This window comes from Pseudomonas flavescens (genome assembly GCF_013408425.1).
Lineage (GTDB): Bacteria > Pseudomonadota > Gammaproteobacteria > Pseudomonadales > Pseudomonadaceae > Aquipseudomonas > Aquipseudomonas fulva_A.
Genome location: NZ_JACBYV010000001.1, coordinates 1,266,117 through 1,321,032, shown reverse-complemented (window position 1 = coordinate 1,321,032; position 54,916 = coordinate 1,266,117). Strand labels below are relative to the sequence as shown.

59 protein-coding genes (2 of these 59 only partly in view) are annotated in these 54,916 nt (G+C 62.7%); 24 read left to right on the top strand and 35 right to left on the bottom strand.

What is annotated here, in order from left to right:
* The 5 genes from prpF to FHR27_RS05775 all read right to left on the bottom strand — a co-directional run.
* Window positions 1-840, bottom strand: partial view of a 2-methylaconitate cis-trans isomerase PrpF gene (prpF, locus tag FHR27_RS05795; RefSeq protein ID WP_179538046.1) — the 5' portion only. The gene continues 348 nt to the left of window position 1, outside the view; the window shows 840 of its 1,188 coding nt (coding positions 1-840); its start codon is at window positions 838-840; the stop codon falls past the left edge of the window.
* Window positions 841-957: 117 nt separating this feature from the next.
* Window positions 958-3,567 (bottom strand): Fe/S-dependent 2-methylisocitrate dehydratase AcnD, encoded by a 2,610-nt coding sequence (gene acnD, locus FHR27_RS05790; RefSeq protein ID WP_179540043.1) that lies wholly within the window; start codon window positions 3,565-3,567, stop codon window positions 958-960.
* A 13-nt stretch (window positions 3,568-3,580) separates the two neighbouring features.
* On the bottom strand, window positions 3,581-4,741 hold the full coding sequence (gene prpC, locus FHR27_RS05785; RefSeq protein ID WP_042553760.1) for a bifunctional 2-methylcitrate synthase/citrate synthase: 1,161 nt from the start codon (window positions 4,739-4,741) through the stop codon (window positions 3,581-3,583).
* Window positions 4,742-4,812: 71 nt separating this feature from the next.
* Window positions 4,813-5,697, bottom strand: a complete 885-nt coding sequence (gene prpB / locus FHR27_RS05780; protein WP_042553761.1) for a methylisocitrate lyase — start codon at window positions 5,695-5,697, stop codon at window positions 4,813-4,815.
* Window positions 5,694-6,401, bottom strand: a complete 708-nt coding sequence (locus tag FHR27_RS05775; protein ID WP_231570154.1) for a GntR family transcriptional regulator — start codon at window positions 6,399-6,401, stop codon at window positions 5,694-5,696. Before FHR27_RS05775 ends, prpB begins: the two co-directional genes overlap by 4 nt.
* Window positions 6,402-6,709: 308 nt before the next feature.
* On the opposite strand from FHR27_RS05775, the gene rloA reads away from it, so the two are divergent.
* Genes rloA through FHR27_RS05760 form a run of 3 tightly spaced genes read left to right on the top strand, consistent with a single transcriptional unit; the run spans window position 6,710 to window position 9,762 of the window.
* Complete coding sequence (rloA, locus tag FHR27_RS05770; protein WP_042553763.1) at window positions 6,710-7,240, top strand: retropepsin-like aspartic peptidase RloA; 531 nt, start codon at window positions 6,710-6,712, stop codon at window positions 7,238-7,240.
* A gap of 4 nt (window positions 7,241-7,244) precedes the next feature.
* Window positions 7,245-8,771 (top strand): osmotic stress tolerance membrane protein RloB, encoded by a 1,527-nt coding sequence (gene rloB / locus FHR27_RS05765; protein ID WP_042553764.1) that lies wholly within the window; start codon window positions 7,245-7,247, stop codon window positions 8,769-8,771.
* 4 nt (window positions 8,772-8,775) lie between these two features.
* Window positions 8,776-9,762, top strand: coding sequence for an alpha-L-glutamate ligase-like protein (locus FHR27_RS05760; protein ID WP_042553765.1), 987 nt, complete (start codon window positions 8,776-8,778; stop codon window positions 9,760-9,762).
* Window positions 9,763-9,805: 43 nt separating this feature from the next.
* Here FHR27_RS05760 and thrH read toward each other — a convergent pair whose 3' ends face one another.
* Window positions 9,806-10,423: a bifunctional phosphoserine phosphatase/homoserine phosphotransferase ThrH gene (gene thrH / locus FHR27_RS05755; RefSeq protein WP_179538044.1), complete on the bottom strand. Its 618-nt coding sequence runs from the start codon at window positions 10,421-10,423 to the stop codon at window positions 9,806-9,808.
* A gap of 133 nt (window positions 10,424-10,556) precedes the next feature.
* Here thrH and FHR27_RS05750 point away from each other — a divergent pair, with 133 nt between their 5' ends.
* Window positions 10,557-11,177, top strand: coding sequence for a phosphoadenosine phosphosulfate reductase domain-containing protein (locus tag FHR27_RS05750; protein WP_042553767.1), 621 nt, complete (start codon window positions 10,557-10,559; stop codon window positions 11,175-11,177).
* 55 nt (window positions 11,178-11,232) lie between these two features.
* Here FHR27_RS05750 and cysB read toward each other — a convergent pair whose 3' ends face one another.
* From cysB to FHR27_RS05735, 3 genes are all read right to left on the bottom strand, one after another.
* Window positions 11,233-12,207 (bottom strand): HTH-type transcriptional regulator CysB, encoded by a 975-nt coding sequence (gene cysB / locus FHR27_RS05745; RefSeq protein WP_042553768.1) that lies wholly within the window; start codon window positions 12,205-12,207, stop codon window positions 11,233-11,235.
* Window positions 12,208-12,312: 105 nt separating this feature from the next.
* On the bottom strand, window positions 12,313-12,810 hold the full coding sequence (locus FHR27_RS05740; RefSeq protein ID WP_042553769.1) for a universal stress protein: 498 nt from the start codon (window positions 12,808-12,810) through the stop codon (window positions 12,313-12,315).
* Window positions 12,811-12,935: 125 nt separating this feature from the next.
* The gene (locus tag FHR27_RS05735) at window positions 12,936-13,322 is read right to left on the bottom strand and encodes a thioredoxin family protein (RefSeq protein ID WP_179538043.1); all 387 of its coding nucleotides are present in this window, start codon (window positions 13,320-13,322) and stop codon (window positions 12,936-12,938) included.
* Between FHR27_RS05735 and FHR27_RS05730 the strand changes: the two genes are divergently transcribed.
* Window positions 13,321-13,737 (top strand): PilZ domain-containing protein, encoded by a 417-nt coding sequence (locus FHR27_RS05730; protein ID WP_179538042.1) that lies wholly within the window; start codon window positions 13,321-13,323, stop codon window positions 13,735-13,737. The two genes, FHR27_RS05735 and FHR27_RS05730, sit on opposite strands and share 2 nt — an antisense overlap.
* Window positions 13,738-13,870: 133 nt before the next feature.
* Complete coding sequence (locus FHR27_RS05725; protein WP_179538041.1) at window positions 13,871-14,947, top strand: 3-deoxy-7-phosphoheptulonate synthase; 1,077 nt, start codon at window positions 13,871-13,873, stop codon at window positions 14,945-14,947.
* A gap of 61 nt (window positions 14,948-15,008) precedes the next feature.
* Here FHR27_RS05725 and FHR27_RS05720 read toward each other — a convergent pair whose 3' ends face one another.
* A complete protein-coding gene (locus FHR27_RS05720) occupies window positions 15,009-15,290 on the bottom strand; it encodes a GNAT family N-acetyltransferase (RefSeq protein ID WP_042553773.1) in 282 nt (93 codons plus the stop codon).
* Between the two features lie 361 nt (window positions 15,291-15,651).
* On the opposite strand from FHR27_RS05720, the gene oprI reads away from it, so the two are divergent.
* Complete coding sequence (oprI, locus tag FHR27_RS05715) at window positions 15,652-15,903, top strand: outer membrane lipoprotei OprI (RefSeq protein WP_042553774.1); 252 nt, start codon at window positions 15,652-15,654, stop codon at window positions 15,901-15,903.
* A 122-nt stretch (window positions 15,904-16,025) separates the two neighbouring features.
* Here the strand turns inward: oprI and FHR27_RS05710 are convergent, their stop codons facing one another.
* From FHR27_RS05710 to FHR27_RS05700, 3 genes are read right to left on the bottom strand one after another with little or no spacing between them, the layout of a single operon-like run.
* Complete coding sequence (locus FHR27_RS05710) at window positions 16,026-16,982, bottom strand: L,D-transpeptidase family protein (protein WP_179538040.1); 957 nt, start codon at window positions 16,980-16,982, stop codon at window positions 16,026-16,028.
* 60 nt (window positions 16,983-17,042) lie between these two features.
* Window positions 17,043-17,324 carry a hypothetical protein gene (locus FHR27_RS05705; RefSeq protein WP_042553776.1) on the bottom strand — a complete coding sequence of 94 codons (282 nt, stop codon included), beginning with the start codon at window positions 17,322-17,324 and terminating at the stop codon, window positions 17,043-17,045.
* A 58-nt stretch (window positions 17,325-17,382) separates the two neighbouring features.
* Window positions 17,383-18,000 (bottom strand): arylesterase, encoded by a 618-nt coding sequence (locus FHR27_RS05700; protein WP_179538039.1) that lies wholly within the window; start codon window positions 17,998-18,000, stop codon window positions 17,383-17,385.
* A 10-nt stretch (window positions 18,001-18,010) separates the two neighbouring features.
* Here FHR27_RS05700 and FHR27_RS05695 point away from each other — a divergent pair, with 10 nt between their 5' ends.
* From FHR27_RS05695 to greB, 3 genes are read left to right on the top strand one after another with little or no spacing between them, the layout of a single operon-like run.
* Window positions 18,011-18,694: an ABC transporter ATP-binding protein gene (locus FHR27_RS05695; protein ID WP_042553778.1), complete on the top strand. Its 684-nt coding sequence runs from the start codon at window positions 18,011-18,013 to the stop codon at window positions 18,692-18,694.
* Window positions 18,694-21,198, top strand: a complete 2,505-nt coding sequence (locus FHR27_RS05690; RefSeq protein WP_179538038.1) for an ABC transporter permease — start codon at window positions 18,694-18,696, stop codon at window positions 21,196-21,198. Before FHR27_RS05695 ends, FHR27_RS05690 begins: the two co-directional genes overlap by 1 nt.
* A gap of 33 nt (window positions 21,199-21,231) precedes the next feature.
* Window positions 21,232-21,729, top strand: coding sequence for a transcription elongation factor GreB (gene greB / locus FHR27_RS05685; protein ID WP_179538037.1), 498 nt, complete (start codon window positions 21,232-21,234; stop codon window positions 21,727-21,729).
* Here the strand turns inward: greB and FHR27_RS05680 are convergent, their stop codons facing one another.
* From FHR27_RS05680 to FHR27_RS05670, 3 genes are all read right to left on the bottom strand, one after another.
* Window positions 21,730-22,029, bottom strand: a complete 300-nt coding sequence (locus FHR27_RS05680) for a hypothetical protein (RefSeq protein ID WP_042553781.1) — start codon at window positions 22,027-22,029, stop codon at window positions 21,730-21,732.
* Window positions 22,030-22,247: 218 nt separating this feature from the next.
* Window positions 22,248-22,682 carry a DoxX family protein gene (locus tag FHR27_RS05675; RefSeq protein WP_042553782.1) on the bottom strand — a complete coding sequence of 145 codons (435 nt, stop codon included), beginning with the start codon at window positions 22,680-22,682 and terminating at the stop codon, window positions 22,248-22,250.
* A gap of 100 nt (window positions 22,683-22,782) precedes the next feature.
* Entirely contained in the window at window positions 22,783-24,174 is a 1,392-nt protein-coding gene (locus tag FHR27_RS05670) for a transglycosylase SLT domain-containing protein (protein ID WP_218878591.1), read from the bottom strand.
* A 233-nt stretch (window positions 24,175-24,407) separates the two neighbouring features.
* Between FHR27_RS05670 and FHR27_RS05665 the strand changes: the two genes are divergently transcribed.
* The 3 genes from FHR27_RS05665 to FHR27_RS05655 all read left to right on the top strand — a co-directional run bounded on the left by FHR27_RS05665 (window position 24,408) and on the right by FHR27_RS05655 (window position 27,248).
* The gene (locus FHR27_RS05665) at window positions 24,408-25,241 is read left to right on the top strand and encodes a TatD family hydrolase (protein ID WP_042553784.1); all 834 of its coding nucleotides are present in this window, start codon (window positions 24,408-24,410) and stop codon (window positions 25,239-25,241) included.
* Window positions 25,242-25,393: 152 nt separating this feature from the next.
* Entirely contained in the window at window positions 25,394-26,878 is a 1,485-nt protein-coding gene (locus FHR27_RS27425; RefSeq protein WP_179538036.1) for a methyl-accepting chemotaxis protein, read from the top strand.
* Between the two features lie 139 nt (window positions 26,879-27,017).
* Window positions 27,018-27,248: a hypothetical protein gene (locus FHR27_RS05655; protein WP_042553786.1), complete on the top strand. Its 231-nt coding sequence runs from the start codon at window positions 27,018-27,020 to the stop codon at window positions 27,246-27,248.
* Here FHR27_RS05655 and FHR27_RS05650 read toward each other — a convergent pair.
* From FHR27_RS05650 to FHR27_RS05630, 5 genes are all read right to left on the bottom strand, one after another.
* Window positions 27,224-28,021 (bottom strand): acyl-CoA thioesterase, encoded by a 798-nt coding sequence (locus FHR27_RS05650; RefSeq protein WP_042553787.1) that lies wholly within the window; start codon window positions 28,019-28,021, stop codon window positions 27,224-27,226. The genes FHR27_RS05655 and FHR27_RS05650 overlap by 25 nt on opposite strands.
* A gap of 104 nt (window positions 28,022-28,125) precedes the next feature.
* Window positions 28,126-28,887: a CHAD domain-containing protein gene (locus FHR27_RS05645; RefSeq protein ID WP_179538035.1), complete on the bottom strand. Its 762-nt coding sequence runs from the start codon at window positions 28,885-28,887 to the stop codon at window positions 28,126-28,128.
* Between the two features lie 21 nt (window positions 28,888-28,908).
* Window positions 28,909-30,903, bottom strand: coding sequence for a transglutaminase TgpA family protein (locus FHR27_RS05640; RefSeq protein ID WP_179538034.1), 1,995 nt, complete (start codon window positions 30,901-30,903; stop codon window positions 28,909-28,911).
* Window positions 30,900-31,856 carry a DUF58 domain-containing protein gene (locus tag FHR27_RS05635; protein ID WP_179538033.1) on the bottom strand — a complete coding sequence of 319 codons (957 nt, stop codon included), beginning with the start codon at window positions 31,854-31,856 and terminating at the stop codon, window positions 30,900-30,902. The genes FHR27_RS05640 and FHR27_RS05635 overlap by 4 nt, the downstream gene beginning before the upstream one ends.
* Entirely contained in the window at window positions 31,853-32,770 is a 918-nt protein-coding gene (locus tag FHR27_RS05630) for an AAA family ATPase (protein ID WP_042553791.1), read from the bottom strand. The genes FHR27_RS05635 and FHR27_RS05630 overlap by 4 nt, the downstream gene beginning before the upstream one ends.
* A gap of 289 nt (window positions 32,771-33,059) precedes the next feature.
* Between FHR27_RS05630 and FHR27_RS05625 the strand changes: the two genes are divergently transcribed.
* Entirely contained in the window at window positions 33,060-33,368 is a 309-nt protein-coding gene (locus FHR27_RS05625) for a hypothetical protein (RefSeq protein WP_042553792.1), read from the top strand.
* A 3-nt stretch (window positions 33,369-33,371) separates the two neighbouring features.
* Here the strand turns inward: FHR27_RS05625 and FHR27_RS05620 are convergent, their stop codons facing one another.
* Together FHR27_RS05620 and FHR27_RS05615 are read right to left on the bottom strand one after the other, a co-directional pair.
* The gene (locus FHR27_RS05620) at window positions 33,372-33,980 is read right to left on the bottom strand and encodes a flavin reductase family protein (RefSeq protein WP_179538032.1); all 609 of its coding nucleotides are present in this window, start codon (window positions 33,978-33,980) and stop codon (window positions 33,372-33,374) included.
* A gap of 48 nt (window positions 33,981-34,028) precedes the next feature.
* Window positions 34,029-34,301 carry a hypothetical protein gene (locus FHR27_RS05615; protein ID WP_042553794.1) on the bottom strand — a complete coding sequence of 91 codons (273 nt, stop codon included), beginning with the start codon at window positions 34,299-34,301 and terminating at the stop codon, window positions 34,029-34,031.
* A gap of 142 nt (window positions 34,302-34,443) precedes the next feature.
* Here FHR27_RS05615 and FHR27_RS05610 point away from each other — a divergent pair, with 142 nt between their 5' ends.
* Window positions 34,444-35,493 (top strand): patatin-like phospholipase family protein, encoded by a 1,050-nt coding sequence (locus tag FHR27_RS05610; RefSeq protein ID WP_179538031.1) that lies wholly within the window; start codon window positions 34,444-34,446, stop codon window positions 35,491-35,493.
* Between the two features lie 13 nt (window positions 35,494-35,506).
* Here the strand turns inward: FHR27_RS05610 and FHR27_RS05605 are convergent, their stop codons facing one another.
* The 8 genes from FHR27_RS05605 to FHR27_RS05570 all read right to left on the bottom strand — a co-directional run bounded on the left by FHR27_RS05605 (window position 35,507) and on the right by FHR27_RS05570 (window position 41,795).
* On the bottom strand, window positions 35,507-36,580 hold the full coding sequence (locus FHR27_RS05605; RefSeq protein ID WP_042553796.1) for an AI-2E family transporter: 1,074 nt from the start codon (window positions 36,578-36,580) through the stop codon (window positions 35,507-35,509).
* A 46-nt stretch (window positions 36,581-36,626) separates the two neighbouring features.
* Window positions 36,627-37,427, bottom strand: a complete 801-nt coding sequence (locus FHR27_RS05600; RefSeq protein WP_179538030.1) for a DUF4892 domain-containing protein — start codon at window positions 37,425-37,427, stop codon at window positions 36,627-36,629.
* 159 nt (window positions 37,428-37,586) lie between these two features.
* On the bottom strand, window positions 37,587-38,450 hold the full coding sequence (locus FHR27_RS05595) for an alpha/beta fold hydrolase (protein ID WP_179538029.1): 864 nt from the start codon (window positions 38,448-38,450) through the stop codon (window positions 37,587-37,589).
* The gene (locus FHR27_RS05590) at window positions 38,447-39,250 is read right to left on the bottom strand and encodes an alpha/beta fold hydrolase (RefSeq protein WP_179538028.1); all 804 of its coding nucleotides are present in this window, start codon (window positions 39,248-39,250) and stop codon (window positions 38,447-38,449) included. Before FHR27_RS05590 ends, FHR27_RS05595 begins: the two co-directional genes overlap by 4 nt.
* 156 nt (window positions 39,251-39,406) lie before the next feature.
* Window positions 39,407-39,850, bottom strand: a complete 444-nt coding sequence (locus FHR27_RS05585; protein WP_179538027.1) for a hotdog fold thioesterase — start codon at window positions 39,848-39,850, stop codon at window positions 39,407-39,409.
* A gap of 97 nt (window positions 39,851-39,947) precedes the next feature.
* Complete coding sequence (sixA, locus tag FHR27_RS05580) at window positions 39,948-40,412, bottom strand: phosphohistidine phosphatase SixA (protein ID WP_179538026.1); 465 nt, start codon at window positions 40,410-40,412, stop codon at window positions 39,948-39,950.
* A 10-nt stretch (window positions 40,413-40,422) separates the two neighbouring features.
* Window positions 40,423-40,761, bottom strand: coding sequence for a DUF4389 domain-containing protein (locus FHR27_RS05575; RefSeq protein ID WP_042553802.1), 339 nt, complete (start codon window positions 40,759-40,761; stop codon window positions 40,423-40,425).
* A gap of 11 nt (window positions 40,762-40,772) precedes the next feature.
* Window positions 40,773-41,795 carry an NAD(P)H-dependent glycerol-3-phosphate dehydrogenase gene (locus FHR27_RS05570; RefSeq protein WP_042553803.1) on the bottom strand — a complete coding sequence of 341 codons (1,023 nt, stop codon included), beginning with the start codon at window positions 41,793-41,795 and terminating at the stop codon, window positions 40,773-40,775.
* Window positions 41,796-41,985: 190 nt separating this feature from the next.
* Here FHR27_RS05570 and FHR27_RS05565 point away from each other — a divergent pair, with 190 nt between their 5' ends.
* From FHR27_RS05565 to fabB, 5 genes are all read left to right on the top strand, one after another.
* Window positions 41,986-44,091 carry a TonB-dependent receptor plug domain-containing protein gene (locus FHR27_RS05565; RefSeq protein WP_179540041.1) on the top strand — a complete coding sequence of 702 codons (2,106 nt, stop codon included), beginning with the start codon at window positions 41,986-41,988 and terminating at the stop codon, window positions 44,089-44,091.
* Entirely contained in the window at window positions 44,092-45,015 is a 924-nt protein-coding gene (locus FHR27_RS05560; protein WP_179538025.1) for an ABC transporter substrate-binding protein, read from the top strand. It begins immediately after the preceding gene.
* Window positions 45,012-46,925 (top strand): ATP-binding protein, encoded by a 1,914-nt coding sequence (locus tag FHR27_RS05555; protein WP_042553805.1) that lies wholly within the window; start codon window positions 45,012-45,014, stop codon window positions 46,923-46,925. The genes FHR27_RS05560 and FHR27_RS05555 overlap by 4 nt, the downstream gene beginning before the upstream one ends.
* A gap of 230 nt (window positions 46,926-47,155) precedes the next feature.
* Window positions 47,156-47,671, top strand: a complete 516-nt coding sequence (gene fabA / locus FHR27_RS05550) for a 3-hydroxyacyl-[acyl-carrier-protein] dehydratase FabA (RefSeq protein WP_042553806.1) — start codon at window positions 47,156-47,158, stop codon at window positions 47,669-47,671.
* Between the two features lie 12 nt (window positions 47,672-47,683).
* The gene (gene fabB / locus FHR27_RS05545) at window positions 47,684-48,904 is read left to right on the top strand and encodes a beta-ketoacyl-ACP synthase I (RefSeq protein WP_042553807.1); all 1,221 of its coding nucleotides are present in this window, start codon (window positions 47,684-47,686) and stop codon (window positions 48,902-48,904) included.
* Window positions 48,905-48,995: 91 nt separating this feature from the next.
* Here the strand turns inward: fabB and FHR27_RS05540 are convergent, their stop codons facing one another.
* Together FHR27_RS05540 and FHR27_RS05535 are read right to left on the bottom strand one after the other, a co-directional pair.
* Window positions 48,996-49,460, bottom strand: a complete 465-nt coding sequence (locus tag FHR27_RS05540; RefSeq protein ID WP_042553808.1) for a DUF3859 domain-containing protein — start codon at window positions 49,458-49,460, stop codon at window positions 48,996-48,998.
* A gap of 61 nt (window positions 49,461-49,521) precedes the next feature.
* Window positions 49,522-50,550, bottom strand: a complete 1,029-nt coding sequence (locus FHR27_RS05535; RefSeq protein ID WP_179538024.1) for an amidohydrolase family protein — start codon at window positions 50,548-50,550, stop codon at window positions 49,522-49,524.
* A gap of 182 nt (window positions 50,551-50,732) precedes the next feature.
* Here FHR27_RS05535 and FHR27_RS05530 point away from each other — a divergent pair, with 182 nt between their 5' ends.
* The 3 genes from FHR27_RS05530 (at window position 50,733) to FHR27_RS05520 (ending at window position 52,920) form a co-directional block, all read left to right on the top strand.
* Entirely contained in the window at window positions 50,733-51,281 is a 549-nt protein-coding gene (locus FHR27_RS05530) for a sigma-70 family RNA polymerase sigma factor (RefSeq protein ID WP_179538023.1), read from the top strand.
* Window positions 51,278-51,982 carry an anti-sigma factor gene (locus tag FHR27_RS05525; RefSeq protein ID WP_042553811.1) on the top strand — a complete coding sequence of 235 codons (705 nt, stop codon included), beginning with the start codon at window positions 51,278-51,280 and terminating at the stop codon, window positions 51,980-51,982. Before FHR27_RS05530 ends, FHR27_RS05525 begins: the two co-directional genes overlap by 4 nt.
* Window positions 51,983-52,134: 152 nt before the next feature.
* Window positions 52,135-52,920, top strand: a complete 786-nt coding sequence (locus FHR27_RS05520) for a DUF4394 domain-containing protein (protein ID WP_257026827.1) — start codon at window positions 52,135-52,137, stop codon at window positions 52,918-52,920.
* 47 nt (window positions 52,921-52,967) lie between these two features.
* On the opposite strand, the gene FHR27_RS05515 is transcribed toward FHR27_RS05520, so the two are convergent.
* Both FHR27_RS05515 and FHR27_RS05510 read right to left on the bottom strand, forming a co-directional pair.
* On the bottom strand, window positions 52,968-53,747 hold the full coding sequence (locus FHR27_RS05515; RefSeq protein WP_042553812.1) for a dienelactone hydrolase family protein: 780 nt from the start codon (window positions 53,745-53,747) through the stop codon (window positions 52,968-52,970).
* Between the two features lie 115 nt (window positions 53,748-53,862).
* A complete protein-coding gene (locus FHR27_RS05510) occupies window positions 53,863-54,471 on the bottom strand; it encodes an FMN-dependent NADH-azoreductase (protein WP_179538022.1) in 609 nt (202 codons plus the stop codon).
* 148 nt (window positions 54,472-54,619) lie between these two features.
* On the opposite strand from FHR27_RS05510, the gene FHR27_RS05505 reads away from it, so the two are divergent.
* Window positions 54,620-54,916: the beginning of a LysR substrate-binding domain-containing protein gene (locus FHR27_RS05505; RefSeq protein WP_042553814.1), read on the top strand. 657 nt of this gene lie beyond the right edge of the window; only the first 297 of its 954 coding nucleotides appear in the window; it begins with the start codon at window positions 54,620-54,622; the stop codon falls past the right edge of the window.

Here is a 54,916-nt window from a genome sequence, read left to right as displayed (position 1 = left end):
GAAAGCGATTTTCGGCGTGTGCTGCCGGGTCGCCGCCTCTTCAGCGGTCTTGATCAGGCCCATGCGCAGGGCGCCTGCCACGCGGATCTTCTCGAAGCGCGCGAGCTGCGCCGGGTCGCCATTGATGGCTTCACGCAACTCGGTGCCCAGGTAGCCGATGTCCTCGGCGTTGACGAATACCGTGGGAATGCCGGCACTGATCATGGTGGCCTTGAAGGTGCCGACACCGGGCACCTCAAGGTCATCGACCAGATTGCCGGTCGGGAACATCGAGCCCCCCTCCTCGCCGTCGTCTGACGGTTCGAGAAACTCGAGCACGATCTCCGCGGCCGGAAAGGTCACCCCGTCGAGCTCGAAGTCGCCGGTTTCCTGAACCTGGCCGTCGCTGACTGGAACGTGGGCAATGATGGTCTTGTGGATATTGGCCTGCCAGATGCGCACCTCGCAGGTGCCGTTTTGCGGAATGCGCACCGGGTCGATGAGCCCGGCATGCAAGGCGAATGCGCCCGCAGCGGTGGAGAGGTTGCCGCAGTTGCCACTCCAGTCGACGAAGGCCTTGTCGATGGACACCTGACCGTAGAGGTAATCCACGTCGTGGTCAGGCCGGCTGCTCTTGGCCAGAATCACGCATTTGCTGGTACTGGAGGTAGCACCGCCCATGCCATCGATATGCGCGCAATACGGATCGGGGCTGCCGATGACGCGCATGAACAGCTTGTCGCGAGCCTGACCCGGCACCTGGCAGCGCTCGGGAAGATCGTCCAGACGGAAGAACACGCCCTTGCTGGTGCCGCCACGCATGTAAGTAGCGGGGATTTTGATTTGCTGTTGATAAGCCATGATTCGTCCTGGCTGAACAATGAAAGAACGTCGGGCGGATACCCCTTCGAAGATCGACTCTGGAAGCCTGAAGCAGGATGGAAAGGCGCCAGCCAAGCGCCCGCTCCACCCTGGGGATCAAGCCACGGCGCCTTCGAGGAAATCCTTGGCAAAACGCTGCAACACGCCCCCGGCGTTGTAGACCTTCACCTCGGCGGCCGTGTCCAGGCGACAGGTCACCGGAACCCTGACCACGCCAGCCTCGCCGCGATGGATGATCAGTGTCAGATCGCAGCCTGGCGAGGGCTCACCTTCGATGTCATAGGTTTCGGTGCCATCCAGGCCGAGGGTCAGGCGCGTGGTGCCCGGCTTGAACTCCACCGGCAGCACGCCCATGCCCACCAGATTGGTACGGTGGATGCGCTCGAAACCTTCGGCGACGATCACTTCCACGCCCGCCAGGCGCACCCCCTTGGCCGCCCAGTCTCGGGAAGAGCCCTGGCCATAGTCGGCGCCGGCAACGATGATCAGGTTCTGCTTGCGGTTCATGTAGGTTTCGATCGCTTCCCACATGCGCATTACCGTACCTTGCGGCTCGACGCGAGCCAGCGAGCCCTTTTTCACCTGGCCATCGACAACGGCCATCTCGTTGACCAGTTGCGGATTGGCGAAGGTCGCACGCTGCGCGGTCAGATGGTCGCCGCGGTGGGTGGCATAGGAATTGAAGTCCTCCTCTGGCAAGCCCATTTTCGTCAGGTACTCGCCAGCGGCCGAATCGGCCAGGATGGCATTCGAGGGCGACAGATGATCGGTGGTGATGTTGTCCGGCAGGATCGCCAGCGGACGCATGCCCTTGAGGGTACGTTCCCCCGCCAGAGCGCCTTCCCAGTAGGGTGGCCGACGGATGTAGGTGGACGCCTGGCGCCATTCGTAAAGCGGACTTTCGGCTTCCTGCACGGTGCCCAGATCGAACATCGGAATGTAGACCTGCTTGAACTGCTCCGGCTTAACCGCAGTGGCGACGATGGCGTCGATTTCTTCGTCGCTCGGCCACAGATCCTTGAGCGTGATCGGGCCGCCAACCTGATCGTAGCCCAGCACATCCTGCTCGATATCGAAGCGCACGGTGCCGGCGATGGCGTATGCCACCACCAGCGGCGGCGAAGCCAGAAAAGCCTGCTTGGCGTAGGGGTGGATACGCCCATCGAAGTTACGGTTGCCCGACAGCACGGCCGTGGCATACAGATCACGCGCGATGATTTCCTGCTGGATGTTCGGCTCCAGCGCGCCAGACATACCGTTACAGGTGGTGCAGGCGTAAGCGACGATGCCAAAACCGAGCTGCTCCAGCTCGGTCAGCAACCCCGCCTCTTCCAGGTACAGCCGGGCGACCTTGGAGCCAGGCGCGAATGACGTCTTCACCCATGGCTTGCGAACCAGGCCCAGGGCATTGGCCTTTTTCGCCACAAGGCCAGCGGCGATCACGTTTCGCGGGTTCGAGGTATTGGTGCAACTGGTGATGGCAGCGATGATCACCGCACCATCGGGCAATTGCCCGCCGGCTTCCTCGGCTCTGGCTGACGCCAGCTTGGCACCGTCAGCGATACCCCGCTCCTGCAATGCCGAGGTTGGCAAGCGTTTGTGCGGGTTGCTCGGGCCGGCCATGTTGCGCACCACGCTACTCAGGTCGAATGTCAGCACGCGCTCGTACTCGGCGGTTTTCAGCGCGCTGCTCCAGAGCCCAAGGGTCTTCGCGTAATGCTCCACCAACGCCACCTGCTCGGGCTCGCGACCGGTGAGCGTGAGGTACTCGATGGTCTGCTGATCGATGTAGAACATCGCTGCCGTGGCGCCATATTCCGGGCACATGTTGGAGATGGTCGCCCGGTCGCCGATGGACAGGCTATCCGCCCCGTCGCCAAAGAACTCCACCCAGGCGCCCACCACGCGTTCCTTGCGCAGGAACTCGGTAATGGCCAGGACGATGTCCGTGGCGGTGATGCCAGGTCGACGCTTGCCCGTGAGTTCGACACCGACGATATCGGGCAGGCGCATCATCGACGGATGACCGAGCATCACGGTCTCCGCTTCCAGGCCGCCGACACCGATGGCGATCACGCCCAGTGCGTCGACGTGCGGGGTATGCGAGTCGGTGCCGACACAGGTGTCAGGGAACGCCAGTCCACCACGCGCCTGAATCACCGGGCTCATTTTCTCCAGGTTGATCTGATGCATGATGCCGTTGCCAGCCGGGATCACATCGACGTTCTTGAACGCCGTCTTGGTCCACTCGATGAAATGGAAGCGATCCTCGTTGCGACGATCCTCGATGGCGCGGTTCTTCTCGAAGGCATCGGGGTCGAAGCCCGCCGCCTCGACGGCCAGGGAATGGTCGACGATCAGCTGGGTCGGCACCACCGGGTTGACCTTGGCGGGGTCGCCGCCCCTTTGCGCGATGGCATCGCGCAAGCCGGCCAAATCGACCAGTGCGGTCTGGCCAAGAATGTCATGGCAGACCACGCGCGCCGGGTACCACGGAAAATCCAGATCGCGCTTGCGCTCGATCAGCTGCTTGAGTGCGTCGGTGAGCAGGCCCGGCTCGCAGCGGCGCACCAGCTGTTCTGCCAGCACGCGGGAGGTATAGGGCAGCTTGGCGTAGGCACCAGGCTGGATCGCATCGATCGCCTCGCGGGCATCGAAGTAATCCAGCGCAGTGCCCGCCAGTGCCTTGCGGTACTGGGTATTCACGGTCGTGGTCATGTTATTGGCGATCCTTGAGCGGCACGAACGTCAGGTCTTCGGGGCCTGTGTAGTTGGCGCTCGGGCGGATGATCTTGCCGTCGATGCGTTGCTCGATGACATGACTGGCCCAGCCCGACGTGCGGGCAATGACGAACAGCGGCGTGAACATGGCAGTGGGCACGCCCATGGTGTGGTAGCTGACGGCACTGAACCAGTCGAGGTTGGGGAACATCTTCTTGATGTCCCACATGATGGTTTCCAGACGCTCGGCAATATCGAACATCTTGCTGTTGCCCTGCTCGGCCGACAGCTCGCGGGCGACTTCCTTGATCACCTTGTTGCGCGGGTCACTCACGGTGTAGACCGGGTGGCCGAAGCCGATCACCACTTCCTTTTTCTCGACCCGCGCGCGGATATCGGCCTCGGCTTCGTCCGGCGTGTCATAGCGTTTCTGGATCTCGAAGGCCACCTCGTTGGCGCCGCCGTGTTTCGGCCCACGCAACGCACCAATGCCACCCGCGATGGCGGAGAACATGTCCGAGCCGGTACCGGCGATCACCCGGGTGGTGAAGGTCGAGGCGTTGAATTCGTGCTCGGCATACAGGATCAGCGAGGTGTGCATGGCGCGCACCCAGGATTCGCCGGGCGCCTCACCGTGCAACAGATGAAGGAAGTGGCCACCGATGGAGTCGTCGTCGGTCTCGACCTCGATACGCTTGCCGTTGTGGCTGAAGTGGTACCAATAGAGCAGCATCGAGCCGAGCGAGGCCATCAGCTTGTCGGCAATGTCGCGGGCACCAGGGTGATTATGGTCGTCCTTCTCCGGCATCAGGCAGCCCAGGACCGATACGCCCGTGCGCATCACATCCATCGGATGGGCAGAAGGCGGCAACTGCTCCAGCGCAGTTTTCAGCGCGGCTGGCAGACCACGCAACGCCTTGAGTTTCGCCTTGTAGCCAGCCAACTCGGCAGCCGTCGGCAGCTTGCCGTGCACCAGCAAATGGGCGATTTCCTCGAACTCGCAGGTGGTGGCGACATCGAGGATGTCATAGCCACGGTAGTGCAGGTCATTGCCGGTACGGCCGACGGTGCACAGCGCGGTATTGCCGGCAGCCGTACCGCTGAGGGCAACGGACTTCTTCGGCTTGAAGCCGGGGACGGCATTATCGGTAGCAGTCATCGGTATCTCCTCTCAGCCACTGGGGACTATTTATTGTTATGAGCGGGGCGCCGTACGGCCCTGCCGGATAATCACTTCTTTGCAGCGAATAACGCATCCAGCTTCTGCTCGAAGGCGTGGTAGCCAATGCGCTCGTACAGTTCAGCACGGGTTTGCATCAGCTCGATGACAGCCTGCTGATGGCCATCCTGGCGAATGGCGGAATAAACCGTTTCAGCGGCCTTGTTGGCTGCGCGGAAGGCAGACAGCGGATAGAGCTGGATGGCCACGCCTGCCGAAGCGAGCTCGTCCCGGGTGAACAATGGCGTGGCACCGAACTCGGTGATGTTGGCCAGTACCGGCACCTTCAGGGCATCGACAAAGCGCTGGTAAGTCGGCAGGTCATAAGCCGCTTCGGCGAAGATGCCGTCGGCGCCCGCTTCGACGTAACGCTGGCAGCGCTCTATGGCGGCCTCCACCCCTTCGGCCTGAATGGCGTCGGTACGGGCGATCAGAAAGAAATTCGGGTCGGTTTTGGCATCTGCGGCGGCCTTCACGCGGTCGACCATTTCCTCGAGCGAGACGATTTCCTTGCCGGGGCGATGGCCACAACGCTTGGCACCCACCTGATCCTCGATGTGCGCAGCGGCAGCACCGGCCTTGATCAGGCTCTTGATGGTGCGCTCGATGTTGAAGGCTGACGGGCCGAAGCCCGTGTCGATATCGACCAGCAGCGGCAAATCGCACACGTCGGTGATACGACGCACATCGATCAATACGTCGTCCAGGGTGTTGATACCCAGATCCGGCAGCCCCAGCGACCCGGCCGCGACCCCACCACCGGAAAGATAGATGGCCTTGAAACCGGCGCGCTTGGCCAGCAGTGCATGGTTGGCATTGATGGCTCCGACGACTTGCAGCGGCTGTTCACTGGCGATCGCATCGCGAAAGCGCCGGCCTGGCGTGCTCTGACTCATGACGTTCCTCGGGATTTCACGGTGGAAGGATGGGCGCCTTGATAGTGACGCTCGATATTGCGTCTGGATGCACCGATGTGACGACGCATCAGCAGCTCTGCCAGTTCGCCGTCACGATCGGCGATGGCATCGAGAATACGGTGGTGTTCGGCGAACGCCTGGGGTGGGCGGTTGGGCGTGGCGGAAAACTGGATGCGGTACATGCGCACCAGTTGATAGAGCTCGCCGCAGAGCATCTTCACCAGGGTACGGTTGCCGCTGCCGTGGATGATCCGATAATGGAAGTCGAAATCCCCTTCCTGCTGGTAGTAGCCCACGCCAGCCTGGAAGGCCTCATCGCGCTCGTGGGTATCCAGCACGCGGCGCAGATCGTCGATCTCGGCTTCGCTCATGCGCTCGGCAGCTAGGCGACAGGCCATGCCCTCGAGCGATTCACGGATTTCGTAGAGCTCGATCAGCTCGTCACGGTCGAGCGATACCACTCGCGCGCCAACGTGAGGAATACGCACCAGCAGGCGCTGCCCCTCAAGGCGATGAATCGCCTCGCGCAGCGGGCCCCGACTGATCCCGTAGGTGCGCGCCAGTTCGGGTTCGGAGATTTTGCTGCCGGGGGCGATCTCGCCTTTCACGATGGCCGCCTGGATACGGCGAAATACCTGTTCGGAGCGAGTCTCCGCATCCTGCTCGGCGGTCAGGGCAAACACACTTGACTCCTGCATATTGTCGACACATCGATAGAGTTTCGTTCAGCAACGATAGATAAAAAGCCATGAACACACAAACCAAAAATAGCATTGTCGACAATAGGCCCAGCACTGCCATAAGCGCGACCAATAACAGGCAGACATAGAAAGGCGGAAAACCGTCTGTCACCACGGAAAAACCCCATGTTAGAATGCGCGCCATCCATGCCTGGACGGGGTGTCTCAGGGCGCCTGCTAGACTCCAAGCCAGCGAACGGCGGCCCTGCCCGAGATTCGCTCTACCGATCGCGATCCACCCGACAGGATTTATGAGACTCAAGCCCCTTCCCCTGCTTTTCTGCCTATTGCTCCTGCCCGGCTTCGCCGTGGCAGCGGACAAGACCATCTACGGCCTGAACGAATACGTCAGCCTCGACATCGACGTGGAGGTGGCCGCCAAGCTCGATACCGGCGCCCAGACCGCTTCGCTCAGCGCTCGTGACATCGAACGCTTCAAACGTGACGGCGAGCGCTGGGTGCGGTTCTATCTGGCCATCGACGATGCCCATGCGCACCCGATCGAACGTCCATTGGCGCGCATCAGCAAGATCAAGCGGCGAGCCGGCGATGTCGATTCGGATGACGAGAAGACCTACACCGCGCGCCCGGTCGTCGAGCTGGACGTCTGCATGGGCGGGGTCAGGCGCCAGATCGAGGTGAACCTTACCGATCGTAGCGCCTTTCAATACCCGCTACTGATCGGCTCCGATGCGCTCAAACGCTTCGACGCCCTGATCGACCCAAGTTTGAAATACGCAGCAGGGAAACCTGCCTGTACCACCGCAAAATCCGGCGAGTAATCCCATGCGCTCTCTCACCCTGCACCTGAAAGTCCTCATCACCATCCTGGTGAGCCTGGGGATCGCGATTACGGCCTATCAGATATTCGTGCTTGGCATTCCGGTCAGCAGCGACGAGACCGATGACCTGTGGAACATCGACACCCGCGTTGAATTCCAGGCCAATGGTCGTGACCCGATCAAGCTGCAGATGTTCGTGCCGCCCCTGAATCAGGATTACGTCAGCCTCAACGAGAGTTTCATCTCCAACAACTATGGCGTGAGCGTCAACCGTGCCGACAGCAACCGCAAGGTGACCTGGTCGGCGCGCCGTGCCAGCGGCAAGCAGACTCTTTATTACCGCCTTGTACTGACCAAGCGCTACAGCGGCGAGCAGGCCAAGGCCAAAGGGCCGATCTTCCGTGACAGCATTCCGGTAGAAGGTCCCGAGAAGATCGCGGCGGAAGCGCTGCTGGCGCCGATTCGCCAGCACTCGGCCGACGTCGAGACCTTCATCAGCGAGACCATCAAGCGCGTCAACAATACCAATGACGACAACGCCAAGCTGCTGCTCGGCGGCGATGCCTCGACGACCAAGAAGGCCCAGGCCGTCGAACTGCTGCTGTCCATCGCCCACGTACCGATGGAGCGCGTACACACCATTCGCCTGGCAGCCGACATTCAGCAGAGCCCGGAGCTTTGGCTGCGCAGCTTCAACGGCGACCGCTGGCTGTACTTCAACCCGGAAACCGGGGAGCAAGGCCTGCCGAGCGATCGCCTGGTCTGGTGGACGGGTGACGAGCCGCTGGTCACCCTCGACGGCGGCCGTCAGGCAACCACCACCTTCACCCTCAACAACAGCGAGATGAACGCCATCCGCCTCGCTCAGCTGACCGACGAGAACACCGACGCCGACTTCCTGGAGTATTCGCTGTACGGCCTGCCGCTGCAGACCCAGCAGACCTTCATGATCATGGTGATGATCCCCATCGGCGTGCTGGTCATCCTGATCCTGCGCAACCTCGGCGGCCTGCAGACCCTGGGTACCTTCACCCCGGTGCTGATCGCCCTGGCCTTCCGTGAGACCCAGCTGGGCTTCGGCATCTTCCTGTTCACGGTAATCACCGCTCTCGGCCTCTCGCTGCGCTCCTATCTGGAGCACCTGAAGCTGCAGATGCTGCCACGCCTGTCGGTGGTATTGACCTTCGTGGTCGTGCTGATCGCCACCATCAGCCTGTTCAGTCACAAGCTCGGCCTCGAACGCGGCCTGTCCGTGGCGCTGTTCCCGATGGTGATCCTGACCATGACCATCGAGCGTCTGTCGATCACCTGGGAGGAACGTGGCGGTGGCCATGCCTTCAAGGTCGCCATCGGCACCCTGTTCGCCGCCACCATCGCGCACCTGCTGATGAGCGTGCCGGAACTGGTCTACTTCGTCTTCACCTTCCCGGCAATTCTGCTGATTCTGGTGGGCTTCATGCTGGCGATGGGTCGCTACCGCGGCTACCGCCTGACCGAACTGTTCCGCTTCAAAGCCTTCCTGAAGGATTGAGCCAATGCTAGGTCTCTGGAAAACCTGGAAGGCCCTTGAAGCCAAAGGCATCATGGGCATCAACCGACGCAATGCTGACTACGTGCTGAAGTACAACAAACGGCACCTGTACCCCATCGTCGACGACAAGATCATCACCAAGGAGCGGGCGATTCAGGCCGGCATTCACGTGCCGGAAATGTACGGGGTGATCTCCACCGAGAAGGAAATCGACAACCTCGACAAGATCATCGGCGAGCGCAGCGATTTCGTCGTCAAGCCGGCCCAGGGTGCCGGCGGAGACGGCATTCTGGTGATCGCCGACCGCTTCGAGGATCGCTTCAAGACGGTGTCGGGCAAGATCGTCAGCCACTCCGAAATCGAGCAGCAGATCTCCAGCATCCTCTCGGGGCTCTACTCCCTCGGCGGACACCGCGATCGTGCCCTGATCGAATACCGGGTGACCCCGGACGCCATCTTCAAGAGCATCAGCTACGAAGGCGTGCCGGATATCCGCATCATCGTGCTGATGGGCTATCCGGTGATGGCCATGCTGCGCCTGCCGACCCGCCAGTCGGGCGGCAAGGCCAACCTCCACCAAGGCGCCATCGGCGTCGGCGTGGATCTGGCAACCGGCGTGACCCTGCGCGGCACCTGGCTGAACAACAAGATCACCAAGCACCCGGACACCACCAACGCGGTGGACGGCGTGCAGTTGCCGAACTGGGATGGCTTCATGAAGCTCGCCGCGGGCTGCTACGAGCTGTGCGGCCTGGGCTACATTGGCGTGGATATGGTGCTGGACCAGGACAAGGGCCCGCTGATTCTCGAGCTCAACGCCCGCCCCGGCCTGAACATCCAGATCGCCAACGATTGCGGCCTGACCCATCGCGCCCATGCGGTGGAGGCTCGCCTTGAAGAACTGGCCGCCAAGGGCATCCAGGAAAACGCCGAAGAGCGCACGCGCTTCTCTCAGGAACTGTTCGGCCACGTTCCAGTGGCTGAAATCTGAGCCCTGCCCTGCTGCCGACGCCCGTCGGCAGGAGGCAATCCTGTTACAGACTCAGCTGACGATTGGACGCCTTGAGGAACTCGTTCTTCAGGTCCGCGTATGTGTGCACGGCCGGGAACTGCGGAAATTCACGGATCACGTTTTCCGGCGCATGGAACAGGATGCCGGCATGGGCCTCGCTGAGCATGGTGGTGTCATTGTAGGAGTCGCCGGCTGCGATCACACGGTAGTAGAGGCTCTTGAAGGCCAATACCGATTGACGCTTGGGATCCTTCTGTCGCAGTTGGTAGTCCACGACACGGTCGGTATCGTCGGTGATCAGGCGATGGCACAGCAGGGTCGGAAAGCCCAATTGGCGCATCAGCGGCTGAGAGAACTCATAGAAAGTGTCCGAAAGGATCACCACCTGGAAACGCTCGCGCAGCCAGTCGACGAATTCGACGGCGCCCTCCAGCGGTTCGAGCGTGGCGATCACTTCCTGGATATCCGAGAGTTTCAGACCATGCTCGTCGAGGATACGCAGGCGCTGCTTCATCAAGACATCGTAGTCGGGAATGTCCCGGGTGGTCGCCTTGAGGGATTCGATTCCAGTCTTCTCGGCGAAGGCGATCCAGATCTCGGGGACCAGTACTCCTTCCAGATCGAGGCAAGCGATTTCCACGGCACACTCCTACGTTGGGCTTGAAAGTTGCCGGCAACTTTACAGAAGCCAAGGCACCTTGACGATACGGCCGCCGCCCAGCACGCAGATTTGCTACCATCGCCACTCTCATCCACATGCTCTGGAGCCCGCAATGGATCTCGACCTGGACAGACTCAACGCCGAATTCGCCAATCAGCCGGAAAAGCTGATCGAGTGGGCGATCGGCCTGGGTAAACCAGCGATCTGCACCACCAACTTCCGCCCGTTCGAGGCCGTCATCCTGCACATGGTCAGCCAGGCCAAGGCCGACATCCCGATCGTGTGGATGGACAGCGGCTACAACACCGACGCCACCTACAGGTTCGCTGACGAAGTGACCCGCCAGCTCGGCCTCAACCTGATCACCTACCTGCCCAAGCGCAGCCGCGCTCACCGCGAAGCCATCGACGGCCCGACACCGGCACTGGATGACCCGCGCCATGCGGCGTTCACCGAAGAGGTCAAGCTGGAGCCCTTCGCCCGTGCGCTGCGCGAAACCGCACCGAGCGTCTGGTTCACGGCGCTGCGCGCCACCGACACGGCCGTGCGCGCACAGATGCAGCCGGTCAGCATCAACCCGGATGGCCTGATCAAGGTCGCGCCGCTGCTGCACTGGTCGTCCAAGGACCTGTATCAGTACCTTACCGCCCACGGTCTGCCGAACAACTTCGACTACTTCGACCCCACCAAGGGCGAAGACAACCGTGAGTGCGGCCTGCACCTGAGCCACTGATCTCGGCACGCAAGAAAATGGCGCCCACGGGCGCCATTTTCGTTTGCCACAGCGATCAGTGCAGCGGCAGTTCCACGCCCTTGAACAGCTCTTCGAGCTCGACCTTGTTGTGGCACTGCACGGCCTTGGCCAGAACGTCTCGGGTCAGGTGCGGGGCGAACTTCTCGATGAAGTCGCACATGAAGCCACGCAGGAAGGTGCCACGACGGAAGCCGATCTTGGTCACGCTGGACTCGAACAGTTCACTGGCATCGAGCACCACGAGGTCCGGGTCGAGGGTCGAATCGACGGCCATCTTGGCCACGATGCCGACACCGAGGCCAAGGCGTACGTAAGTCTTGATCACGTCGGCGTCGGCCGCGGTGAACACCACCTTGGGGGTGAGGCCGCGATGACTGAATGCTTCGTCGAGCTTGGAACGACCGGTGAAACCGAAGGTGTAGGTAACGATCTCGTGCTCGGCCAGTGCCTCCAGGGTCAGCTTGGGCAACTTCGCCAATGGATGCCCCTGAGGCACGATCACGCAGCGATTCCAGCGATAACAAGGCATCATCACCAGATCATTGAACAGTTCGAGACCTTCGGTGGCGATGGCGAAATCGACGGTGCCGTCGGCGGCCATCTCGGAAATCTGCGTCGGCGTGCCCTGATGCATGTGCAGGGCGACTTCCGGGTACTGCTTGATGAAACTGCTGATCACCGGCGGCAGCGCATAACGTGCCTGGGTGTGAGTGGTCGCGATGGACAGCGTGCCCTTCTTCTCGTTGGAGAACTCCTGGGCGATCTGCTTGATGCTCTCGACCTTGCGCAGGATCTCACCGGCCGTGGTGATGATCCGCTCACCCGCTGGAGTGACGCGCGTCAGGTGCTTGCCGCTGCGGGCGAAGACTTCCACGCCCAACTCGTCCTCGAGCAGACGAATCTGCTTGCTGATACCCGGCTGCGAGGTATAGAGGCTCTGCGCCGTGGCCGAGACGTTGAGGTCATGGTGCGCGACTTCCCAGATGTAGCGCAATTGCTGAAGCTTCATATAAATCCCTCAAAGCGGATAGGCAGCCTGATCGTCGGCTCGATATATAACCATATTAATGGTTGAGACAGTAAATATAGATTTTTTATTCGGTTCGCGCGGCGATCATTCGTAACGAGAGCGGTGTTGCAACATGGGCACCAGATACACCGGCACATCGGACAATTGCAGCAATCTTGACGCCGTCCTGCCCATCGGTACCTCCAGCGCTGCGCCATGGCTGTGACTGCCTACGACCAGCAGATCCACACCGAGTTTCTGCGCCTCCTCGAGAATGGAGATCGGTGGATCGCCCCGCAGCACTCGCACGGAGCCGATCAGGTCGAGGTCATCACGGTTGTCGCCCAGCTCATCGCGAAAGCCCTCGAGCACGCGCAGCTCGATGCTGTTCATCACCGTATCCAGCCCGGTGCTGCGCAATTCCTTGAGACGCGCCTCGTCCACATAGGTTTGCAGGACCGACTCGGCAAACAGCCCCATCGGCTCGACCACGTGCACCACGTAGAGGCGCGCCTTGAAGCTGCGGGCCATGGCCAGCGCGTGCTGCAAGACATAAGGTGCATAAAGGCCGAGATCGGTTGCATAGAGAATCGAGCGAATCATGGGGCCTCCCCGACTGCCGACACGGCGGCGCCTCGCTTGAGCTTAGCAGCAGCTTTCACAAGTGGGTGGCGGGCAGTCGTTTAGTATTAATGACTAGGGGCTATCGCTCGGATGGAGGCCGTAAATCAGGGCAGTTCCTGGGGCTCGCGGCCAAGCGCCTCGTCTATGGTATGGTGCAGCTCGACAGCGGCGAGCCGGCTGTGCAGCGGGCCTTGGAAGCCCCCATCACGAACCAGAAACATGGCTGGCAGATGGAACACGTCATAGCGTTGAACCAGACCGTTGTTGTCACCCGCATCGATCCACGCCAGTCGATCGACAGGCATGGAAAACAACGGCAGCCGCTCACGCGCATAACGGCAGGCGGCACACCCGGGACTGGTGAAGATCACCAGTGAAATCCCCGGCAGGCTCAGTAATCGCTGATCGGCATCAAAATCCGACAGTTCCAATTCAGTGGCTATACTGGTTCGGGCACTATCCATTTGCTGGCAGCCAGAGTGGTCTTTCATGCGTCGCTTTCTTCGTCATAACAGTGATCTGCCGGTGGAATTGCGATTACGCAGGCAAGCCCCCAACCCGTGGCAACGCCTCGACAATATCGGCCTCGGTGGCGCGGCCTGCCACTCGACCCGTCCTCTCTCGCAAGGAACTGCGGTGGAGCTGCACATCCCGCTGTTGGGTGAGCAGGCATCCTACCCCGGCCTCGTCGCCTGGTGCAGCAAACAGTCCGATGCCTATCTGGTCGGCGTCGCCTTCAGTGGCCACGACACCGGGCTGCGCGCCTACATGGTCGAACAGGTGTGTCGTATCGAACAATACCGCAGGCACCGCGAGCAGCAGGTCGGTCAGGCACTCCCGCTGGAGCTCATCGCCAAGGAATGGCGGGAGCAGCACGCTGCCAGTTTTAGCGCTCCTGCGTCCTAAATTTCATTGTCTAGCCGGGCGCTAACGCGCTAAGGTTCGGCTTCCCCGCTGTGCCCATAATGCTGTGCCCGCTGCACGGGGATCGCTGGCGGCCGGCTCCCGTGACCCGATGACGCAATTGATGAAAAGCACGATGGCTGATTTACCGATTAACGACCTTAACGTCGCCTCCAACGAAACCCTGATCACCCCCGAGCAGATCAAGCTCGAGATTCCGCTGACCGAGAGTGCTCAACGCACGGTTTCCGCAGGCCGCCAGGTAGTGCGCGACATCCTCGACGGCAAGGATCACCGCCTGTTCGTGGTCGTCGGCCCCTGCTCCATCCACGACATCAAGGCGGCTCATGAATACGCCGAGCGCCTGAAGGTTCTGGCCGAAGAGGTTTCCGACACCCTGTATCTGGTGATGCGCGTCTACTTCGAGAAGCCACGCACCACCGTCGGCTGGAAGGGCCTGATCAACGATCCGTACCTCGACGACTCGTTCAAGATCCAGGATGGCCTGCATATCGGTCGCAAACTGCTGCTCGACCTCGCGGAAATGGGCCTGCCCACCGCCACCGAAGCGCTGGACCCGATCTCGCCGCAGTACCTGCAGGATCTGATCAGCTGGTCCGCCATTGGCGCGCGCACCACCGAATCCCAGACACACCGCGAAATGGCTTCGGGCCTGTCGTCGGCCGTCGGCTTCAAGAACGGCACCGACGGCGGCCTGACCGTCGCCATCAACGCCCTGCAATCGGTTTCCAGCCCACACCGCTTCCTGGGCATCAACCAGCAGGGCGGCGTCTCGATCGTCACCACCAAGGGCAACGCCTACGGTCACGTGGTGCTGCGCGGTGGCAACGGCAAGCCGAACTATGATTCGGTCAGCGTGGCCATCTGCGAACAGGAACTGAACAAGGCCGGCATCCAGCCGAACATCATGGTCGACTGCAGCCACGCCAACTCCAACAAGGACCCGGCCCTGCAGCCTCTGGTGATGGACAACGTCGCCAATCAGATCCTCGAAGGCAACCAGTCGATCGTCGGCCTGATGGTCGAAAGCCATCTGGGCTGGGGCAGCCAGTCGATCCCCAAAGACCTGCAGCAGCTCAAGTACGGTGTTTCGATTACCGACGCCTGCATCGATTGGGAAAGTACCGAGAAGACCCTGCGCAGCATGCACGTCAAACTCAAGGACGTACTGCCCAAGCGCAAGCGCGGCTAACCAGGCGCAGCAATGAAAACGCCGGGCAGATGCCCGGCGTTTTCGTTCGCAGTGCCTGCGTTCAGCGCTGTTCGGTGGAGCCTTCGAGGCGTGCCATGTAACGCTCCACGTAGGAGCAGGACGGAATCACCGTGTAGCCCATGCGCTCGGCATAGTCGAGGGCCGTTTTGGTGAGGGCTGCCGCGATGCCGCGCCCACGCAGCGAGTTGGGAACGAAAGTCCGATAGATATCCAGCGTCTGTTTACCCAGGTCCATGTACGAGAGGTAAGCGCGATCACCATCCACTGTGGTCTCGAACTGGTGACCGGCAAGGTCATGGTGAATGGACAGTGGCTCGCTCATTACTACTCCTCTCGATTGGGTCGGACATCGACATCCGGCCATTGTGGCCTGCGCACATCCGGTAACAATAGGATATAAAGCCATTCTAGATGATAAAGGGCAAGGCGAAATCCGTACTGGCCGCACCTGGCAAATCGATCAGAGTGATTCGTCCATCGTTCACCTTGCACATTCGTTGAACAAGCGAGCAATGCCGCGAACTCCGTTAATTGCCGGCAAGCGCGGCAGGCGTAAAAAAAACCGGAACCCTTGCTCGTCGTCCGTTTACTTACTAAAAGTTACAGGTAGTATGTACGCCGGTCATTTTCCGGGTTCGGGATGTGGCTTCAACAAGCAAAAAACTTACCCCAAGGGGAACACGATGAACAACGTTCTGAAATTCTCTGCTCTGGCTCTGGCCGCAGTTCTGGCTACCGGTTGCAGCAGCGTTACCAAAGAAACCGAAGCCCGCCTGACTGCAACCGAAGACGCAGCAGCTCGCTCGCAAGCCCGTGCCGACGAAGCCTACCGCAAGGCTGACGAAGCGCTGGCCGCTGCTCAGAAGGCTCAGCAAACTGCTGACGAAGCCAACGAGCGCGCTCTGCGTATGCTGGAAAAAGCCAGCCGCAAGTAATAGCCCCAGGGCTAACGAAAAAACCGGCCCAATGGCCGGTTTTTTCGTTGCTGCAGCACTCGCCGTACTGGCGCCTCTGGAGCAGCCGCTGAACAACAACGGTCGCTCGATGGCTGACCACCTCAGAGAGCCGGTGACTGCGCCTGAATGACGCCATCACGCGGCGCGGCAATCTCGATCGGCAACCCATCCTGTGCAGCCACCACGTCACGCACCACAGCCCAGTCCAGATTCTGCGCGTTCAGATCACTGCGCTTGATCAGCGCATTGACCACCGCTGCATGCTGGTCACCGAGCACAGCGCCCTCTTCCGCCTCCAGCGGCGCATGGGCTTCGAGATAGACCTTGCCGTTGCTCACGCCAAACTTGTAGGGCTCGTCGATGATGCGCACCGGCGTGCCAACCGGCACCTTGCCAGCCAGTTCTAGCACGTTGTTGTTGAGCATGCGGAAACAGCCATGGCTGACTCGCATGCCGATACCGAATTTCTTGTTCGAACCATGGATCAGGTAACCCGGCACCGAAAGCGACATTTTGTAGGGCCCCAGCGGATTGTCCGGACCTGGCGGCACGTAACTGGGCAATGGATCACCGTCAGCGGCGTGTTCATCGCGGATCGACTGCGGTGGGTACCAGCCGGGGTTCGGTGTTTTCGCAGTGATGCGCGCGTCGGTAACCGGCGAACTCCAGCCCTCACGGCCGATTCCCAGCGGGTAGGTGTAGACGACGTTCTGGCCTTTCGGAAAATAGTAAAGACGGTACTCGGCGAGGTTGATGACGATGCCTTCACGCGGCCCCGGCGGCAGGATGAAACGCGTCGGCAGCACGATATCCGTGCCCTCGCCCGGCAACCAGGCATCGACACCGGGGTTGGCGGCGACCATTTCCAGATAACCCAGATCATTGGCGGTACCGATATCGGCGAAGGTGTCTTCGTAGCGCGCCTTGATCACCTGAATCTCGCCCACCACATCCTCGCCAGGCGGCGGCAGCGGCAATTCCATCGCGACAGCAGAACCTGCCAGACAGAAAGCACTCAACGACAGACAGCGAGCGAGAGCTGAAACGCGCGGCGACATGCAGGAAACCCTTGAGGTTGGAAATGATGGTGAGGCGTGAAGTGTATACCGCTGCCCGGCTCAGCGCCCCGGCCAGGCCGGGCGATCTCCGCGCCGTTGCGCCTCGAGCGTCGCCCGGCACGCCGGACACAGCCGCCGATCCTGCAACATCTCCCGCTGCAGATCGCGCCACAGCGGCTGCGCAGGCAGCAGGCCGCCACATAGCGTGCGGTCGGCATAGCCACCGAGCTCCAACTGCCGAGCGACCAGGTGCACCCGAACCTCACGGCAGGCGAACAGATCGAGCTGTTCGTCAGGCTCGATCAGTTGATAGGCGTACAGAGACCAGACGGGTCGCAGCATTGGGGGCTCCAGGGCGGGGGCGCCACATTAGCCGAAACTCCGCCAGTGGAAAAGCCCGTCAGAGCAACGGTTTCAGGGTGGGCCAAACATTCTCCAGCAGCATCGGCTGCGCCTCCACGGCGGGATGCACGCCATCGTCCTGCATCAGCGTATCGACACCACCCACCCCCTCGAGAAGAAATGGCACCAGCGGCACATCCTTCTCCGCCGCCAGGTCGTCGTACACCTTGGCAAAAGCGCTGGTATAGCGCTCCCCGTAGTTGGGCGGAATGCGCATCCCCAGCAACAGTACCTTGGCGCCAGCCTCGCGGGACGCATCGATCATCGACGCAAGATTCTGTTGCAATTGGCTTGGAGGCAGCCCGCGCAAGCCATCATTGCCCCCCAGCTCCACCACAACCAGACCCGGCTTGTGCTCTGCAAGCAGCGCCGGCAGCCGCGCGGCACCGCCAGCACTGGTGTCGCCGCTGATCGAGGCATTCACCAGTCGATGCTCGAAACCCTCGCTCTGCAGGCGCTCATCGAGCAGATGAACCCAGCCCTGGCGGGTATCCATGCCAAAAGCCGCACTGATACTATCGCCGACGACCAGTACGGTCCCCGCCTGCGCCATCTGTACCGCAATCTGTCCCAACAGCAGCAGGCCGAGAACGGTCCCCTTCCATATCGCACGCATCGGATTCCTCATGAGCTCAAGCATTCTGTCTGCGCGGAACCTTAACAAAGTGGTTTCCAGCGCGGAAGGCGAGTTGACCATCCTGCACGACCTTTCACTGGAATTGGAAAAAGGTGGCAGTCTGGCCATCGTCGGTAGCTCGGGATCTGGCAAATCCACCCTGCTTGGCCTGCTGGCCGGGCTCGACCTGCCAAGCAGCGGGCGCATCCTGCTGGCCGATAACGATCTGGGCAGCCTGGGCGAGGATGAGCGCGCCCGTGTGCGTGCCGAGCACGTCGGCTTCGTGTTCCAGTCCTTCCAGTTGCTCGACAGCCTCAATGCGCTGGAGAACGTCATGCTGCCGCTGGAGCTCGAAGGTCGAAGCGATGCCCGCCAGCGCGCCACGCAACTGCTCGAGCGGGTCGGCCTGGGCGCACGTCTGACCCATACTCCGCGCCAGCTATCTGGTGGTGAACAGCAGCGGGTCGCCATCGCCCGCGCCTTTGCCGCCGATCCGGATGTGCTGTTCGCCGATGAGCCCACCGGCAACCTGGACAGCCACACCGGCGAGCGGATCAGCGACCTGCTGTTCGAGCTCAATCAGGAGCGTGGCGCCACCCTGGTACTGGTCACCCACGATGAACGCCTGGCGGCCCGCTGCCAGCGCCTGATCCGCCTGGAGGGTGGCCACCTCGTGGCACCGGTGAACGCCTGATGAAATCCCTGTCCTTCTTCAGCCTGCTGTCGCTCGCAGGCCGGCAACTGCTGCGCGATGCACGTGCCGGCGAGTTGCGCGTGCTGTTCTTCGCCTTGCTGATCGCCGTCGCGTCGAGTACCGCCATCGGCTATTTCGGCGCTCGCCTGAATGAAGGCATGAGCTTGCGTGCGACCGAGTTCCTCGGTGCCGACCTGATTCTGCGCGGCAGCGCGCCGGCATCTGCCGAGCAGATCGACGCAGGCACCTCACGGGGTCTGGAACACGCCCAGGTGGTCGAGTTCTCCAGCGTGATCGCCAGCGACGAAGGCATCCAGCTGGCCAGCGTCAAAGCTGCCGGCAATGGCTACCCGTTGCGCGGCGAACTGAAGAGCGCTGCCGAGCCCTACGCCGAGGAGGCTGTGAGCCAGGGTCCACGCCCGGGTGAGGTCTGGGCCGAGGCGCGCCTGCTGGCTGCCCTGAATCTGAAAACCGGGGACGACATCGAAGTCGGCGCCAAGACACTGCGCCTGACCCGCGTCCTGACCTACCTGCCGGATGAAGCCGGCGACTTCTACAGCCTGACGCCCCATGTGCTGATGCACCTGGACGACCTGCCCGCCACCCGCGTGGTGCAGCCAGGCAGTCGAGTCCGCTACATCGAACAATGGAATGGCCCGAGCGACGCCCTGGCCAGCTACCGCCAGGCTCTCGAACCAGACCTGGCCGCCCACCAGCGCTTCGATGACGCCCGCGATGGCAGCCGCAGCGTCGGCAGTGCCCTCGATCGCGCCGAACGCTATCTGAATCTGGCCAGCCTGGCCGCCGTTCTGCTGGCCGGGGTCGCCGTGGCGTTGTCCGCTGCGCGCTTCGCCAGCCGTCGCTTCGACGCCAGCGCCTTGCTGCGCTGCCTGGGCTTGTCACGTCGCCAGGCACTTGGCCTGTTCAGTCTGCAACTGGCGATTCTCGGCCTGGTCGCCAGCCTCAGCGGTGCCCTGCTCGGCTGGCTCGCCCAACAGTTGCTGTTCCAACTGCTGCAGGGTTTGCTGCCGACACAGATTCCACCCGGCGGCTTGTGGCCGGCGCTGGCCGGCATCGCCACGGGCCTGGTGGCACTGGCCGGTTTCGCCCTGCCGCCTTTGGCCGCTCTCGGCCGTGTGCCGCCACTGCGCGTGCTGCGTCGCGACATGCTGCCGGTGCCGGCCAGCTCCTGGCTGGTGTACGGCACCGCCCTGCTCGCCCTCGGGCTGATCATGTGGCGCCTGAGTCTGGATTTGCCATTGACCCTGGCACTGCTCGGCGGCGGCCTGGTCACTGCGCTACTGCTCGGCGGTCTGTTGCTGCTCGGCTTGCAGAGCCTGCGCCGCCTCTTGGCTCGCGCCTCGCTGCCGTGGCGCCTGGGGCTCGGCCAACTGCTGCGCAGGCCTCTGGCTGCCGCGGGGCAATCCCTGGCCTTCGGCCTGATCCTGCTGGCCATGGCTCTGATCGCTCTGCTGCGCGGCGAACTGCTGGACACCTGGCAGGACCAATTGCCTGCCGATGCCCCCAACCATTTCGCACTGAATGTACTGCCTGCCGAGCGGGACGCGTTCGCCGCACGCCTGGAGCAGTTGTCCCCCCACCCCGCGCCGCTCTACCCGGTGGTGCCGGGCCGATTGGTGATGGTCAACGGCGATCCGGTTCGTCAGTACGTCAGCAAGGACTCCCGTGGCGAGCGCGCGGTACGCCGCGACCTTAGCCTGACCTGGGGCGCCGACCTGCCGGAGGGCAATACCCTCACCGCGGGCAAGTGGTGGACAGGCGACAAGAGCCAGGAACTGCCCGGCGTATCGGTGGAAGACGAGTTGGCGGAAAGCCTGCAGATCAAGCTGGGCGACCGGCTGACGTTCACCGTGGGTGGCGTCAACCGCGATGCGCTGGTGACCAGCCTGCGTGAAGTCGACTGGAACAACTTCCAACCCAACTTCTTCATGATCTTCGAGCCAGGCACCCTGCAGGATCTGCCAGTTACCTATCTGACCAGCTTCTACCTCCCGCCACAGCAGGAGCGGCAACTGGTCGAGCTGTCGCGCGCATTCCCGTCGGTCACCCTGCTGCAGGTAGAGGCGCTGCTCAATCAACTGCGCAGCATCCTCGCCCAGGTCACCATCGCCATCGAGTTCGTCCTGCTGTTCGTCCTGGCGGCTGGCCTGGCCGTGCTGTTCGCCGGGCTGCAATCGACGCTGGATGAACGCATTCACCAGGGCGCCCTGTTACGCGCTCTGGGTGCGGAGCGCAAGCTGCTGATCCAGGCACGCCGCGCCGAGTTCGGCCTGCTCGGTGCAACCAGCGGCCTGCTGGCGGCCCTGGGTTGTGAACTGGTCAGCTTCCTGCTCTACCGCTACGCCTTCCAGATGGCCTGGCAACCGCATCCGTGGCTGCTGTTGCTGCCGCTGATCGGCGCGCTGCTGGTCGCCACCACAGGCGTTCTCGGCACGCGGCGCTCGCTCGATGCCAGCCCTCTCACCGTTCTGCGCGAGGGTTGATAGACTGCGCATCCGCACCAGACCGAGCCCAGCATGAGCCGATACCGCCCACCCCGCGCCGCCGGAACGCCCCTCATCACCCCCGAAGGTGAGGCGCGTCTGCGCGCAGAACTGCACGAACTCTGGCACGTACGCCGCCCCGAGGTGACGCGCTCGGTCAGCGAGGCAGCTGCCCAGGGTGACCGCTCCGAGAACGCGGAATACACCTACGGCAAGAAAATGCTGCGGGAAATCGACAGCCGCGTGCGCTTTCTCACCAAGCGCCTGGAAAAGCTCAAGGTGGTCGATACCCGCCCGAGCGACCCGGACAAGGTCTACTTCGGCGCCTGGGTGACCCTGGAAGATGAAGACGGCAACGCCTCGCGCTACCGCATCGTCGGCCCCGACGAACTCGACCTGAAGCTCAACCTGATCAGCATCGACTCACCGCTTGCGCGGGCGCTGATCGGCAAGGGGCTGGACGCCGAAGTGCGCGTGGAAACGCCGACCGGCGACAAGTACTGGTACGTCATCACCATCGACTATCCGTAGTCAGCGCAGGGTGATCAGCCCCTGTCGGGCGATACGCGTCAGTTGGCCCAGCGCCTCGGCACTCGGGCGCTGCAGCACCGCGAAATCGAAGCTGTCGGCGGCGAAGCGTTGCAGCGATTCGCCGTGTTCGGCGAACTGCACGAGAAAGGCGCGACGCCCCTCACGGCGACTCGGCCAGCCATCGAGGTAGCGCAACAGGGTTGGCTGGTGGGTACCACCTAGCAGGATGCGCGGGTTGCGCCGCAGCAGGCCGGAAGTGATGGGTGCGATACGAATCTGGGTGGCCTGTGGGCAGGTCATGGGTGTTTGTCTCCGCCTCGAAAATCCCGCTGGGCAGCGGTGAGAGGCAACACCGAACCAGCGCTTTAGCGGAATTTCGAGAGTCGTTGAAGAGTCTCTGAGGCGCCCCGCAAGTAGCTGTTTAAATCGGCGCAGACGTCAATCCTAGAGAGTTGCGGATCGCCCTGTCAATAACGAAGAAAGCCCGCATCAGCGGGCTTTTCAGCGACTCTCGTCGTTTAACCGGCGATGCGCTTGTCGACAGACAGACGGCCAGCGCCTTCGATCAGCAGTGCCAGCGTAGCGGCCATCAGCGCCAGGGCGAATTCATAGCCGTTGTCGCTCATGAAGAAACCGTTACCGATGTGCACGGAGAAGATGGCCACCAACAGGGTGAAGGTCAGTACCGCCGCCGCGGGGCGCACCAGCAAGCCGATAATCAGCGCCAGACCACCGAAGAACTCGGCACTACCGGCCATCAACGCCATCAGGTAGCCGGGCGCCAGGCCGATGCTTTCCATCCACTGCGCGACACCCGCCAGGCCGTAACCGCCGAACCAGCCGAACAGTTTCTGCGCGCCATGGGCCACGAAGGTGATGCCGACCAGCACCCGCAGGATGGTCAGGCCATAGCCGGCACGAGTGGCTGCCAGGGATTTGATGAGTGCGATCATGGGGCGATTCCTTTGCTATGTGAGTGAGATGGCGCCATATTAATTTAATTATCAAATATGAATACCGAATAAAACCGCTAAAACAAATCGAACCAATCGATCATTTACGCATGCTCACTTCCTGCTTTGCAGCAGGCTCCAGGGAATAGCGCTCCCGCGCATAGGCCAGGTAGTACTTGTTCACCGCATTGACGTAACTGACCACGCCCATGCCCAGCTCTTCCATGGCGACGCGCTCTACCTGGAAGAACCATTGATCCGGATTCAGGCCACGCCTGCGGGCTTCCGCACGCAGGCTCTGCACCCGCTGCGGACCGAGGTTGTAGCCCGCCAGCACGAAGGCCATGCGCTCGCGCTCGTTGAGGCGCGGGCTGTTGAAGAAACCGCGACGAATCTTGGCCAGATACTTGGCGCTGGCCTGCACGTTGTTCTCCACCCGCGTGATATCGCTGACACCGACACTTCGCGCCGCCGCAGGGGTGATCTGCATCAACCCGGTGGCACCGCTGCTGCCCCGCGCACCGGGATTCAGGGTCGACTCCTTGAAAGCCAGAGCGGCCAGCGCCAGCCAATCGAAATCATGCTGTTCGGCATAGCGCTGCAAGACCGGGCGCACGCGCTCGAGGCGTTGCCTTTCGGTGCGTCCCATGGGCGAGTGCACCTTGTAAAGCCGCCGATAGACACGCTGAAAGGCAGCATCCTGATCATCGGGCACCCGGTAGCCTTCCAGAAAGCGATCGACACTGGCGCTGAGCATCGGCGCATCGCGGCGCATGTACCAGCGCATATCGCCCTGATCATCGAGCACCAGATGGCGATCGACCCGCAACTTGGGCATCACCTTGGCCCAACGCTCGGCAATGTGCAGTTCCACGGCAGTGAAGTCGAAGATACCGGCCTGAACCATCTCCAGCACGTCCTCGACGGCGAGCGTCGGATCCACCCACTCGACCACGATGGGCGGCAGCTTGCGCTCCTGGAGTTTCAGGTTGATGCCGTGCAGGGCATCCTTGGCGATGCTCCCCACCGGCAGCGACAGGCTGCGCCCAGCCAGTTGTTCGAGACGCTGATAGCGCCGATTGCCCTGTCGCGCGACGATCACCACCGGCACATCACGGCGAATCGCCTCACTGGCGATGACGCTCGCACCACCCTTGCTGCTGAGCAACTCACCCGGCGCCACCAGGTCACCCTCGCCGCGCTGTAGAGCGGCAAGCAATTGATCCTTGGCTTTGGGAATCATCTTCAGGTGCAGGCTGCGACCATCCCGCGCATTGCGGTTGAGGTACTGCTCCAGGGCACGCAGCCGCTGGTATTCGACACCGATGCTCTGCCCTTTGACCTCACCAGAACTGTTGCGGCTCTGGTTGACCAGTACACGCAGCTCGCCACTCTTGCGAATGCTGGGTAAATCACGAACCGCCGCTGGCTGGGTCACTTCCACCGGGCCGGCAATGCGCGCCACTGCCGAGAGCGGCAGCGAGAGCAACATGCACAGCACAAGAAGGACACGCAATATCGACGCTCCGGAGGCGAAAAACCGGCCGACGGCCAGTGGCGGTCAGCCGAAAGCTGGGCGCGGAGAGTCGCACAGCCGGAGTTCTGACGCCAATAATTGTTGGTTTCACATTACAAAGAACGCACAACTCTTTGTAATCGATAGCTTTTTAGATGCCAAGAAAAGCTCTGTTATGCTGCGGCCTTCAGGTTTCACAGGGTCACACCATGCAACTCATCGACATCGGCGTCAATCTGACCCATGCAAGCTTCAATGACCAGCGCCAGGCCTTGCTCGAAAGAGCCTTCGAGGCGGGCGTCTGCCAACTGGTGTTGACCGGCACCAGTCTGGAGGAAAGCGAGCATGCCCTGGCGCTTTGCCGACAACTGGATGAGAGCGGTGACCGCCTGTTCAGTACTGCTGGTCTGCACCCGCACAACGCGCGGGACTGGAGCAGCGACCACTCGCGAAGCCTGCGTGCCCTGCTGGCCGAGCCTCAGGTACGAGCCGTGGGCGAATGCGGTCTGGATTTCAACCGAGACTTCTCGCCACGCCCGCAGCAGGAAAAAGCCCTGGAAGAGCAGCTCAGCCTGGCGGTGGAGTTGCAGATGCCGGTGTTTCTGCACGAGCGTGACGCTCATCCACGCTTCGCGCAGATCCTGCGTGATTACCGCGATCGCCTGCCAGCCGCAGTCGTGCACTGTTTCACCGGCGAGCGGCGCGCGCTGTTCGATTACCTGGATCTGGATCTGCACATCGGTATCACCGGTTGGATCTGCGACGAGCGTCGCGGCGCCCACCTGCACCCGCTGGTCAGGGAAATTCCCGCTGGCCGCCTGATGCTGGAAAGTGACGCCCCTTACTTGCTCCCCCGCAGCCTCAGACCCAAGCCGAAAAACGGGCGTAACGAACCTGCCTACCTAAGTGAGGTATTGCGCGAGGTGGCCCTGCATCGCCAGGAATCCGTGGCCGAAGTGGCACGACACACCACCGCCTGTGCCCGCGCCTTTTTTGCGCTGCCACCGATCGTCGAGCGGGCTGACGACGAAGAAAATGGATGACCAGCCAACGCGCCCGAGCGACCACCGCCGTTGATCCGGATGCAACCGCACAGCTTTCGAGTCATTGACTCACATCAAGGGATGGACATTTTGCCCGTGGAAGAATGATGGCGCCTTGCTAGCAACCTCATTCATGTCGAGAGCAGAAAAACATGCCCGTCTGGATTCGCGATGTATCCCTGAAACACAAGTTCTGGGCGGTCAACGCCGTCGCCTTCTTCACCACCCTGCTGCTCGTTCTGTTCGCCATGCATCAGGAACAGGACACCTTCGCCCAGGCAGCCCGCGAAGCGGCGCAAAGGCAGGCACGCCTGATCGCCGCCTGGCCGGCCGAGGGCGAACTGCCTGGCAGCGCTGATCTGATCCCGTACACCAGCGGCGAGACACCACGCCTGCCCGGTAACACGAACGCCGGCGCACTGCGCAACACCCACGGTTGGGTCGAGCTCCCCCACGATGGCGTGTTCGGCAGTGATCCGCTGATCGGTGTGCTGATCAGCGCGCGCGGCGGCGATGAACGGGTGGCGATACCGGCATATGGTCGTAGCCTGGCGCAAGTATTCGCCGAGCGTGCCGGCAGCTATGCGCTGGCGGTAGCCCTGCTGATGCTCGCGCTGCTCGGCGCCTCGCAGGTGCTGATCCGCTTTCTGCTCAGCCACCTCAACACCCTCAAGGACGTCATGCTGCACGTGGAGAGGAGCGGCGACCTGTCGGCACGCGTTCCCCTGCAGAGCCGCGACGAAGTCGGGCAGATGGCAGGTGCCTTCAACGCCATGCAGGATGGCTACCAGCGCGTCGTCGACACGGTCATCCAGGCAGCCTCGAGGCTGGATGACGGCACTGCGCGCCTGGCACGGAGCATGAAAGACGTGCGCCAGGGCATGCTCGGTCAACAGAGCGAAACCGACCAGGCCGCAACGGCCATCAACGAGATGTCGACCACCGTGCACCACATCGCCGAGCATGCGGCGACCACGCGCGACCAGTCCCAGACCGCCGACCAGCTCGCGGGCGCCGGCCAGGCCGTGGTCAGTCGCGTCGTACACTCCATCACCGGGCTATCCAGCGGTGTCCAGCAGACGGCCACGATGATTCAGCAGGTCGCGGGCGACAGCCAGAAGATCAGCAGTGTGGTGAACGTCATTCATGGCATCGCCGAACAGACCAACCTGCTGGCACTCAACGCGGCCATCGAAGCGGCCCGCGCTGGCGAGATGGGCCGTGGCTTTGCCGTGGTGGCCGACGAAGTACGCAACCTGGCCAAGCGCGTGCAGGACTCCACCGACGAGATCACCAGCATGATCGGCACCCTGCAGGCAGGCACCCGGGATGCCGTGGAATTCATGCAGGAAAGTACGCTGAAAGCCGACGATTGCGTACAGGCCGCCCATGAAGCCGGCGAGGCGCTGGCTGCGATTACCAGTGCAGTGGCGCAGATGCGTGAGAGCAATACGCAGATTGCCGTGGCCGCCGAGCAGCAGAGTCAGGTGGCCGAGGAGATGACCCGCTCGGTGATCGGCATTCGCGACGTCACCGAACAAACCGTCGAGCAGACCCAGGAGTCGGCCGCGACCAGCAGTGAACTGGCAGAACTGGCGGGCGAGCTATCGCGTGCCATCCGCCAACTCAAGCCCTAGGGCATGCTGCCTGGTGGCCGTGAGGCGCTAGCGAGGTTTGGGCAGATGGTACAAAAGCTATCTGCCACATAGGAGGGATCAATTCGCTGCCGGGCCGGCTGCCCCATAGACTGGCTCCATCTGATGCAGGAGACCTTTCATGAGCACGCAAAACGCTACCCTCGCCCACTCGGCCAGCACCGAATCGATCGACATGCCATCGCTGGCCATCGCCCTGCCACTGCTGCTGGTGTCGCTCGCTCTTGCCGGCAGTGGGTCAGGCCCGCTGGCGCTGGTCTTGTCGGGGCTGGGAGCGATTGCAGCCTATGCCCTGGCACGGCAGGCGCTGTTGCCTGCTGCCGCGGCTCAGCCGAACACGGTAACCGTCTGACGACTGATCGCCAGCAGTTCTCCGCTGGCGGTCCAGAGTGCCGCAGCGACGTGTCCATAGCCATCACGGGCGTGTTCGATTTGCGCACGATACAGGCACCACTGATCCGAGGTCACCGAGACCAGCGGCTGGATGAACTCGATGGTCCAGGTCAGCGAACTACCTGGCGCAGGCCCCTTGAGCAGAGAAAGCACAGCCGGTGGCCAGGCATCGACCAGTCCCAGCAGATGCGCTTCACCGAGGGTTTCGACACGCTCCTGATCACGGAAGCGTACCCAGCCACCCATCTCCCGCGACTGGCTGCCACTGAATGGCAAGCCACCCAGCCCCCAACGCATTGCCAGATGGCGGGTGAATTCCGGGGTGACCTGGGGGATGTAAGGCAGCTCCTGGCTACCTTCCACGGCCTCCAGCACAGGCGCTGGCTGCGCCTCGACGCTGACCGAAGAAGGACGAGGCGCGCCAAAGCTGCCTTGCACCAGAGCCACGACCTCACCGTTCTGTAGCGCGCGCCCCAACACCTGGCTGACGGCCTTGCCCTCGCGCAGCACCTCGGCCTCGAAACAGGTCGCGGTATCAGGCGCGACCGGCGCGACGAAGGTAATCGCCAGCGAACGGGGTGGCCGATCCGCCGCCACCTTGTTGCGCATCACGTCGTACACCAATGCCGCCACCAAGCCCCCGAAACTGGCGCGCCCCTGGCCCCAGTCAGCGGGAATCGACAGCGACTCGGGCGTGCGCCGTACCTGTTCCAGCAATGCAGAGAAATTCATGCTCACCTCCCATGGACGTCACCACGATAGTAAGAGACTCGCTGCCCGGCGGCGAGGCGGCGGCAGGCGCCAGTTCGGTCATTTGTAAGGAAATAGCGGCGTGCCTACTCCAGCGCCGCAAGCAGACGCGCCTGAATCACTTCCGAGGCCCGTTCGGCCTCCTGCATCGAGCGGCGCCATGGCTGTTCGAAGACCTGCAGGTCCGTCTCCGTTTCGGCCCTCGCCAGCCACTGCAGGTGGTCGTGCCAGTCGCCAAGTACCGCCTGCCCCTTCTTGAGCAGGCGAACCTGGGCTGCGGATAACGGCGACAGTTGCGGATACGCCTCCGTCGTGTAGCGCACCCGCTTGATCAGCAGACGGACTCGATGGCGGTCATGCTCGGCATCAGCCAACGCCTCAACCAGGCGGGCACGCTGCTTGCGCAGGTAGCGGCGAACCTTCTTGTGCAGATCATCGAGCTCACCGCTGGCCTGCTGTCGGGCCAGCTCCTGGGGCCATTCGTCCAGCGCCCGAAACAGTGCCGGCAGCGAACGGCTGGCGAGCAACATCGCGTCGCCTCTGGCCCGCTCGGCCACACATCGGTCGGCAGCAACATGTTCGCCATGCTGCCTCAAGGTGTCGATCAACACCTCGAGGTCGCGCAGCGGACCACTCAGACGCCCGATCTCGGCCGCACGCTGCTGCAACGGGTCGCTGCCGGCAGCCCCCTTGAGGGGCTTGAGCAGGCTGCGCAGTCTGCGCAGGCACACCCGCAGATCATGCAGCGCCTCACCATCGGTCTGTGCCTGCAGACGCTCGCGGCAGGCGTAGAGCGCTACCTGCAAACGCAGCACTTCACTGCGCAAATTGCTGACGAAACCACTCATCGCGGGTACTCCTGAAACCGGTCAATGGGGTCGACTCCAACGCCACGGTAGCTGACGGCGAAGCGCATTCAGCTGTTGGAGTAGTGCTCGGGGGGATACGTTCTGCCCTGCATAACGCTGCGCCTCATAGGCCCGTACGAACGCAGCGATGGCCTCGGCCTGCCCGGGCAGTGCCTGAGCGGCACGGGCAGCGAACGCCCGAGGGCCCTCGCCGGTATCTCGCCGCACGCCATGCTGCGCCAGCAGGCGTTCGAAGCGCACGAACACCCGTAGCAGGGAGTCCCGTTCGACGCGCCAGGGCTTGAACAGCCATAACGACAACAGCCCCAGCAGCAAGCCGCCGCCCCCCACCAATGCGAGTATCAGGCGACCGCTGTCGACCTGACCGAACCAGCGCTGCAGCAATTCGAACTGCTGAGCGCCCTGATAACCGAGAACCCAGCGCTGCCAGCCGTAATTGAGGTCATCCCAGGCCAGGCGGAGCTCGTTCAGCCAGGTTAGGTTGCGATAGCGCAAGGGCGAGAAAGGCGAGTCGGCGAGGAAGCTCTGCTCACCTGCCAGGGCCTGCTCCAGACCTTGCTCGATGCGCTCGGGGGCAACCTGGAAGGTAGGGTCCACGCTTGTCCAGCCCTTCCCCGCTTGCCAGTATTCGACCCAGGCATGGGCATCGAACTGGCGTACCTGAACATAACGACCGTTGCCGCTCAGCTCCCCCCCCTGATAGCCGGCGACAACCCGGCTGGGGATCCCCGCCGCACGCAGCACGAACGTCATGGCACCCGCATAGTGAGCGCAGAAGCCACTGCGCGTATCGAACAGGAACTCGTCGATGGAGTCGGCGCCCAGCGGCGTCGGTGTCAGGGTGTAGACGTAAGGCTGGCGGTTGAAGTGGCCGAGCAGCGCGGCGACCAGTTGCTCGTCTTGTGGGTGCTGCTGACGCAGTTCCTGCGCCCACGCGCGGCTGCGTGCGTCCCCCTGCTGAGGCAGGCGTAGCCAGGTCTGCATGCCATTGCGGCGCTCATGCGGTTCGCGAATCGCCTGGGGCCAGGAACTGACGTCATAGAGCAGCGCACGGTCCACCGGCCGGTTGCGCTGCAGACGGAAATCGCCCATCTGCCGGGTGCCTTGCAAGTCGGTCTGGGCGACGTCGAGGGCGAACAGCCAGGGCCGCGTGGTGGGCTGCATGACGATGCTGTAGCGCAACGGTTCACCACGCGGCTGCCATTGCGGCGGTGGCGAGAACTGCGCGACCGGTGATTGCGACCAGCGCCGCCCATCGAAATGATCGAGGGTCAGCGCCCGCCAGTACAGCTCGCTGCGCGGCGGCACCTCGCCCTCGAAACTGGCGCGAAAGGCCAGCTCGCCAGAACGGGTCAGCTCGGCGATGTCTCCGGGAGCCATGCTGTCGGCAAGGCCGGTGACAGCGCCCCGTTCATTGGGTACAGGCAGCGACCAGAGCGGCCCCAGGCGCGGGAAGAACAGGAACAGCAACAGCATCAGCGGCAGCGCTTGCAGCAGCAGGCTGGCGGACAACCGAAGCGTGCGCCAGGGGCGGGTCGCCGTACCGCTCTGCTGCAGACCGATCAGCGCCGCCAGCAGTGCACAGACCGGCAACAGGCTGAATAGGGCGACGAGGATGCTGTCATCGAACAGGTACGCGGTCACCACTACGAAGAAGCCGAGGAAGATCAGCACCAGCGCATCACGGCGGGTACGCATCTCCAGCAATTTGAGGATGAAGGCGGCGATCAGCAGCACCACGCCGCCATCCAGCCCGACCAGCGTTCCGCGAGAAAGGAATACCCCTAACCCGGCCAGAACGATCAGACCGATACGCAGCACACGCGTGGGATAACCGGCACGCATGCGGAAAATCTGTACCCGCCAGAAGGCGCAGCCCAGCCACAGGCCGATCACCCACAGCGGCAGGTGCCCCAGATGCGGCACGATCACCAGCGCCTGCGCCACCAGCAGCCAGGTCAGGCTGATCCGTGGAATGCCCTGAATGGCGCTCATGCGCGAGCTCCGTGCAATGCCAGGGCACGCAGACACCGCTCACGGTGGCGCTCGCCGATATCCGCTGCGAACAGGCTGCCAGGCAGATGCAGGGCAAATGGCTGCTGCCGTTCGGAGAGCACCAGCACCCAGTGGCAGAGCAGCGATAGCCGGCTTTCCAGGTCACCGCTCAGCACGTCGAAATCCAGCAGCAGGTCGCGACCGCTCTGGGCGGCGAAGTCCTTGACCAGCAGGCCCTGGCCACGCGAATAAGCTTTCCAGTGCAGACGCTTGCGTGAGTCGCCTGGCTGATAGGTTCGCAGCCCCTGGAAGTCATCGCTCCCCTGCCCCATGCTCAGATGCCCCTGCTCCTGATCGTCCTCACTGCCACCGGCAGCCAGCGGCAACTCGCCTTCCAGTGGCCGCGGATAGACCAGCACCGCCTGATCCAGGTCGATCAGGCTCCACGCCACCAGCATGCCCAGAGGAAAACGGCTCTCTACCCTCAGTCTGCCGGGGTGCAGCCAGCCACGACGCTGGGTCGGCAGGCTCAGTTCACACTCGGTAGCGCCGCCGGCAGCGACGTCCTGCTGCAGCGTATCGGCAGGCGGCCAGCCCAGTGCCACGGCTTCATGAACCCGCCCGCGGCTTTCCAGGCGTACCCGCAGACGTGCCTGCTCGCCGGCGAACACGGCACCGGCACCACCACCATGCAGCACCAGCCCGGCCAGGTTGCGGTAGGTATGCAGGATGGTCACCACGAACACCGAGCCCAACAGGAAGGTCAGCGCATAGGCCAGACTGCTCTGGTAGTTGATTGCCGCCAGCAACATCACCAGCAGCGCAAACAGAAACGCCACGCCGACTCGCGTTGGCAGGATGAAGATCCGCCGCTGACTGAGCTGAATGCTGGCGGCCGCCGGAATGCGCTTGTCCAGCCAGCGACTCCAGCGCTGCTTCAGGGCACTCGTCAAAGTGCAGGCACCTCGCGCAGCAGCCACTGCACCAATGCCCCGCCACCATGCCCGGCGGGGTCGGCCTGGTCGCGCAGCCGGTGACCGGCAACCGACGGCAGCACGGCCTGTACATCCTCGGGTATCACATAATCTCGCTGAGCCAGCAGCGCCCACGCACGCGCCGCCGCCAGCAGCGCCAGGCTGCCACGCGGTGACAGCCCCCAGGCGAACTGCGGCTGGGTGCGCGTGGCCTCGACCAGGCGCAGCACATAATCGACCAGTGCATCGCTGACCCGCACCTTGGGCACCTCGGCCTGCAACTTCGCCAGCTCGGCGTGGTTGAGCACCGCATCCAGGGTCGGCAGCACCGAACGACGTGACTCGCCCAGTAGCAGCGCCTTCTCCGCCGCCCGGGCCGGATAACCGAGCGACAGGCGCATCAGGAAGCGATCCAGTTGCGATTCCGGCAAAGCGAAAGTGCCGCTCTGGCTGATCGGGTTCTGCGTGGCGATCACGAAGAACGGATCCGGCAATGGCCGCGTGGCGCCCTCGATGGTCACCTGCCCTTCCTCCATGGCCTCGAGCAGGGCGCTCTGGCTCTTGGGTGTGGCCCGGTTGATTTCGTCAGCCAGGACCAGCTCAGCGAAGATGGGCCCGGGATGGAACAGAAACTGCCCGGTATCCTTGTCGAATACCGACGTTCCGAGGATATCGCCGGGTAGCAGATCGGACGTGAACTGAACGCGCTGAAAACTCAGGCCCAGGACCTTGGCGAGGGCGTGGCTGAGGGTGGTCTTGCCCATGCCGGGCAGATCTTCGATCAACAGGTGACCCCGTGCCAAAAGGCAGGTCAGTGCCAGGCGCACCTGCGCCTCCTTGCCGAGCAGCACCTGGTTGACGGTATCAAGGCAGGCATCCAGTTTCGTGTGCATCGTCCACTCCTCATGCAAGTGGCTCGATGCTACTGGCCCCGTGGCATCGGGCAAAGCGCTACGTAACCTTTGCTGACGAATAGGTAACCTTTGCTGACAAAACTGTGCACCAGGCCCAAGATCGAGCGGCGCCATGGGTTGCCGAAGCGTCTTCGTGTGAGCGGATCTCGGAGCGAAGATGGCAAGGGCGAGCGACGGACGGCCGCAATAGCACCTCGCCATCATCCAGAATCCATTGCTAGAATCGGTTCGCCTACTGAGCCGACAGAGCGTCGGCAGGACACCGACCATGCCCAGCACCTCGCGCAACAACCTCTACCCTTCGATCCTGCTGCTGGGCGCTCTGCTGACCAGCGGCCAGGCTTTCGCCGAGATGGCTGGCGGTGAGGTGGGCATCCGCCTGGCTGTGCACAGCGCCTGTCAGGTCGACAGCCTTGCCGAGAGCCAGGGGCTGCTGCTGACCAACCACGATTGCCGGGACGGTTACCGCATTCGCTACCAGAATGCCGACACGCGCATCGATCGCGAAGCGCTGGCACAGACCGTCACACGGCTGGACGAGCGCTCGCCACGCTCACGCATCGAACTCTACTGGTAGAACTCAGCTCGGTCGTTGCAAATCGAAGGTGTCGCGGGTTCTGCTGTAAGCGGTACCGCCCAGGCGCCCGACCAGATCGAGACGATGCGGGTCGATACGGCCTTTTTCGTTGAGCACGCCATCGTCCACATGGGCGAGCAGCACCTCGGCGAAGATAAGGTGATGATTGGGCTGCTGCTGCGGGTAGCCGATGATTTCCGCCACCCGGCATTCGAATGCCACGGCTGCTCCAGCCACGCGGGGCGGAGCGACCCGAGTGCTGGGAATCGATGCGATCGCGCAATGTTCGAATTCGCTGCTGCTGCGCGGCAGGATCGCGGCGCTGGCATTCATCGCCTCGACCTGCGCGAACGACACCAGATGGATCACCAGCTCACCGGTTTCCTGAGCGTTGCGCAGGGTGTCCTTGAGGGCGCCGTCATCACGGGTGCCGACGTTGACCATCAGGGTCGCCGGCTCGTCGCTTATTACCTGGAAAAAACTGAAGGGCGCCAGGTTGGCGACGCCCTCCCCTGAGAGACTCGACACCCAGGCGATTGGCCTGGGCGTGACGGTTGCAGCGAGCCAGCGGTAACGGTCCAGCGGGGTCAGATTGGCGAAGTCGAGCAGCATCCCATTCTCCAGCGAGTCGAGTGGCTGCCAGCTTACTCCAGTCAGGCGTCAGCGGCCCGCCCGAGACTCACGGATATAGAACCGAGCTTTCTCCGACTTGTTGGTGCAGCCGCGGAAAGCTTCGAACTGTTGCTGAGTTTTCGCCGCCGTCATCAGCGATGCCGCCTTGGAGTAACTGACGGTTCCGGCAAAGCCCTCGGCCTTGGCCAGGTCGAGTTCCTGCCACGCGGCATCCAGCTGGGTCGCACAGCTGTCGCGGTAGGAAGTGGTCGCTGAGCAGCCCGCCAACAGCGCAATCGGTAAGAGAATCCAGGCTTTCATGTCGCATACTCCAGAGGTTGTCCGGCAATCATGTTGCCGGTGCTGATTATGACGGCGCGCCGAAGAAAAAGTGCCACTATCACAGGCACTGCCATGGCACAGGATTGTGCAGTAACCAGAGTGGACCTTCAGGGGGAGCAGGATGAGCAAGAAAGTGGCCCTGGTATTGGGCTCCGGCGGTGCACGGGGTTACGCGCATATTGGCGTGATCGAGGAACTGGAAGCACGCGGCTACGAGATAGGCTGCGTCGCTGGCTGCTCCATGGGCGCCGTGGTCGGCGGCATCTATGCGGCCGGCAAGCTGAAGGATTACAGCGACTGGACACAGAGCCTCGATTACCTGGATGTGCTGCGTCTGCTCGACGTGAGCTTTCGTCTGGGCGCCATTCGTGGCGAAAAGGTCTTCGGGCGGATTCGCGACATCGTCGGCGAAATCAATATCGAAGCGCTGAACATCCCTTTCACGGCCGTGGCCACCGACCTTACCAACCAGCAGGAAATCTGGTTCCAGGAAGGTTGCCTGCATCAGGCGATGCGCGCCTCGGCGGCGATTCCCAGCCTGTTCACACCCGTCATCCAGGGCAAGCGCATGCTGGTCGATGGTGGCCTGCTCAACCCCTTGCCAATCGTGCCGGTGGTGTCCAGCCATTGCGATCTGATCATCGCCGTCAACCTCAACTCGGCACAACAACAGCACTATCAGTTGCCGATGATCGAACGCACGCCGGCGCTCAAAGGCCGCTTCGATCAACTGATGGCATCACTGGGTTCGCGGCTGCCGTCGTTGCGCCGCAAGGGTGGCGAGGACGATCAGCTTCTGCTGCTGGAAAACCGTGTTCAACCAACGACTCCGCTGCAGCCCGATCTGTGGCTGCAGGACCCGGTCGATCCTCACGCCCAGCAACCCGCGGCAGCACCACAGAGTGGCAGCGCACCGAAATCGGCAAGTGGCTCGCGGGTCGCCAACATGGTCGGGCCGGCGTCGCTGCTGGAGCTGATCAACCAGAGCTTCGAGGTCATGCAGACATCGCTGTCGCAGTACAAGATCGCTGGCTATCCGCCGGACATCCTGATCAACGTGCCCAAGCGGGTGTGTCGTTTCTTCGAGTTCTACAAGGCGCCGGAGCTGATCATGCTGGGTCGGCAGATTGCCAGGGACACACTCGACAAATACGAACGCGGCGACCACTGAAGGGCGCCGCCATTCAGCCTGGAGGCGTACGCTCTTCGCGCGGCGGGAGCCCGGCTGGTGCCTTGTGTGCGACCCAGTCGCTGAGCAGGCTGTAGGCAACCGCCAGCAGGGTCGGCCCGAGGAACAGGCCCATGAAGCCGAACGCCAGAATGCCGCCGAACACGCCGAGCAGCACCACCACCAACGGCAGGTTGCCGCCGCGGCTGATGAGGTACGGTTTGAGGATGTTGTCCACGCCGCTGATGATGAAGAAGCCCCAGATACCGAGGAAGATCGCCATGCCGATCTCGCCCTGCCAGACCAGCCAGGCTACTGCCGGCCCCCAGATCAGTGGCGGCACCATGATCAGGCTGCAGGCGAAGGTGAGCAGGCCCAGCAACAGGGCGCCTGGAATGCCAGCGATCATGAAACCGATGTAGGCGAGAATCGCCTGCGCGACCGCAGTGCCCAGCACGCCGTTCACCACCCGCTGCACGGTTCCGGCCACCAGCTCGAGGTAATGCTCGGCGCGGTCGCCGATCAGCCGCTCGAGCAGGCTTTCGACGAACGCCGCCAGCCGTGGGCCATCTCGATAGAAGAAGAACACCAGAATCAGGCTCAGCGCCAGCTCGAGAATGCCCCCACCGATCTTGGCACTGCGCACCAGCAGGAAGTTGCCGACCTGGCCGAGATAAGGCTGCACCGTGGCAAACAGCGCCGAGCCCTGCTGATCGAGGGTTTCCCAGATGCCGACCAGGCGCGCACCGACCAGAGGGACCGAGTGCAACCAGGTCGGCGGGGGTGGCAGGCCTTCGACCTGAAACCCCTTGATCACGGCGGTGGCATCGCGAATGTGATCGGCCAGATTGACGCCAAGCATGACCAGCGGCACGGCGACCAGCACGATCCACACGCCGGTCAGCAGCCCGGCAGCGACGGACTGTCGCCCCTTGAGCAGGCGCGTCAGCCAGCGCATCACCGGCCAACTGGCGAAGGACAGCACGGCGGCCCAGAACAGCGCCGACCAGAACGGCGCCAGCACCCAGAGGCTGGCGCCCAGCAACCCCAGTAGCAGGATCTGCACCAGCAAACGGTCGTTATTCGGCATTTTTCAGTGTTTCCAGAAAACCAGACTCAGGCCCTGATGGGCGCGTTCAACGTAGCACGTCGATGCGCAAACCGTCGCCGTCGCTCTCACCGAGTTCCAGGCGAGCCGCCCTCACCCGCTGCTCGATCAGCGCTTCTCGCCAGGCTTCGGCATGCGCACCGGACAAGCTGACACGCAAGGTACTGTCCTGATTGAGGCTACGCGCCAGGAGCTCCGTCCATTCTTCCTGAGGTTCTTCCTGCCCGGGCAGCCGCAGGTCGCCGGTGCTTTTCAGCTGACGCAGCAGAGTGGCAGGCGTGGGCAGCACTTTCGCCAATGGCTGGCTGGCTGCCAGCAACTCGGCATGCAGGTAGGCACGGCGGTTGCCACGGGTGATGCTGTACAGCGCTACGAGGCTGTCCTGATTGGGTTCGGCCAGACGCAGCAAAGCATAGGCCTGCTGATCATCGGAACCGTACAGGGTCGAATTGCCGAACACCGCGTTGGCCCACAGGCTGCTGGACCCACACTCGCGGCCCTCGCACCAGTAAAGGATGTGGGCGTCCTTATCCTGCAGCGCTTCGCGCGCGGCGGAAAACACTTCATTGGCATTATGGGTGCGTGGCAGCTCATAGGTGATGGCGGTGAGCTGCCCGGTGGCGAGTACCTCGCGCTCGTAACGCAGGCGCCCGCTGATACGGCGGATGGTGCCTTGCGGATAGAGCCGCTCCTGATCGGCCTGCTCCTTGAACGTGACGATTTCACTGCCGGGAAAGCGCGGCAATACATCGAGATCGCGGCTGCCCGCTACATCAGCAGTGGCAGCGGCGCTGACCAGCATCAGGGGAAACAGGTAACTCAGACGCATGAAGCCCCTCGTTGCTCAGTCGGGTCGAGGGTCTGCGAGGCAGGTGGCAGAGCGTTAACAGCATCAGACGGGAGCAGCGCTTCCAGCGCGACGGTATACATGTCGGTCATGCGGGTCTCCATTGCAATGCCGACACCTTTCCCCAGTTGCAGCAGGCCGTCAAGGCGCGTTCAGGAAAGGATTGAAACAGTCTGCTACGAGTTGCGCCCCGCGCTCGTCGTCCAGATGCAGATGATGCCCTCCTGGCAGCCGTTCGACGCTGATCGCCGTCGCCGCCAGCAAGCCTTGCAGGCCCTCACGCTGCGCCAGCAGGCCATGCTCGGCCAATACCAGGCTGGTCGGGCAGCGCAGCGCCGCCACGAAGGCCTGTACATGGGCGCGGGTCAGGCGCAAGGGCGTCGGTAACGTCAGGCGGTTGTCGGTACGCCAGGTGTAGCCACCAGGCACGGGCATCAGCCCACGCTGCGCGAGCAGCTCGGCGGCCTCGAAACTGACCAGCCCCACGCCGCGCTGGCGCACCTGGGCGGCACGCTCCAGGCTCGGGTAAACCGGCTTGCGCTTGGCCGACAGGGCCAGTTGCGCACGCAGCGAGTCGCCCAGGTTGGCCACCGCAGCGTCGGCCTCGGTGGTCGGCGGAACCAGGCCATCGATCAATGCCAGACGCTGCACACGCTCGGCGAAAGTGGCGGCCAGCACAAGCGAGACGATCGCGCCCATCGAATGGCCGAGCAGGCTGAAGCGCTGCCAGCCGAACTGCTCGGCGACCAGCAGTACGTCGTGCACGTAATCCCAGAGTGCATAGCCGGCGCCAGGCGGACGATGGTCCGAATGGCCATGACCCGCGAAATCCAGGGCCACGATGCGCAGCCCTGAAAGCTTCGGGGCCAGCCGGGAGAAGCTCGCGGCATTGTCGAGCCAGCCATGCAGGGCGATTACCGGGATACCGTCTTCCGGACCATGTAGCTGGGCAGCCAGCTCGATATGCGGCAGCCGAAGCCGCACCTCTTCGAACCCGAGGCTCATGGAATGGCCTCTACAGGTTGCTGCCAGCGCGCGAACAGCACGCGAATCAGTTGCGCCGTCTCGTTCGGGTGCTCGAGAGGAAACATGTGGCCGCCAGGCAACGTGAGGAACTCGCCCCGCGGTGCACGGCGCGCCATGCGGCCATGATGGGCCAGTACCACACGGCTCTGGGCGCCTTTGACCAGCGCCAGCGGCACCTGCAACTGCTGTGGCAGCCCGGGGCTGGTGTGCGGGACACTGCGGTAGATGCTGATTTCGGTAGCGGCCTCGAAACGCAACCTCATGCCATCCTGGTGGAGGTGCAGACCATGCTCGACATAGGCATCCAGGCAATCGGGATCGAAGCGACTGAACAGCGCCCGCTCGGCGAAGTATTGGCGCGCCTCCAGGGCATCGGCAAACGCCTCGCGGCGCCCCAGGGTGCGCCTGGCTGGGGTCAGACGGTCGATGAAACCAAACCGTTTGGCAGCGTGAATCACCATCTGATCGGCACGGCTCAGCACAGGCGAGTCGAGCATCACCACACCGCGGTAAAGATCGGGCCTGCGCAACGCCGCATGGTAGTGCAGCACACCACCCAGCGAATGGCCCACCCCCCACACCGGCCCGGCGCAAAGCTGCAGATGATGCAACAGCTCATCGACCAGATTGCTCCAGTTGTCATTCACCGGGAAGCGCGGGTCGTGCGCGTGCTGTGCCAGATGCTGTACCCGGTACTCCGGTGCGAGCGAGGCGAACAGCTTGCCGTAGGTCCCCGATGGGAAGCCGTTGGCGTGGGCGAAGAAGATGAGCTGGGACATGGTCGTCGCGCTGGTGGCAGGCAATGCGGGGATTGTCAGCCAGCCCCCAGCCCACGGCAATGACCGTAACGGTCAGGAAGGACGACGCTCCGGCCAAATTCCGCCCCCAGGGCTATCGATCTCGGCGCACAGCACCGGCCGAAAGGCCAGCAGCGCCTAACGCTCGGGCGGCGGGCTGCCGTGGGGCACGATGGCCATGGTAAGCCGCGAGATGCAACTGGTCTTGCCATCGTCGCCGCTGAGGCGGATATCCCATACATGGGTGGTACGGCCCAGATGCACCGGTTTGGCCACTGCGGTGACACGCCCCGAGCGCAGGCCCCGCAAATGGTTGGCATTGACCTCCAGGCCCACGCAGAAAAACCGTTGCGTATCGATGCACAGGTAACTGGCCGTGGAACCCAGGCTTTCCGCCAGCACCACCGACGCGCCGCCATGCAGCAGGCCGTAGGGCTGATGGGTACGCGCATCGACCACCATGCTGGCGGTGATTGACTCGTCATCGAAGGACTCGAAGCGAATGTCCAGCAACTCGCCGATGGTGTTGCGCTGGGCAGCATTGATTTCATCGAGGTTTGGGGGCTGTCGCCAAAGGCTCATGGTCGATCCTTGTCATTAGCGGTGGACTCTACCGGCTCGCCTGCGATGGCGAGCACAGCAGAATCGTGACACAGCGCCCACGCCTTGCGCAGCCGTATCAGCGCAGGTCGGGATGGGCCAGCAGCTCGAGCGACATCAGCCCGGCAATCAGCTCTTCACCTTCGAGCATCGCCAGGCTGGCGGTATGCATGGAAAGCGGCTGCTGCCGATGACCATGTACCAGCAGCCCGCCGAGCGCGCCGATGAAGGGCTGATGGGAAACCAGCAGAAGCTCCTGGCCCGAGAGGCGCTGAAGCTTGCCCAGGCTGTCACGGGGATCGCTTTCCGGGGTCAGCCAGGGAACCGTGTGCAGTTCGGCGCTCGACGCCAGGGCATCACGCACCAGCGCGGCTGTCTGCTGAGCCCGCACATAGGGGCTGACGAATATCGCGTCCAGCGAACGGCCACGCAGGAGCTCGAGGGACTGGTGCACTTCGTCACGACCGTAGTCCGTCAGCTCCCGCTGGGCATCGGTGCGTGCTTCAGGGTGGGCCTGGCCATGGCGCAACAACCAGATTCTCATGGCTGATGACTCACAGTTTCGGCTCCTCGTCCCTGGCCGGCGGCACGTCCGGCTGCACGCTGTGCGCAAATTCGCCCTGCGCTGGGCGCGGCGTGGGCCAGTCGGCGAACGGCCAGGGCTTGGACTCGCTGTTGAACGTGCCGAAACGGCCGATCTGAGCCAGATACTGGCTGAGGCTGTCGCCGAAACCCAGCAAACCGGCATTTGGCGCGCCGTATACCAGGCGACAGATCAGTTGCAGCAGAACCACACCGGCCAGCAGCAGCTCGGCCACTTGCCAGACCAGCAGGAACAGCAACATCCAGACGATGCGCAACCCGATGGGCTCGCCTTTTTGGTGCTCACTCATATACGAATCCCTCAGAAACCAGTGGCTGGAATGAAATCGACATCGGTCTTGGGCTCTGCGCGCATCAGCGCCTCGATCACCTGATCCAGGGTGCGCCCCTCGAACAGGATCGCATGCAGCCCGGCGACCAGCGGCATATAGACTTGCAACTCGTCGGACTTGGCCTTGAGTACCCTGATGGTGTTGACCCCTTCGGCAACCTCACCGAGGCGCTGGACGGCATCTTCCAGGCTCAGGCCCTCGCCGAGCGCAAAGCCGACCTGATAATTGCGGCTTTTCGGCGACGAGCAGGTAACGATCAGATCACCGACCCCGGCAAGACCGAGGAAAGTCATGGGATTGGCCCCCAGATGCACGGCGAAACGGGTCATTTCAGCCAGTGCCCGGGTGATCAGCATGCTCTTGGTGTTTTCGCCCATGCCAAGCGCCGCCGCCATGCCGGCGATGATCGCGTAGACATTCTTCAGCGCACCGCCAAGCTCGACGCCAAAGCGGTCGGTGCTGGCGTAGACGCGGAAGGTGCGTCCGTGCAGAACCGCCTGAACCTCACGGCACAGGGCCTCGTCTTCACTGGCGACGACCGTGGCGGTCAGCGTATGCGCAGCGATTTCCTTCGCCAGGTTCGGCCCGGAAAGCACGCCGATACGGGCCTCGGGGGCAACCTCCTCGAGGATCTGGCTCATCAGCTTGAACGTCTGCGCCTCGATGCCCTTGGTGGTGCTGACCAGCATCTTGCCGGCCAGCAGCGCCGACACGGGTTGCAGCACCTGACGCAATGCGCTGGACGGCAAGGCCACGAACGCCAGTGCGCAGCTGTTCAGCGCAGCCGACAGATCGGTGGTCGGCTCGACACCGTCGAGTACCTTGACGCCCTTGAGATAGCGGGGATTTTCGCGGTTGACCCGAATGGCCTCGGCCTGCACGGGGTCGCGCATCCAGTGCAGAACCCGATGACCATTCTGCGCCAGCAGGTTGGCGATGGCGGTGCCGAAGCTGCCGCCGCCAAGCACCGCGATAGGTTGCTGTTGAGTCATGACCGATCCGTAGTGAGCCCTGTGGTAATAACGGCATTATACGGGTCACTCGCGCCAGGACCAGCCTTGCCACTGCAGGCCCCGGTAGATCGACCCTTGAACTAAAATCGGTGTTTTACCGACACATGGCTGGCAACGCCGCGCCGCTCGGTTAACATGCACCACACTGCGCGAACAGGGTCGTTGCGTGATCAAAGCCTCCCCTCCTCTCAAACTTCTGCTGCTGGCGCTCCTGGCCAATGGCGACGCCGTGGCCGATGACCTGTTCAGCGGCGGCCGGGCGGTTCCCGAAGTATTGACCGCCACGCGCCTGAAACAGGCGCCCGCTGCGGTGCCTGGTAGCGTGACGGTGCTCGACGGCGCCCTGATCAGGGCCAGCGGAGCACGCGATATCGCCGAGTTGCTGCGCCTGGTGCCGGGCATGATGGTCGGCTACCGCAACGGCAATCAGCCGACACTCAACTACCACGGCTCCAGCGCCTCGGAAGCACGCCGCCTGCAGGTGATGGTCGACGGCCGTTCGGTGTATCACCCAGGCTTGGCGACCGTCGACTGGTCGGACATTCCAGTGGCCCTGGAAGACATCGAGCGTATCGAGGTATTTCGCGGCCCCAATACCGTGAGCTATGGCGCCAATGCGCTGATGGGGGTCGTCAACATCTTCACCCGACGCCCGGGAGACAGTCACGGCACTCGCCTCAAGGTCACCCGCGGGCAACGCGGCATCGCCGATTACTACGCCAGCCAGGGCAGCAACTGGGACACGGGGGCGATGCGCCTGTCGATCAGCGGCCAGCAGGACGACGGCTTCGACCACGATGAATTTGATGCGCCCTACCGTGACAGCCGCCGTCTCGAGCGCATCAACCTGTCGGTCAGCCATCAGCTCGATGAACGCCAGAGCCTGGACTGGCAACTTGCCGCGAAGGAAGGCAGCAATCAGCGCCCCTACCTCTATGAGCCTCTGTTTCCAGGTATCGGTCTGGGCGATACGGACTCTGACATCAAGGCGCGAGACTACGCCGGCTCGCTGCGCTGGAGCTTCGACCAGACGGCCAACCACAGCCTGTCGCTACAGAGTTCCGTCCAGCACTGGGAGCGCCTGGAAAACTGGCGAGCGTGCGAAGCGGAAATCGCCTTCAGCCCTCAGCTCGCCGAGCTATGGTCGCTCAATCCCGGGTACGTGACGCGCTTCACCCGCAATCCATTCGGCAGCGTGCCTGCGGGTACCACCCAGGAACGCGCGCTGGCGACGCAAATTCAGCAGCAACTGGCGTCGGGGGCGACTCGCGAGGTCTGCGGCACGGCCAACCAGAACATCCGCGAAACCCGTTACGACCTCGAACTGCAAGACACCCTCAGCCTTGCCGATAACCTGCGGCTGCTCAGCGGCCTGGGTTATCGCTACGACCAGGCGGACTCGGAGACTTTTTTCAGCGGCCGTCTCAGCAACCAGATATGGCGCCTGTTCGGCCACCTCGAATGGCAGGTGGACGACCACTGGCTGCTGCAAGGCGGCGCCATGCTCGAGGACGATCGGCTCACCGGGTCGTCGCTGACCCCACGCCTCGCCGTCAACTACCTGATCACCCCGCGACACGGCCTGCGCGCTGTCTACTCGGAGGCGCTGCGTTCGCCCGACATGTACGAGAACAACGTCGACTGGCGCTACCGAATTCGCGGCCTGCAGCCACAGCCATTCGGTCAGCGCGATGCCTACTACTTCATCAATGCGAAGGGACCGCGCGATCTCGAGCAGGAAGTCATACGGTCCCACGAGCTGGGTTACAACGGCCTGTTCGCCGAAGCGGGTGTCAGCGTCGACGTGAAGCTGTTCTACGACGAAATCCACAACATGATCAGCGAACCGCTGCGCGTCGATCGCTTCGCGCCCAACAACACCCATCGCATGCGTTTCAGCGGCGCGGAAACCCAGCTGGACTGGAATTTCGGCGTGCACGACCGCCTGCGTCTGACCTACGCCTACGTCGACCACAGCGCCACCAGCAAGACCGACCAGCGCCTAACCGCCCGCAACAGCGGCTCTGCCGGCTGGTTGCGTGACTGGGGGCTGGGCTGGTCGAGCGGCTTGTTCTACTACGCTGCGGATCGCCTCAACGAGCGCCGCTTCGAGCGCATGGACCTGCGCCTGGCCAAACGCACGCCCATAGGCCGCAGCCAACTGGAAGTGGCAGGCGTGCTGCAGTGGCGTCTGGATGACGAAGCCCTGACCTGGCGCGAGAACAACTACGACGAGCCCCGCCTGTTCTACCTTAGCGCCGAGCTCGAATTCTAGATGGCTGCCAACCGCTCGATGGCATGGCCAGGCAACCGCACGTGGGTGCGCCGCGCGCTGCTCGTGCTGTGTCTGCTGCAATCCCCGTCACAGGCTGCCGAGCTGCTGCTGAGCAGCGCTGGGGACACCAGCGTTCTGCACGGCTTCGGCACCGCGCTGGCGGCGGCGCGCCCCCAGGATCGCGTGCGTATCGTGCCCCTCAACGAAATGCCGCCGCTCAACGAACTGCCAGCCGATACCCGCCTCATTCTCTTTGGCCAGCCAGCTCTGGCCTGGCGCGTCAGCTCGCAAGACGGCCCGGCGACGCTGGTGCTGCAGGTCAACAGGACCCAGGCCCGGGCGACCCTTGGCGAACGCACCCCGGCCAACCTCAGCGTGCTCTGGCAGGATGCTGCACCGCTGCGCCAGCTGCGTCTGGCCAAACGTCTGCTGCCGCATATCGACAGGGTCGGCGTGCTGCATGACCAGCACAGTGCGTTTCTGCTCGACGAGATTCAGCAAGCGGCCAGCAGCCTGGGCCTGAAGATCGTTTCGCAGGGCTGGCCGAATACCCGCGACAACCGCCCCCTGCTGAGCCTGCTGCGCGACAGCGACATACTGCTTGGCGTTGCCGACGATGATCTGTACAACCCGCAAACCGCCAAGAACCTGCTGCTGACCAGCTATGGACAGCAGCACGCGCTGATCGGCCCCAGCGCCGGCTTCGTCCGCGCCGGTAGCCTGGCCAGTACCTACAGCGACCAGAACGATTGGCTGACCACCCTTGGCCAGTTGCTCGATCAGCCGCCGCAAAGCTGGCCTCATGGCACCTACTCGAACACATTCAAAGTACTTGGCAATCCTCAGGTAGCCCGCGCCCTCGCCGTGGACCTACCCAGTGACGAGGATCTCGCCAGGCATCTGTCAGAAGGAGAAACGCCATGAAACTGTGGCGCGGCTGGAACATCCACATCCGCACCCAGCTCATCAGTGTCGGCCCTGCCCTGCTGCTGACGCTTCTGCTGACCGGGTTTCTGACCTTCAATCGCCTGCAGGACCTGCGGGTCGAGATCAACCACACCGGACAGCTGATCGCCAGCCAACTCGCTCCGGCCACGGAATATGGGGTGATCTCGGGCAACGGCAAGGTGCTGGAGTCATTGCTGCAGGCCACCCTGAAAACACCTCACGTACGCTTCGTGGAAGTACGCGACCGCGACGACAACATCCTGGTCTACCTCGAGCAGCAGTCCGAACACCTGCAGGCCGGTCACGGCCATATCGAGATATTCCAGTCGCCCATCCAGCAGCAGCAGGTCGATCTGGGCTCGGATTTCATCCAGGAAAATGCCAACGCCTCCTCGCCACTCACCGGCGACTACCTGGGCCGCGTCGTCGTCGGCATGTCCGGTGAAGCCTTCAACACGCGCCAGCAGGAGATTCTCTTCAAGGTCGCGATGCTGGTGCTGTTTGCGCTGTTGCTGACCTTCCTGCTCGCCCGGCGCCTCGCCAGCCGCCTGTCGCGGCCGTTGAGCGCGATGAGCGATGCGGTGACGGCGATCCAGAGCGGCAACTATCAGACGACGCTCCCGGAAGTGGGCGGCCGCGAACTGGTTACCCTGGCGCGGCACATCAACAACCTCGCCAGCGGTCTCAACAACGCGGCCCTGGAGCAACAGCAGGCCATGACTCTGCTGATCAAGGCCCGTGAGGAGTCCGAACTGGCCAACCGCGCCAAATCGGACTTCCTGGCGATGATGAGCCACGAACTGCGTACTCCCATGAACGGCGTGCTGGGTATGCTGCAATTGCTGGAAACCACCGACATGAACCAGGAGCAGAGTGAGTATGCCGCCCTGGCGACCGAGTCGACCGAACACCTGCTCAAGGTGATCAACGACATCCTGGATTTCTCGCGGATCGAACGCGGGGCGCTGGAACTCGAACTGATCAGTTTCAATCTGTCGGTGCTGCTGAAAACCGCGCTGCAAGCCTTCCAGCACAGCGCTCAGCAGCGCGGCCTGGCGCTGCGTCTGGAGCTTGGCGAGGCCCTGCCATCACTGCAGGTGCAGGGCGACCCCACCCGTCTGCGCCAGATTCTGGTCAACCTGATCGGCAACGCCCTGAAATTCACCGAGCGTGGCGAGGTACGGGTCGAGGCCCACTGGCAGGCTCTGGACAATCAGGTGCTGTGGTTCACCTGCAGCGTCCACGACACCGGTATCGGTATCAGCAGCGAACGCCTGGAAACCATGTTCGACGCCTTCCAGCAGGCCGACAATTCGATTTCCCGCCGCTATGGCGGTACCGGCCTGGGCCTGCCTATCGCCCGTACGCTGGCGGAACGCATGGGCGGCACCCTGAGGGCACAGAGCGAGCCGGGCCATGGTTCCTGCTTCACTCTGGAGATTCCTTTGCCGTTTTCGGCGCAACAGCCGCAATCGCTACCCGAAACCTCGATTTCCGAGCCTGCATTACAGGAAGCCCACTCGGTGCTGCTGGTGGAGGATAATGCGGTCAATCAGACGGTGATCGAGGCCATGCTGCGCAGCCTGGGCTATCAGGTCACCCTGGTCGTCGACGGAGTGCAAGCCGTATCGGCGGTCAGCCAGGGCCATTTCGCGGCGGTGCTGATGGACTGCCGCCTGCCGATCATGGACGGTTACGAGGCTACCCGGCGCATCCGCGAGCTGGGCACGCGGGGCAAGCTGCCGATCATCGCCCTGACCGCCAATGCCCTGCAGGGCGACCGTGAGGCCTGCTTGCAGGCTGGAATGAACGATTACCTCGCCAAACCGTTCAAACGCATGGAACTGCAGGAATTGCTCGATCGCTGGCTGTCACCCAACCATTAGATGACTAGTCATATCGACGGAAATGTTGCACGCTTGCTGGTTGAAGTGGGCGTCAAAGGGGCATTTGTGACACCATTGGCCGCAGCAGAGTACAACTGTACTCACCACACTGTGACTTTCACCACAACGCAACAGTCTATGACTAGGCTGCTGGCAGGCGCATCAACGATGCGCAGCCGGCCAGGACGATTTACCCAGCCGAGGCGCGTGGGGATTATTGAGGAGCTCGCATGACCAAACAAAACGCCTTCACCCAGGAAGATCTGTTGCGCTGCAGCCGCGGCGAACTGTTCGGCCCGGGTAATGCGCAACTGCCCGCCCCCAACATGTTGATGATCGATCGCATCGTCCACATCAGCGAAACGGGCGGCAAGTACGGCAAGGGCGAAATTGTCGCAGAGCTCGATATCAATCCTGATCTGTGGTTCTTCGGCTGCCACTTCGAAGGTGATCCGGTGATGCCGGGCTGCCTGGGCCTCGATGCCATGTGGCAGCTGGTTGGCTTCTTCCTCGGCTGGCAGGGCAACCCTGGCCGCGGCCGTGCGCTGGGTTCGGGCGAAGTCAAATTCTTCGGCCAGGTTCTACCTACCGCCAAGAAAGTCACCTACAACATCCATATCAAACGCACCATCACCCGTTCGCTGATCCTGGCAATCGCCGATGGCAGCGTGAGTGTCGATGGTCGCGAGATCTACAGTGCCGAAAGCCTGCGCGTCGGCCTGTTCACTTCCACCGACAGTTTCTAAAGGATCCTTTCCATGCGTCGCGTCGTTATTACCGGTCTAGGCATCGTTTCCTGCCTGGGCAATGACAAAGAAACCGTCTCCGCCAACCTTCGCGCTGGCCGCCCCGGTATCCGCTTCAATCCGGAATACGCCGAAAAGGGTCTGCGCAGCCATGTATCGGGCTCCGTTGACCTGAACCTGGAAGAATTGATCGACCGCAAGCTGTTCCGCTTCATGGGTGATGCCGCGGCCTACGCCTACCTGGCGATGGATCAGGCGATCAAGGATTCCGGTCTCAGCGAAGATCAGGTCTCGAACCCACGCACCGGCCTGATCGCTGGTTCCGGTGGCGCGTCCACGCTGAACCAGATGGAAGCCATCGACACCCTGCGCGAGAAAGGCGTCAAGCGCGTTGGCCCGTACCGCGTGACCCGCACCATGGGCAGCACCGTTTCCGCCTGTCTGGCGACCCCGTTCAAGATCAAGGGCGTCAACTTCTCCATTTCCTCGGCTTGCGCCACCAGCGCGCATTGCATCGGCCAGGCCATGGAGCAGATCCAGCTCGGCAAGCAGGACGTCGTCTTCGCCGGCGGTGGTGAGGAAGAACACTGGAGCCAGAGCTGCCTGTTCGACGCCATGGGCGCCCTCTCCACCCAGTACAACGACACCCCGGAAAAGGCCTCCCGCGCTTACGACGCCCAACGTGACGGTTTCGTCATCGCTGGTGGCGGCGGCATGGTGGTCGTCGAGGAGCTGGAGCACGCACTGGCCCGCGGTGCCAAGATCTACGCCGAAATCGTCGGCTATGGTGCCACGTCCGATGGTTACGACATGGTTGCCCCGAGCGGCGAAGGCGCGGTGCGCTGCATGCAGCAGGCGCTGGCCACCGTCGACACCCCGATCGACTACCTGAACACCCACGGCACCTCGACTCCGGTCGGTGACGTTGCGGAAATGAAGGGTGTACGCGAAGTGTTCGGCGCCAAGGCTCCAGCCATCAGCTCCACCAAGAGCCTCTCCGGCCACAGCCTGGGCGCAGCCGGTGTACACGAGGCGATCTACTGCCTGCTGATGATGGAAGGCAACTTCATCACCGCCTCGGCCAACATCGAGGAGCTGGACCCGGCTGTCGCTGATCTGCCGATCCTGCGTGAGACCCGCGAAGATGCCAAGCTGGACACCATCATGTCCAACAGCTTCGGCTTCGGTGGCACCAACGCCACCCTGGTACTGAAGCGCTGGGCCGGCAACTGATAACTGCCTGATACGAAAAACGGCGCCTTTGGGCGCCGTTTTTTATGCTCCGGGTTCATCACCACAAGCCCGGGTAGTGTATTTCGGCGCTTCAGCGCACCTCGAAGCGCTGCTCGGCCAACTTGCGGTCACCCTGGAAAAGCAGGAAATGCCACTCGCCGGGTACCACTTCGTTATTCTCGGAGAACTCGAATGCCATGACGTCCTGCGAGGCGTCGGGCACCAGTTTCTGTGTGACCACGAACTTGTCGCGGCGCTGGCCATCGCTACCGGTCACGCCCGGAGTGAGGTACAGCAGCGTCAGCGGCTCGCCGTCGACGGTCTTGCCGGTCAGCGTGTAGCGCATGCCGAACTTGGTGCCCAGCTTGGCCGGCACCACGCGGGTCTGCTCGATCTCCTGACTGGATCGGGTAAGCACGCGCTCGCCCGGCTGGAAATCCTTGTGCTGACTGATGAAGACACCGTACTCGACCGGCCCCTGTACGCGAACTTCAGCCTGAGCCAGACCTGCTGCCAGCAGCAGCGCCGTCATAGTTGCGAATCTGATGTGTTGCATCTCACGCTCCTTCTTTGGAATGGCGCGAGGCTATGACGCGGCGATGACAGGCTGATGACAATCAGCGTGACACAGGCTGCGCCTCGCGGACATTGCGCGGCAGGATGGCGAGAAAGTTGTCTCTGGCCACCTTGTGGGCGACCTCCTCGGGCAACGCATCGAGGAAGCGATCGAAGCCCTGCATGTACTCGCCCATGCTGTCGAAGCGACCGACTACATCGGAGCCGATCATGAAACGTTCCGGGTAGCGGCCGACCAGTTCTACCCACTTAGGGTCCGGCTTGCCATTTTCGTCGGTAAGGTACGGCCTGAGCATCGTCCAGGACAGATCGACGTACAGATTGGGGTAGCTTTCCAGCATCCGCGCGAGGGTGTCGAAGAGAAAGTCCAGCTTTTCCTGATGACGATGGATCTCCATGCTGGTGCCCGCGTGGGCCCAGATGAAACGCACGTGGGGATGATTGCGCAGCGGCTCTTCGATCTCCTGCAGATAGAGCGGATTACGCTCGCGCTTGGAGGTGATGTTGGAATGCACCATCACCGGCAGATCGTATTCTGCCGCCAGATGATAGACCCGCGTCATGGCCTCGTTGTTGGCCCGCGGGGTGCTGCCCTCGATCAGCGAGGTCAGGTCGTCGTGGCGCGTGAACACTTCGCCGATGCCCTGCCAAAGCCCGGGATCGAGCTCCAGCATGCGACGGATATGGGCATCCGAATTCTTGTCGTTGGGGTTGAAACCAGACAGGAACGGGTGAAAACGATGGCGCTGCGCCTCAGGCACCTGCTTGTAGGCGTGGGCGATAAGTACGTCGGTGGCGCTGTACCAGTAGGCCGCGGCATCATCACCGGCGTAATAGCGCGGGCGCTTGGGCTCGTCTTCGTGCCATTTCTTGGCGACCGGTATGCCCGAGAACATCACGTGATCGACCTTCGCCTCGTCCATGCGCTGCAGCAGTGTGTCCATGCCTGCGCTTTCCTGGAAGAAATCGACGTAGTGCAAATGGGCGTCGCTGTAACGATATTCACGCGCCTCGACAAGACCGGCCAGCAGCCCTGCAGACAATAAAAAACCCAGACGAATCAGATGCATGCAGGCGTCCTCCTGACGTTGAGCAGCATAGACTGTGAGCGCTCGTACCAAGTTCAGCCAATATGGCGGATCGGCGAAGGCTCAGGCGAGACTATTTGTTTCATTGCCGGGGCATCCGTAACCCCTTGTCTCGGGTATAACCCTTGTCACATTCAGGACGCAGCCCATGACAGGACGACGGCATGTCTGACCCGATGTTCGACTACGAAAAAACTCTGGAAGCCTGCGCCCGCAGTGACGAGCGCGCCTTCCAGGCACTGTATCGCCAGGAAGCCTCGCAAATGCTCGGTCTGGCAATCAGCCTGCTGGGCCAACGCGACTCGGCCGAGGACTGCCTGCACGATGCCTTCGTGCAGATCTGGCGCAATGCCGGGCGCTTCCAGCGTTCGCTGGGCAGCGGCCGGGCATGGATCTACAGCATCCTGCGCTACCGCGCGCTGAACCAGCTGCGCCAGCGCGGCCGCACCGTGGCCTTGGCGGACGACATCGCCGATCACCTGATCGACGACAGTCCCTCGGCCGCTCAGCAACACGAACAACAGTCGGACAAGCGTCATCTGCGCGCCTGCCTGCAGAAGCTCGAGCGCCCACGGCGTCATCCGGTTCTGCTGGCGTTCTACCGCGGCCTGACCCATGAGCAGATTGCAGAGCGCCTGACCACCCCACTGGGCACCATCAAAGGGCGCATTCGCAGCGGTCTGCGCGCACTGCAGGAGTGTTTGCAACGATGATAAGCACCGACCCCGCAGAACGCCGTGCGCTCATCGGCGAGTACGTTCTGGGCCTGCTCGAGCAGGATCAGGCCCGTGAAGTCTCCGAGCTGATAGAGCACGATCCCCAAGCTGCCGCCATGGCGTTGGAATGGGAGCAGCACTTTCTCGAACTGAGCGACAGGCTCGAGCCCAGCACGCCCTCGCCGGGCCTGTGGCCGCGCCTGCAGCAAACGCTGAATCTGGGGCAGCGGGCCAGCAATTGGCAGGCCTGGTGGTCGAGCCTCAACACCTGGCGCCTGACCAGCGCGGCCCTGGCGATGGCGCTGATCATCGCCCTGCTGCCGATGCCGTGGCGCAGTGACGTGCTGCCGCCCTCCTACACCGCCGTGTTGCAGCCGCCTGGCGAAGCGGCAGCACCGGGCTGGGTGGTGCATATCGATGCCACGGGCACCTTGCTGCTTGAGCCACTGCGAGAAGACCAGGTCGCCGCAGACCGCTCGGTGCAGTTCTGGACGCTGGTCGATCCGAAGGACGGCCCGCGCTCGCTCGGTCTGGTCGAGCCGGGCGAACGCCTGACCCTGTCCGCCGAGCAGATCGGGGCAGTACGTGCCGGCCAGCTGTTCGAATTGACCCTGGAGCCGTCCGGTGGCTCGCCACTGAACAGACCGACGGGCGAGGTGCTGTACATCGGCCGCGCTGTGGTGGCGGCGCTGGACTGAGCGGATGCACATGAAAGATCGGCAGATGTAAGCAAACATTTCCACCGACATCTGCCGCTTCATCTCATGGGTATAGGTATCAGGTGCTTCATCACGGTGCCTGGATGCGAGCGCGAAGAGACCTTCGCGCCTTACCCATAGAGAGGACGCTCATGAACATTTCCAAGAAAATGCTCGGTATCGCCATCACCACCGCTGCTCTGGGTTGTGCCACTGCCAACGCCGACAATCTGTTGGCGCTGAGTGCGGACGGCAAACTGCTGCACATCGACACCAAGACCCTCACCGTCGCTTCCGACGTGAAACTCAGCGGCGTATCAAGCCTGCGCGGCCTCGATGTACGCCCGTCCAACGGTTGGATCTATGGCCTGGATGACGCTGGCCAGCTCTACACCGTCGACGCCAAAACTGGCGCGGCCAGCAAGGCTGCCAAACTAAGCCAGGCGTTGCCAGGCAACGGCCAGGCCGTGGTGGACTTCAACCCGGTAGCCGATCGTCTGCGCCTGCTGGCTGCCGACGGCACCAGCCTGCGCGTCAACGTCGAGAGCGGTGAAGTCGTGGTAGACGGCAAGGTCGCCTATGCCAAAGACGGTCCGTACGCGGGCAAGACCGCCAAGGTAGTCGCGGGTGCCTACACCAATTCTTACAAGGGCACCGAGAAAACCGCGCTGTACACCGTCGACCTGGCTACCGGCAACCTGATGCTGCAGAACCCGCCAAATGACGGTATTCAGCAAGTCGTGGGCAAGATCGCCGATGGCCTTAAAAGTGCGGCTCTGGACATCAAAAGTGACGGTAAAGGCGGAAACACCGCTTACCTGCTGACCGGCACCACGCTGCACCAGGTGAACCTGGAAACCGGCAAGGCCAGCGCGCTGGGCGAGATCAAGAATCTGCCTGCCGACATCATCGACATCACTGTCCTGCCAGCCAAGTAAACACCAGGAGGGGAAGGCCGAGCGGCCTTCCCCTGTATCGGTTCGCGTTACTCGAACACCTCATCGAGCAGATTGTTCATCGCCTTGAAGGCACGCGCCGCGACAAGCGGGTGGTATTGATTGCTACCCGGCGTATTGGCCTTCGGATTGGTGAACGAATGCACCGCACCACCGTAGCTCACCAGCTGCCAGTCCACCTTGGTGGCCTTCATTTCCGCCACGAAACCGTCGACCTGCGCCTGCGGAACTGCCGGATCATCCGCGCCGTGGAGCACCAGTACCGGTGCCTTGATGTTATTCGCGTCAGCCGGGTTGGGCGTATCCAGATTGCCGTGGAAGGACACGAAAGCCTTCAGCGGAGCCCCCGAACGGGCCAGTTCCAGAACCGTTCCGCCACCGAAGCAGAAACCGATCGCACCCAGTTTGGAGGTATCCAGAGCGACCTGAGTGGTCTGCGCCTTGAGGACTTCGACCGCAGCCTGGGCGCGCTTGCGCATCAATGCCCGGTCACTGCGCACGGCGGTGGCCGCTTCCTTGGCTTCGTCGGCATTGCTGGGGCGGATGGCCTTGCCATACATGTCGGCCATGAACACCACGTACTTGTCTCCGGCCGCACGCGCCGCTTTCTGGGCAGACGCATCGTTGACGCCCATCCAGTTGGGCACCATCAGCAAGCCTGGACGCGGGTCGGTAACGGCATCGTCATAGATCAGCAGGCCTTCGAACGGCTCACCATCGATTTCGTAGGGGACGTTCTTGACCACCACACCCGCTTCGGCCAACCCCGCCAGCCCCAGCAACGCTACCGACAACAGTGATTTCTTCATTGTTTGACTCCCATCGTGCATGTGCCCACTCGATACAGCCGAAGCTGCGCCAGAGCCACAAGGAAGCACATTTGCGGCGTCAGGGAAACCCATGACGCCGCAGCCGGGAGTGGATTCAGGCGCTGGCGAACAGCGCGTCGATCTGCTCCTGAGCCCCGCGCAGGGCATTGGCTTTCGGCTCTTCGCCATAGGCCAGGCCTTCGGCACGCACCACCTGGATATCGGTGATACCAAGGAAACGCAGCACGAAAATCAGGTAATCCTCGTGAGCCTGGCCACTGGCTTGCCCCGCATGCAGACCACCAGCGGTCGAGGCGATGATCACTTTCTTGCCACCTGCCAACCCCTTGGGGCCGCTTTCGTCATAGGCAAACGTCTTGCCGGCCACGGAAACACGGTCGATCCAGGCCTTGAGCTGGCTCGGAATGGAGAAGTTGTACATCGGTGCGCCAATCACGATGGCGTCAGCGGCGAGGAACTCTTCCAGCGTGGCGTCGGCCAGCGCCACTTCATGAGCCTGGGCGGCATCGCGCAGCTCGGCGGGGGTACCACCGGCAACCAGGCTGGCAGCCGAGAAGTGGCTCAGGGCATCGCTGGCCAGGTCGCGGTAAGTGACCTGCAGATCGGCCTGACCGCTCTTCCAGGCGTCGACCACAGCGGCACTGAGCTGACGGGAAGCGGACGCATTGCCGAGAATGCTGGAATCGAGATGGAGAAGTTTCATGGTGGCTCCTTGAACGTTCAGGTTCATCAGTAGATGTTCGATGGATTAATCCTACCGGTGAAGCCAATCGCTGATTAGTCGGTAAAAATGCGATGATGCGTTCTACTGATAGAACAAACCCCGTATTTGTCCTGAGCTGGAGCCTGTGATGCAGGATCTCAACGACCTGATGTACTTCGCCAAGGTGATCGAGCACGGCGGATTCAGCGCTGCCGGGCAACAACTGGGCATTCCCAAATCCCGCCTGTCGCGGCGAGTGGCCGAACTCGAGGCACGCCTGGGCGTGCGTCTGCTGCAACGCACCACGCGCAAGCTGGCGCTGACCGAGACCGGTGAACGCTACCTGCGCCATTGCCAGGCGATGCTGCTGGAGGCCGAGCAGGCGCAGGAGGCAGTGGCTTCGCTGAGCAGCGAACCGCGCGGAAGGATTCGCATGTCCTGCCCC

Bases quoted from the DNA above. Each gene is read 5' to 3' on its own strand.
- prpC (WP_042553760.1), bottom strand. From the start codon at position 4,741: ATGACTGCTACCGATAATGCCGTCCCCGGCTTCAAGCCGAAGAAGTCC.
- prpB (WP_042553761.1), bottom strand. From the start codon at position 5,697: ATGAGTCAGAGCACGCCAGGCCGGCGCTTTCGCGATGCGATCGCCAGT.
- rloA (WP_042553763.1), top strand. From the start codon at position 6,710: ATGAGACTCAAGCCCCTTCCCCTGCTTTTCTGCCTATTGCTCCTGCCC.
- rloB (WP_042553764.1), top strand. From the start codon at position 7,245: ATGCGCTCTCTCACCCTGCACCTGAAAGTCCTCATCACCATCCTGGTG.
- FHR27_RS05760 (WP_042553765.1), top strand. From the start codon at position 8,776: ATGCTAGGTCTCTGGAAAACCTGGAAGGCCCTTGAAGCCAAAGGCATC.
- FHR27_RS05750 (WP_042553767.1), top strand. From the start codon at position 10,557: ATGGATCTCGACCTGGACAGACTCAACGCCGAATTCGCCAATCAGCCG.
- cysB (WP_042553768.1), bottom strand. From the start codon at position 12,207: ATGAAGCTTCAGCAATTGCGCTACATCTGGGAAGTCGCGCACCATGAC.
- FHR27_RS05740 (WP_042553769.1), bottom strand. From the start codon at position 12,810: ATGATTCGCTCGATTCTCTATGCAACCGATCTCGGCCTTTATGCACCT.
- FHR27_RS05730 (WP_179538042.1), top strand. From the start codon at position 13,321: ATGCGTCGCTTTCTTCGTCATAACAGTGATCTGCCGGTGGAATTGCGA.
- FHR27_RS05735 (WP_179538043.1), bottom strand. From the start codon at position 13,322: ATGAAAGACCACTCTGGCTGCCAGCAAATGGATAGTGCCCGAACCAGT.
- FHR27_RS05725 (WP_179538041.1), top strand. From the start codon at position 13,871: ATGGCTGATTTACCGATTAACGACCTTAACGTCGCCTCCAACGAAACC.
- FHR27_RS05720 (WP_042553773.1), bottom strand. From the start codon at position 15,290: ATGAGCGAGCCACTGTCCATTCACCATGACCTTGCCGGTCACCAGTTC.
- oprI (WP_042553774.1), top strand. From the start codon at position 15,652: ATGAACAACGTTCTGAAATTCTCTGCTCTGGCTCTGGCCGCAGTTCTG.
- FHR27_RS05710 (WP_179538040.1), bottom strand. From the start codon at position 16,982: ATGTCGCCGCGCGTTTCAGCTCTCGCTCGCTGTCTGTCGTTGAGTGCT.
- FHR27_RS05705 (WP_042553776.1), bottom strand. From the start codon at position 17,324: ATGCTGCGACCCGTCTGGTCTCTGTACGCCTATCAACTGATCGAGCCT.
- FHR27_RS05700 (WP_179538039.1), bottom strand. From the start codon at position 18,000: ATGCGTGCGATATGGAAGGGGACCGTTCTCGGCCTGCTGCTGTTGGGA.
- FHR27_RS05695 (WP_042553778.1), top strand. From the start codon at position 18,011: ATGAGCTCAAGCATTCTGTCTGCGCGGAACCTTAACAAAGTGGTTTCC.
- FHR27_RS05690 (WP_179538038.1), top strand. From the start codon at position 18,694: ATGAAATCCCTGTCCTTCTTCAGCCTGCTGTCGCTCGCAGGCCGGCAA.
- greB (WP_179538037.1), top strand. From the start codon at position 21,232: ATGAGCCGATACCGCCCACCCCGCGCCGCCGGAACGCCCCTCATCACC.
- FHR27_RS05680 (WP_042553781.1), bottom strand. From the start codon at position 22,029: ATGACCTGCCCACAGGCCACCCAGATTCGTATCGCACCCATCACTTCC.
- FHR27_RS05675 (WP_042553782.1), bottom strand. From the start codon at position 22,682: ATGATCGCACTCATCAAATCCCTGGCAGCCACTCGTGCCGGCTATGGC.
- FHR27_RS05670 (WP_218878591.1), bottom strand. From the start codon at position 24,174: ATGTTGCTCTCGCTGCCGCTCTCGGCAGTGGCGCGCATTGCCGGCCCG.
- FHR27_RS05665 (WP_042553784.1), top strand. From the start codon at position 24,408: ATGCAACTCATCGACATCGGCGTCAATCTGACCCATGCAAGCTTCAAT.
- FHR27_RS27425 (WP_179538036.1), top strand. From the start codon at position 25,394: ATGCCCGTCTGGATTCGCGATGTATCCCTGAAACACAAGTTCTGGGCG.
- FHR27_RS05655 (WP_042553786.1), top strand. From the start codon at position 27,018: ATGAGCACGCAAAACGCTACCCTCGCCCACTCGGCCAGCACCGAATCG.
- FHR27_RS05650 (WP_042553787.1), bottom strand. From the start codon at position 28,021: ATGAATTTCTCTGCATTGCTGGAACAGGTACGGCGCACGCCCGAGTCG.
- FHR27_RS05645 (WP_179538035.1), bottom strand. From the start codon at position 28,887: ATGAGTGGTTTCGTCAGCAATTTGCGCAGTGAAGTGCTGCGTTTGCAG.
- FHR27_RS05640 (WP_179538034.1), bottom strand. From the start codon at position 30,903: ATGAGCGCCATTCAGGGCATTCCACGGATCAGCCTGACCTGGCTGCTG.
- FHR27_RS05630 (WP_042553791.1), bottom strand. From the start codon at position 32,770: ATGCACACGAAACTGGATGCCTGCCTTGATACCGTCAACCAGGTGCTG.
- FHR27_RS05625 (WP_042553792.1), top strand. From the start codon at position 33,060: ATGCCCAGCACCTCGCGCAACAACCTCTACCCTTCGATCCTGCTGCTG.
- FHR27_RS05620 (WP_179538032.1), bottom strand. From the start codon at position 33,980: ATGCTGCTCGACTTCGCCAATCTGACCCCGCTGGACCGTTACCGCTGG.
- FHR27_RS05615 (WP_042553794.1), bottom strand. From the start codon at position 34,301: ATGAAAGCCTGGATTCTCTTACCGATTGCGCTGTTGGCGGGCTGCTCA.
- FHR27_RS05610 (WP_179538031.1), top strand. From the start codon at position 34,444: ATGAGCAAGAAAGTGGCCCTGGTATTGGGCTCCGGCGGTGCACGGGGT.
- FHR27_RS05605 (WP_042553796.1), bottom strand. From the start codon at position 36,580: ATGCCGAATAACGACCGTTTGCTGGTGCAGATCCTGCTACTGGGGTTG.
- FHR27_RS05600 (WP_179538030.1), bottom strand. From the start codon at position 37,427: ATGCGTCTGAGTTACCTGTTTCCCCTGATGCTGGTCAGCGCCGCTGCC.
- FHR27_RS05595 (WP_179538029.1), bottom strand. From the start codon at position 38,450: ATGAGCCTCGGGTTCGAAGAGGTGCGGCTTCGGCTGCCGCATATCGAG.
- FHR27_RS05590 (WP_179538028.1), bottom strand. From the start codon at position 39,250: ATGTCCCAGCTCATCTTCTTCGCCCACGCCAACGGCTTCCCATCGGGG.
- FHR27_RS05585 (WP_179538027.1), bottom strand. From the start codon at position 39,850: ATGAGCCTTTGGCGACAGCCCCCAAACCTCGATGAAATCAATGCTGCC.
- sixA (WP_179538026.1), bottom strand. From the start codon at position 40,412: ATGAGAATCTGGTTGTTGCGCCATGGCCAGGCCCACCCTGAAGCACGC.
- FHR27_RS05575 (WP_042553802.1), bottom strand. From the start codon at position 40,761: ATGAGTGAGCACCAAAAAGGCGAGCCCATCGGGTTGCGCATCGTCTGG.
- FHR27_RS05570 (WP_042553803.1), bottom strand. From the start codon at position 41,795: ATGACTCAACAGCAACCTATCGCGGTGCTTGGCGGCGGCAGCTTCGGC.
- FHR27_RS05560 (WP_179538025.1), top strand. From the start codon at position 44,092: ATGGCTGCCAACCGCTCGATGGCATGGCCAGGCAACCGCACGTGGGTG.
- FHR27_RS05555 (WP_042553805.1), top strand. From the start codon at position 45,012: ATGAAACTGTGGCGCGGCTGGAACATCCACATCCGCACCCAGCTCATC.
- fabA (WP_042553806.1), top strand. From the start codon at position 47,156: ATGACCAAACAAAACGCCTTCACCCAGGAAGATCTGTTGCGCTGCAGC.
- fabB (WP_042553807.1), top strand. From the start codon at position 47,684: ATGCGTCGCGTCGTTATTACCGGTCTAGGCATCGTTTCCTGCCTGGGC.
- FHR27_RS05540 (WP_042553808.1), bottom strand. From the start codon at position 49,460: ATGCAACACATCAGATTCGCAACTATGACGGCGCTGCTGCTGGCAGCA.
- FHR27_RS05535 (WP_179538024.1), bottom strand. From the start codon at position 50,550: ATGCATCTGATTCGTCTGGGTTTTTTATTGTCTGCAGGGCTGCTGGCC.
- FHR27_RS05530 (WP_179538023.1), top strand. From the start codon at position 50,733: ATGTCTGACCCGATGTTCGACTACGAAAAAACTCTGGAAGCCTGCGCC.
- FHR27_RS05525 (WP_042553811.1), top strand. From the start codon at position 51,278: ATGATAAGCACCGACCCCGCAGAACGCCGTGCGCTCATCGGCGAGTAC.
- FHR27_RS05520 (WP_257026827.1), top strand. From the start codon at position 52,135: ATGAACATTTCCAAGAAAATGCTCGGTATCGCCATCACCACCGCTGCT.
- FHR27_RS05515 (WP_042553812.1), bottom strand. From the start codon at position 53,747: ATGAAGAAATCACTGTTGTCGGTAGCGTTGCTGGGGCTGGCGGGGTTG.
- FHR27_RS05510 (WP_179538022.1), bottom strand. From the start codon at position 54,471: ATGAAACTTCTCCATCTCGATTCCAGCATTCTCGGCAATGCGTCCGCT.